The organism is Rhodospirillales bacterium (assembly GCA_014323865.1).
Classification (GTDB): domain Bacteria; phylum Pseudomonadota; class Alphaproteobacteria; order SP197; family SP197; genus SP197.
Genome location: JACONG010000010.1, coordinates 223,881 through 281,551, shown reverse-complemented (window position 1 = coordinate 281,551; position 57,671 = coordinate 223,881). Strand labels below are relative to the sequence as shown.

Annotated in this window: 46 protein-coding genes and 1 pseudogene (2 of these 47 cut by a window edge); 22 read left to right on the top strand and 25 right to left on the bottom strand. The window is 63.9% G+C overall.

Annotation, left to right across the window (positions count from 1 at the left end):
• The 3 genes from GDA49_05655 to GDA49_05645 all read left to right on the top strand — a co-directional run.
• Positions 1-560, top strand: partial view of an ABC transporter permease gene (locus GDA49_05655; GenBank protein MBC6439890.1) — the 3' portion only. The gene continues 358 nt to the left of window position 1, outside the view; the window shows 560 of its 918 coding nt (coding positions 359-918); the start codon falls outside the window, past its left edge; it ends in the stop codon at positions 558-560.
• Positions 561-562: 2 nt separating this feature from the next.
• Positions 563-1,360 (top strand): ABC transporter permease, encoded by a 798-nt coding sequence (locus tag GDA49_05650; protein ID MBC6439889.1) that lies wholly within the window; start codon positions 563-565, stop codon positions 1,358-1,360.
• A 131-nt stretch (positions 1,361-1,491) separates the two neighbouring features.
• Positions 1,492-2,682 carry an acyl-CoA dehydrogenase gene (locus GDA49_05645; protein ID MBC6439888.1) on the top strand — a complete coding sequence of 397 codons (1,191 nt, stop codon included), beginning with the start codon at positions 1,492-1,494 and terminating at the stop codon, positions 2,680-2,682.
• A gap of 535 nt (positions 2,683-3,217) precedes the next feature.
• On the opposite strand, the gene GDA49_05640 is transcribed toward GDA49_05645, so the two are convergent.
• From GDA49_05640 to GDA49_05625, 4 genes and pseudogenes are all read right to left on the bottom strand, one after another.
• Positions 3,218-6,646: an ATP-binding protein gene (locus tag GDA49_05640; GenBank protein MBC6439887.1), complete on the bottom strand. Its 3,429-nt coding sequence runs from the start codon at positions 6,644-6,646 to the stop codon at positions 3,218-3,220.
• A 12-nt stretch (positions 6,647-6,658) separates the two neighbouring features.
• Complete coding sequence (locus GDA49_05635; GenBank protein MBC6439886.1) at positions 6,659-9,556, bottom strand: DUF1156 domain-containing protein; 2,898 nt, start codon at positions 9,554-9,556, stop codon at positions 6,659-6,661.
• Positions 9,553-13,185, bottom strand: a pseudogene (locus tag GDA49_05630) (DUF3883 domain-containing protein). The gene GDA49_05635 and the pseudogene GDA49_05630 overlap by 4 nt, the downstream one beginning before the upstream one ends.
• A 67-nt stretch (positions 13,186-13,252) precedes the next feature.
• Positions 13,253-13,972 (bottom strand): type 1 glutamine amidotransferase, encoded by a 720-nt coding sequence (locus GDA49_05625; GenBank protein ID MBC6439885.1) that lies wholly within the window; start codon positions 13,970-13,972, stop codon positions 13,253-13,255.
• A 701-nt stretch (positions 13,973-14,673) separates the two neighbouring features.
• Between GDA49_05625 and GDA49_05620 the strand changes: the two genes are divergently transcribed.
• From GDA49_05620 to GDA49_05555, 14 genes are all read left to right on the top strand, one after another.
• Entirely contained in the window at positions 14,674-16,011 is a 1,338-nt protein-coding gene (locus GDA49_05620; GenBank protein MBC6439884.1) for a PLP-dependent transferase, read from the top strand.
• Positions 16,012-16,021: 10 nt separating this feature from the next.
• Positions 16,022-17,026 (top strand): porphobilinogen synthase, encoded by a 1,005-nt coding sequence (hemB, locus tag GDA49_05615; GenBank protein MBC6439883.1) that lies wholly within the window; start codon positions 16,022-16,024, stop codon positions 17,024-17,026.
• Positions 17,027-17,099: 73 nt separating this feature from the next.
• The gene (locus GDA49_05610) at positions 17,100-18,251 is read left to right on the top strand and encodes a CoA transferase (GenBank protein ID MBC6439882.1); all 1,152 of its coding nucleotides are present in this window, start codon (positions 17,100-17,102) and stop codon (positions 18,249-18,251) included.
• Between the two features lie 31 nt (positions 18,252-18,282).
• A complete protein-coding gene (locus tag GDA49_05605; GenBank protein MBC6439881.1) occupies positions 18,283-20,694 on the top strand; it encodes a penicillin acylase family protein in 2,412 nt (803 codons plus the stop codon).
• Positions 20,654-21,571 (top strand): N-formylglutamate deformylase, encoded by a 918-nt coding sequence (hutG, locus tag GDA49_05600; protein ID MBC6439880.1) that lies wholly within the window; start codon positions 20,654-20,656, stop codon positions 21,569-21,571. Before GDA49_05605 ends, hutG begins: the two co-directional genes overlap by 41 nt.
• Before the next feature lie 122 nt (positions 21,572-21,693).
• Entirely contained in the window at positions 21,694-21,894 is a 201-nt protein-coding gene (locus GDA49_05595) for a hypothetical protein (GenBank protein MBC6439879.1), read from the top strand.
• Positions 21,895-21,948: 54 nt separating this feature from the next.
• Positions 21,949-22,632 carry a hypothetical protein gene (locus tag GDA49_05590; GenBank protein ID MBC6439878.1) on the top strand — a complete coding sequence of 228 codons (684 nt, stop codon included), beginning with the start codon at positions 21,949-21,951 and terminating at the stop codon, positions 22,630-22,632.
• 31 nt (positions 22,633-22,663) lie between these two features.
• Complete coding sequence (locus GDA49_05585) at positions 22,664-23,857, top strand: ImmA/IrrE family metallo-endopeptidase (GenBank protein MBC6439877.1); 1,194 nt, start codon at positions 22,664-22,666, stop codon at positions 23,855-23,857.
• A gap of 295 nt (positions 23,858-24,152) precedes the next feature.
• Complete coding sequence (locus GDA49_05580; GenBank protein MBC6439876.1) at positions 24,153-26,192, top strand: hypothetical protein; 2,040 nt, start codon at positions 24,153-24,155, stop codon at positions 26,190-26,192.
• Between the two features lie 482 nt (positions 26,193-26,674).
• The gene (locus tag GDA49_05575) at positions 26,675-27,022 is read left to right on the top strand and encodes a hypothetical protein (protein ID MBC6439875.1); all 348 of its coding nucleotides are present in this window, start codon (positions 26,675-26,677) and stop codon (positions 27,020-27,022) included.
• A complete protein-coding gene (locus GDA49_05570; GenBank protein MBC6439874.1) occupies positions 26,974-27,192 on the top strand; it encodes a hypothetical protein in 219 nt (72 codons plus the stop codon). The genes GDA49_05575 and GDA49_05570 overlap by 49 nt, the downstream gene beginning before the upstream one ends.
• A gap of 19 nt (positions 27,193-27,211) precedes the next feature.
• Positions 27,212-27,715: a DUF488 domain-containing protein gene (locus GDA49_05565; protein MBC6439873.1), complete on the top strand. Its 504-nt coding sequence runs from the start codon at positions 27,212-27,214 to the stop codon at positions 27,713-27,715.
• Positions 27,690-28,460 (top strand): hypothetical protein, encoded by a 771-nt coding sequence (locus GDA49_05560; protein ID MBC6439872.1) that lies wholly within the window; start codon positions 27,690-27,692, stop codon positions 28,458-28,460. The genes GDA49_05565 and GDA49_05560 overlap by 26 nt, the downstream gene beginning before the upstream one ends.
• Before the next feature lie 12 nt (positions 28,461-28,472).
• Positions 28,473-28,817 (top strand): phage virion morphogenesis protein, encoded by a 345-nt coding sequence (locus tag GDA49_05555; protein MBC6439871.1) that lies wholly within the window; start codon positions 28,473-28,475, stop codon positions 28,815-28,817.
• A 112-nt stretch (positions 28,818-28,929) separates the two neighbouring features.
• Here the strand turns inward: GDA49_05555 and tgt are convergent, their stop codons facing one another.
• From tgt to gyrA, 4 genes are all read right to left on the bottom strand, one after another.
• A complete protein-coding gene (gene tgt / locus GDA49_05550) occupies positions 28,930-30,066 on the bottom strand; it encodes a tRNA guanosine(34) transglycosylase Tgt (GenBank protein ID MBC6439870.1) in 1,137 nt (378 codons plus the stop codon).
• 61 nt (positions 30,067-30,127) lie between these two features.
• Positions 30,128-31,255 (bottom strand): tRNA preQ1(34) S-adenosylmethionine ribosyltransferase-isomerase QueA, encoded by a 1,128-nt coding sequence (queA, locus tag GDA49_05545; GenBank protein ID MBC6439869.1) that lies wholly within the window; start codon positions 31,253-31,255, stop codon positions 30,128-30,130.
• Positions 31,256-31,304: 49 nt separating this feature from the next.
• The gene (coaD, locus tag GDA49_05540) at positions 31,305-31,838 is read right to left on the bottom strand and encodes a pantetheine-phosphate adenylyltransferase (GenBank protein MBC6439868.1); all 534 of its coding nucleotides are present in this window, start codon (positions 31,836-31,838) and stop codon (positions 31,305-31,307) included.
• Positions 31,835-34,660: a DNA gyrase subunit A gene (gene gyrA / locus GDA49_05535; GenBank protein ID MBC6439867.1), complete on the bottom strand. Its 2,826-nt coding sequence runs from the start codon at positions 34,658-34,660 to the stop codon at positions 31,835-31,837. The genes coaD and gyrA overlap by 4 nt, the downstream gene beginning before the upstream one ends.
• 327 nt (positions 34,661-34,987) lie before the next feature.
• Between gyrA and GDA49_05530 the strand changes: the two genes are divergently transcribed.
• Entirely contained in the window at positions 34,988-36,742 is a 1,755-nt protein-coding gene (locus GDA49_05530; GenBank protein MBC6439866.1) for a patatin-like phospholipase family protein, read from the top strand.
• Between the two features lie 27 nt (positions 36,743-36,769).
• Here GDA49_05530 and ssb read toward each other — a convergent pair whose 3' ends face one another.
• Positions 36,770-37,282, bottom strand: a complete 513-nt coding sequence (gene ssb / locus GDA49_05525; GenBank protein MBC6439865.1) for a single-stranded DNA-binding protein — start codon at positions 37,280-37,282, stop codon at positions 36,770-36,772.
• Between the two features lie 274 nt (positions 37,283-37,556).
• Between ssb and uvrA the strand changes: the two genes are divergently transcribed.
• Positions 37,557-40,409 carry an excinuclease ABC subunit UvrA gene (gene uvrA / locus GDA49_05520; GenBank protein ID MBC6439864.1) on the top strand — a complete coding sequence of 951 codons (2,853 nt, stop codon included), beginning with the start codon at positions 37,557-37,559 and terminating at the stop codon, positions 40,407-40,409.
• Positions 40,410-40,566: 157 nt separating this feature from the next.
• On the opposite strand, the gene GDA49_05515 is transcribed toward uvrA, so the two are convergent.
• The gene (locus GDA49_05515; GenBank protein ID MBC6439863.1) at positions 40,567-41,703 is read right to left on the bottom strand and encodes a 2'-deoxycytidine 5'-triphosphate deaminase; all 1,137 of its coding nucleotides are present in this window, start codon (positions 41,701-41,703) and stop codon (positions 40,567-40,569) included.
• 212 nt (positions 41,704-41,915) lie between these two features.
• On the opposite strand from GDA49_05515, the gene trmFO reads away from it, so the two are divergent.
• Positions 41,916-43,292, top strand: coding sequence for a methylenetetrahydrofolate--tRNA-(uracil(54)-C(5))-methyltransferase (FADH(2)-oxidizing) TrmFO (gene trmFO, locus GDA49_05510; protein MBC6439862.1), 1,377 nt, complete (start codon positions 41,916-41,918; stop codon positions 43,290-43,292).
• Here trmFO and GDA49_05505 read toward each other — a convergent pair whose 3' ends face one another.
• Positions 43,293-44,255 (bottom strand): squalene/phytoene synthase family protein, encoded by a 963-nt coding sequence (locus GDA49_05505; protein MBC6439861.1) that lies wholly within the window; start codon positions 44,253-44,255, stop codon positions 43,293-43,295.
• A gap of 2 nt (positions 44,256-44,257) precedes the next feature.
• Positions 44,258-45,103: a squalene/phytoene synthase family protein gene (locus tag GDA49_05500; GenBank protein MBC6439860.1), complete on the bottom strand. Its 846-nt coding sequence runs from the start codon at positions 45,101-45,103 to the stop codon at positions 44,258-44,260.
• Positions 45,104-45,419: 316 nt separating this feature from the next.
• On the opposite strand from GDA49_05500, the gene GDA49_05495 reads away from it, so the two are divergent.
• Positions 45,420-45,923, top strand: coding sequence for a urate hydroxylase PuuD (locus GDA49_05495; GenBank protein MBC6439859.1), 504 nt, complete (start codon positions 45,420-45,422; stop codon positions 45,921-45,923).
• Between the two features lie 53 nt (positions 45,924-45,976).
• Here GDA49_05495 and GDA49_05490 read toward each other — a convergent pair whose 3' ends face one another.
• From GDA49_05490 to yajC, 4 genes are read right to left on the bottom strand one after another with little or no spacing between them, the layout of a single operon-like run.
• Positions 45,977-46,345, bottom strand: a complete 369-nt coding sequence (locus tag GDA49_05490) for an Mth938-like domain-containing protein (protein ID MBC6439858.1) — start codon at positions 46,343-46,345, stop codon at positions 45,977-45,979.
• Positions 46,342-47,268: a protein translocase subunit SecF gene (gene secF / locus GDA49_05485; GenBank protein MBC6439857.1), complete on the bottom strand. Its 927-nt coding sequence runs from the start codon at positions 47,266-47,268 to the stop codon at positions 46,342-46,344. Before secF ends, GDA49_05490 begins: the two co-directional genes overlap by 4 nt.
• A 10-nt stretch (positions 47,269-47,278) precedes the next feature.
• Positions 47,279-48,895: a protein translocase subunit SecD gene (gene secD / locus GDA49_05480; protein ID MBC6439856.1), complete on the bottom strand. Its 1,617-nt coding sequence runs from the start codon at positions 48,893-48,895 to the stop codon at positions 47,279-47,281.
• A 9-nt stretch (positions 48,896-48,904) separates the two neighbouring features.
• Positions 48,905-49,267, bottom strand: coding sequence for a preprotein translocase subunit YajC (gene yajC / locus GDA49_05475; protein MBC6439855.1), 363 nt, complete (start codon positions 49,265-49,267; stop codon positions 48,905-48,907).
• A gap of 116 nt (positions 49,268-49,383) precedes the next feature.
• Here yajC and GDA49_05470 point away from each other — a divergent pair, with 116 nt between their 5' ends.
• On the top strand, positions 49,384-50,241 hold the full coding sequence (locus GDA49_05470) for an ATP-binding protein (GenBank protein ID MBC6439854.1): 858 nt from the start codon (positions 49,384-49,386) through the stop codon (positions 50,239-50,241).
• Between the two features lie 157 nt (positions 50,242-50,398).
• On the opposite strand, the gene GDA49_05465 is transcribed toward GDA49_05470, so the two are convergent.
• The 9 genes from GDA49_05465 to scpB all read right to left on the bottom strand — a co-directional run.
• Positions 50,399-50,956, bottom strand: a complete 558-nt coding sequence (locus GDA49_05465) for a M23 family metallopeptidase (protein MBC6439853.1) — start codon at positions 50,954-50,956, stop codon at positions 50,399-50,401.
• 394 nt (positions 50,957-51,350) lie between these two features.
• Positions 51,351-51,986, bottom strand: a complete 636-nt coding sequence (locus tag GDA49_05460) for a protein-L-isoaspartate(D-aspartate) O-methyltransferase (GenBank protein ID MBC6439852.1) — start codon at positions 51,984-51,986, stop codon at positions 51,351-51,353.
• A complete protein-coding gene (gene surE / locus GDA49_05455; protein MBC6439851.1) occupies positions 51,983-52,741 on the bottom strand; it encodes a 5'/3'-nucleotidase SurE in 759 nt (252 codons plus the stop codon). The genes GDA49_05460 and surE overlap by 4 nt, the downstream gene beginning before the upstream one ends.
• A gap of 4 nt (positions 52,742-52,745) precedes the next feature.
• Entirely contained in the window at positions 52,746-54,023 is a 1,278-nt protein-coding gene (gene serS / locus GDA49_05450; GenBank protein ID MBC6439850.1) for a serine--tRNA ligase, read from the bottom strand.
• A gap of 116 nt (positions 54,024-54,139) precedes the next feature.
• Positions 54,140-55,153, bottom strand: a complete 1,014-nt coding sequence (gene tatC / locus GDA49_05445; GenBank protein ID MBC6439849.1) for a twin-arginine translocase subunit TatC — start codon at positions 55,151-55,153, stop codon at positions 54,140-54,142.
• On the bottom strand, positions 55,150-55,599 hold the full coding sequence (gene tatB, locus GDA49_05440; GenBank protein MBC6439848.1) for a twin-arginine translocase subunit TatB: 450 nt from the start codon (positions 55,597-55,599) through the stop codon (positions 55,150-55,152). Before tatB ends, tatC begins: the two co-directional genes overlap by 4 nt.
• 26 nt (positions 55,600-55,625) lie before the next feature.
• The gene (locus GDA49_05435) at positions 55,626-55,871 is read right to left on the bottom strand and encodes a twin-arginine translocase TatA/TatE family subunit (GenBank protein MBC6439847.1); all 246 of its coding nucleotides are present in this window, start codon (positions 55,869-55,871) and stop codon (positions 55,626-55,628) included.
• A gap of 171 nt (positions 55,872-56,042) precedes the next feature.
• Positions 56,043-57,107, bottom strand: a complete 1,065-nt coding sequence (locus GDA49_05430) for an ABC transporter ATP-binding protein (protein MBC6439846.1) — start codon at positions 57,105-57,107, stop codon at positions 56,043-56,045.
• Between the two features lie 63 nt (positions 57,108-57,170).
• Positions 57,171-57,671: the 3' portion of an SMC-Scp complex subunit ScpB gene (gene scpB / locus GDA49_05425; protein MBC6439845.1), read on the bottom strand. It continues 117 nt past the right edge of the window; the window shows 501 of its 618 coding nt (coding positions 118-618); the start codon falls outside the window, past its right edge; it ends in the stop codon at positions 57,171-57,173.

Here is a 57,671-nt window from a genome sequence, read left to right as displayed (position 1 = left end):
AGATCGTCGCACTGGTCTTCATTCTCTGCGTGCTGACGCTTTCGGAAGTGATCATCGCCTACTCGCTGTCGGTCATCATGAGCCGCAGCGGCGGCCTGCCGAACGTCGCGGAGTGGCTCGGTTTTGTCGAGCGCGCGCGATCCTGGTACCCGAGCTACCTCGCCAACCTGTTCGGCCTCAGCTTCTTCAACATCCCCTTCGCCGTCCTGGTGCTCTATCCGGCCTGCACCCGGCTTGACCGCGAACTGACCGAAGCCGCGCAGACCATGGGCGCTTCACCGGTGAAGACCTTCTTCACGATTGTCGTGCCCCTGCTCGACCGCACGATCATGGCGGCCTTCATCCTGCTCTTCGTCTTCACCATGGGTGCCTTCGTAACGCCGACATGGCTCGCACGGCCCGAGGACACCATGATGGCGCAGCTCATCGCCGAGCAGGCGCTGGGGCGCGGCAACATCCCGTTCGCGGCGGCACTTTCGATCTTCTTCATGGTCGTCACGCTGGCCTTGAGCCTGCTCACCGTCCGGCTCCGTCGCGGCGACCGGACCAGCGGGGCATGACCATGGTTCGCTGGGGCAAGGTCACCTTCCTCACCCTGGTCTTCGGCATGATGGCCGCGCCGCTGATCATCGTGGCCGGCGTGTCGCTCAATGCCAAAAAGCGCATGTTCTTCCCGCCCGACGGCTTGTCGTTGCGCTGGTTCCCCGAAATTTTCGAGACCGCCAAGTGGTTCGAGGCGCTGAGCAACAGCGTGATCATCGCCTTTTCGGCCGGCCTGATCTCGGTCTCGATCGCCTTGCCGATCGCCTGTTTCCTGTGGCGTCACAAGGTGTTCTACGCCAGGGCCCTGTTCATTGCGGGCCTCGTGCCGTTCGCCCTGCCGCCTGTGATCACTGCGCTCGGCATGCTGGTGTTCTGGAGCCAGGTGGGCTTCGTCGGGCAGATCTGGAACATCATCATCGGGCATGGCGTATTCCTTGTGACCCTGCCACTGGTGATGATCTCGCTGGGGCTCGAATCGATCGACGATGAAATCCTCGAGGCAGGCCGCACCATGGGTGCCGACGGTCGGCGCATCTTCACCACGGTGATCTTTCCGATGGTGCTGCCCTACATGGTGGCCGGCTTCGCGTTCGTGCTGGTGCTCTCGATGAACGAGTACATCATCTCGTTCTTCCTCGGCCAACACGCGACCCTGACACTGCCGGTCCAGATCCTGGCCAGCCTGCGGTCCGGCTACACGCCGGTCATTGCCGCGGTGGCGGTCATGTTCATTCTGTTTGCCGTGGTCGTCTTCAGCCTGATTGCGCGCTTTGGCGATCTGCCCAGGCTTCTGGGTGCCTGGACACCCAGGGAGTGACCCGGCAGCCATGGCCTTCATGGCGAGGGGGGTGGGCGAATGGGTTTGATTGGGGGATTAGGGTGGGACCTGGCGGGTTTTTGTGGGATTTTGCGGGATGGAAACAGGAGATGACGGGCATGACGATGGCGATGGAGCAGGCGGGGTCGGGTGCGGTCGGGTTCCAGTGGGAGGATCCGTTCCGGCTTGATGAGCAGTTGACGGAAGACGAGCGCATGATCCGGGATTCGGCGCGGCAGTTCTGTCGCGACTATCTGGCGGATCGGGTGAAGAAGGACTTCCGCGAGGAATCGTCGGATCGCGAGGTCATGGCGCGCATGGGTGCCATGGGGCTTCTGGGCCCGACCATCGAGGGTTACGGCTGCGCCGGTGTCAGCCATGTCGCCTATGGCCTGATCGCCCATGAGATCGAGTATATCGACAGCGCCTATCGCTCGTCGGCATCCGTGCAGTCGAGTCTGGTCATGCATCCGATCCATGCCTATGGCACGGAAGAGCAGCGCCTGAGGTTTCTGCCAAAGCTGGCTTCGGGCGCGTTCATCGGCGCGTTCGGCCTGACAGAGCCCGACCACGGTTCCGATCCCGGCAGCATGAAGAGCCGCGCCCGCAAGGCCGAGGGCGGCCATGTTCTCAACGGTGCGAAGATGTGGATTTCCAACGCGCCAATCGCCGATGTGTTTGTCGTCTGGGCGAAGGACGATGCGGGCGAGATCCGCGGCTTCATCCTGGAGCGCGGCATGGAGGGCCTGACGACGCCCGGGATCGAGGGCAAGTTCAGCCTGCGGGCCGGACCGACCGGCGAGATCGTCATGGCCGATGTGTTCGTGCCCGAGGCGAATGCCTTGCCCGAGATCCGCGGGCTCAAGGGCCCGTTCGGCTGTCTCAACAGTGCGCGTTACGGCATTGCCTGGGGCGCGCTCGGGGCGGCGTCGTTCTGCTGGCATGCCGCGCGCACATACACGCTGGAGCGCAGCCAGTTCGGCCGCCCGCTCGCCGCCAATCAGCTGATCCAGAAGAAGCTGGCGGACATGCAGACCGAGATCGCTATCGGCCTGCAAGCCTGCCTGCGCGTCGGTCGGCTGAAAGACGAGGGCCGCGCCGCGCCCGAGGCCATCTCGATCATCAAGCGCAATTCCTGCGGCAAGGCGCTCGATATCGCCCGCATGTCGCGGGACATGCATGGCGGCAACGGGGTCCATGACGAATACGGGGTCATCCGGCATGTCATGAACCTTGAGGCGGTGAACACCTACGAAGGGACCCATGACATTCACGCCCTGATCCTGGGACGGGCGCAGACAGGGCTTCAGGCCTTCACATGAGCGCGGCGATGGGGGGCACCGAGGGAGGTCCCTGACGGGGGCACGGGGGCACGGGGGCACGTGCGACGTGCTGCACGGGAACCGGGCGCGGGGTCATGGGCGACGTGCTGCACGGGAACCGGGCGCGGGGTCAGGGGCGAGGTGGCGCAGCGCGGGGAACAGAGTGCTCGCCCCGATCCCGGGGCGGGCGCAGACAGGGCTTCAGGCCTTCACATGAGCGCGGCGATGGGGGCACCGAGGGAGGTCCCTGACGGGGGCACGGGGGCACGTGCGACGTGCTGCACGGGAACCGGGCGCGGGGTCACGTGCTGCACGGGAACGGGGCGCGGGGTCAGGGGCGAGGTGGCGCAGTGCGGGGAACAGGGTGCTCGCCCCGATCCCGGGGCGGGCGCAGACAGGGCTTCAGGCCTTCACATGAGCGCGGCGATGGGGGGCACCGAGGGGGGGCACCGAGGGGGGCCACTGACCGGGGCCACTGACGGGGGCACGGGTGGGAATGCCGTGCGCGGGCGTGTGGGGCGGGGTTATTCCGGGGTTATTCTATTGTCTGGTCGATGAAGCCCAGTGTTGTGGCGTTTTCCCTGAGGGTCCGGACTTTTGCGGGGTCCATTCCGTCGGGCAGGTCGGCGTCGATCTCAAGTCTGAGGGATATTCTGGCCGAGGGCTGGGTTTTCAGATGGTCGACGATCTCGTCGACGATGCGGTTCATATCGCGCGCCGGACGTTCGGCAGAGATCGAGACGGTGCCCGTGAAGCGGGTCGGCGGGAGTTTTTCGGGGTCCGGGCTGTCTGTGTTGCCTTTTCCCGTGTCGCCTTTTGCGGTGCCGTCTTTTCCTGTGCCGTTTGTGGTGTCCTGTCCGGCAGGGTCCTCGCCCCCGGATGTGGGCCGGGGGGCGGGGCGGTGCCGCTCTGCGACATCCGGGGTGACGATCACGCTTTCGCTGTCGATGACAACAGGCGCATTCGCAGCGGCTTCAATGAGCAGACCGGGATAGGTGCCGGTGCTCTCGTCAAAACGCCCGGCATAGGCAAAGGGGCCGGGAATCACCTGCGAAACCGCGGCCTGAACGGCTTTCACGAGGACCGATCTGTGCTGCAATCGCGGCAGCCAGGTATACCGGTTGAGATGGTCCCAGAGGTCCTTCAGGGGGAGATGGGGCTTGCCTTTCCAGATCTTGTGGCGCTGAAGATCGCGGTCGAGCCGCGTCGGGCCAAGCTCGGTCAGAAGTCCCTCGTCCTTCTCCAGACTCTTGCTGGCGGTGGACAGCAAGCCATCCTGTGCGGGAATTTTCCGGGCGACCCATTCGACCTCTGCACGGGCATCGTCCTGCCGGGGATAGAGCAGATAACACCAGCATTCCCGGAGCCGTGTCGTTATCGTTTCCCCGGCTTCCAACAGCTTTTCTTTGGCCGTCGCCTCGTCGCTCTGCTTGAGGTCGAGCCGTTGGACGTCCTTGACGATGGAGTCCCATGCGCGGTTCCATCGAACAGCGTCCTTCAGATCGTCGAGCCGACGCGCGTCGGCGCAGAGGAAGACGAGGGTGTTGCGCCAGACGCGGGGTGTTGCGCCGCGTTTTGTCAGGATGTCCCGGGCCTCGATCAGGGCTTGCGAGGATGTAGCGGGTTCTTTGGTAGCGGGTTCTTTGGTAGCGCGGCCCCCGGCCCCGGCCCCGGCCCCGGCCCCGGTATTGCGTGCCACGGTATGCGGATGTTCGACACCGAGGACCACGGCACGGACTCCGCCCGGTTCGTCGGGCACGTCTGCCGAGGATGACGGGGCGACCTGCACGGCGTCGAAGTGCCCGCGCCCGGCATGACCGTTCACAAGACCGTTGACATGTGTTGTCAGTGCGCGGTCGATTTCGAGGAGGATGAACGCATCCTCCTGTTGCCCGGCGCGATCGGCTGCAATCCTGTTGAGGCTCGGCGATGTCGAATACCAGGAGCGACCGCGATCGCTGTGCATGAATGTCGCCTGATTTGCGAGGCGGCGCAGTGCATCGCCGAAGATGGCCGGCTTTTCACCCGGCTGGACGACGCCAAGGTTTATCTGCCTGTCGTCGAGACCGGGATTCTGCTCCGTGCTGGTGGGTGCCGAGCCCATGAAGATCGTTCTTGCGACGCGCCGTGTCGCGGAATAGCGGCTCAGATTCGGCGTGTCCCGGTCGATCCTGTAGGGTGTCGCGTTCTGCCCATCGATATCGCCCGCAATGATCGATTGCCAGTTTGTATCGAGATAGCGGAGCAGCTCGGGTCCCACACGCTCCGAACCGATTGCAACGCTGCCGGGCATGATCATCGCGGAGGGATCACCGTTGATCCAGAGTTCATGGATCACCTGGGCCATCAGGCGCAGAACGCCGCGTGTTCGCTGGAATTTCTCCAGAGTGCCCCAGGTCTCATAGAGTCGATCGAAAAGCTCGGGATGGATCGGGTAGGCTTTTTCCAGCTTGCGCCGATAGTTCTCGTCAGCGCATCCTTGAGGGAATTCGTTGCTGTTGTCGCGGTAAAGCCTTGCGAACTGCCTGAGCGTGTTGTCCTTGTGGGGGTGCATGTCACCCGGAATCTCCTGGAAGAGACGGCGGCGCACGATCTCGTAGCTTTCTTCCTGCGAGGCGGGACGCCAGGAGGATTCGACACGGGAGAAGGTCTGTTTGAGGCGGGTGAGCGCTTCCTGCCCGCCGTCGCCGCCAACCTCGATTTGCGAGGCCGGGAGCGAGGCGACCAGGAGTGTGCCCGGGCTGGCCTTGACCGCTTCCGTCAGCGATTGCACGAAGGACAGATTGGTATCGAAGGACCCGGAAGGCAGGCCTTCGACCCCGTAGATATGCCGCAGGTAAGCGACCCATTCGTCAATCAGGATCAGGCAGGGTGCGCAGTTCCTGAAGATTTTCTCAAGGAGGTTGGAGCCGGGGGCGATGCCCTTCGCATCGTTTTCGGCAATCAGGTCGAAGGCCCCGGCACCGCCGAGTTGCCATGCGAGTTCGCCCCAGGTGGTGCGGATTTTGCGCTTCCCATCGGCCTTCCCATCGGTGTTTGCAGCATCGACGTTCAGGACGTCGAGGGGGCCGCGGGATGTGCCGACAAGCACGGCCCGGCTCACCGTCTCCGGGACATCGAGTTCCTCTTCCTCAAGAAGCTGATCGAGGCCCGGCAAGTCCCGCGCAGGTGTCCTGCCCGCCATGTGATAGAGCGCAAGCATGGAATGTGTCTTGCCGCCGCCGAAATTTGTCTGGAGCTCAACGACGGGATCGCCGCCCTGCTCCGAGAGCCGTCTTGCCGCTCCGATGAGAAGATTGCGCAGGCCGTCGGTGAGGTAGGTGCGGCTGAAGAACGCCCCGGGATTGCTGTATTCGTCGGGAGCGCTTCCGGCATGAACCTTGCCGAGATCGGCGGCGAATTGGGCTTGCTGAAAGTCGCCGGTGGCGACGTCGCCATGGGGTTGGACGACCTCACGCCATGGCAGGAGGCCGTTCACGGTCGCCACCTGGATGCCCGACCGCAGGGTCTTGCGACGTTCCTCATTGCGCTGGAGTTCGGCAAATTTTGTGCGCAGGATTGTGTCGCGCATTCCGGTGATTTGCGCGGCCGGTTCAGCGGCATTGATGGACTCCATCAGGCGGCGCATGGTGTCGAGGGCGCGCTCGGCATCGTCATAGGAGAAGTGCTCGTCGTGTGCGAGCCTGTTGCGCACATCGAGCAGTTCGGAAACCCAGGAACGTTCGGCAGGTCCCAGCGCCGTTGCGAAGGCTTCCTTCCACTGGAACATGATTGTCTTGAGCAGTGTTGCCTGATCCCAGACAATCCGGCCGTCTTTCACATTCAGCCCGTTCACGCGCTTGGCAAGCTGGGGCTGCCAATGGCCCGGGATTGCGTTTTCCAGACGCTTTTCGACAAAGGGGATCAGAGCCCCCGGCAAAAGCTCCATGCCCTCGAAGACGTGTTGTCTTGCAGGTTTTGCCATGTGTCACACTCCCTAAAGATTAAAGTCTGTCTGGCGGTTGCTGTCCATGTCATGGATGGAAGCGGCTTGCTGTGTCAGATCCGGCCAAACCGCAATGAGGCCGTTGCAGGCATTGGCTTCCCCTGCATTCTTCTGCTTCGATGCGATGTCGTGAAGCCTGTATGCCAAATCCTTTACGGCGTCGGCCCTCTGCGGACCGATCTTCTTCAGAAGGATTGCCGCTTGACGTTCGCCGCCGTCTTGCAGTGTGCGGATGAGATGCTGGCAGCATTCCCAGACCGTCAGATGCGTATCGGTGGCGGGGTCCCAATCCCCGGCAAGTTCATCGCGGGTGAGAATGCGGACGTTTCCTGCGGCGCTCTCGACGATGCCGGCATGGTCCACACTGTCGACCGAGATGGCTCTGGCCCGGGCCAGACTGTCGGCATCTCTGAACGGCCCCCTGTCATGGCCATGCTGGGCAAACCAGTTGAGGGCGAAGCGGGTCTCGGGATCGAATTCGCCTTCCAGTGCGGAGAAAAATTCGTCCAGCTCCCGGTTGACGATCTGCAATGCGGTCCTGACGGGCATCTTGCTGTCGTCGCTCTCCAGCACGGCCTTGCAGCGACTGAAAATCCCGATTCCCGGACCGATGGAGGCCTGGGGAAGATCGACCGGGGCGATGTTCGCGCGCTGCATGTCTTCCAGGGCCGTCGGCAGTTCGCGTTTCAGGGTGTGCAGGAACTCCGAACGGGTCATTGTCGGGGCATCGGGGGGGCGCTGGCGACAGGACAGCACCACGGATGTGGAAAGGGCATTGCGCTCCTTTTTCAGGCTGCTCACCAGCTCGGTCCGCACGGGCCAGGTTGCGCCGACATGATAACCGGCTGATATCACCGCTTGCAGGAAGGTCGCCCATCCCTTCGATGCGGTGCCGTCCTCGTCGACCTCGTTTTGCCGGAAGGCATACCAGATGGTTGCCGGGATATCGCTGCGCCCCTGCTTCGCCATGTGGCGCAGCACCTCGGTCATGCCTTCAAGAAAGAATTGATCCGCCCGGTCGCGATCCCCGTGCCGATAATTGTCGGCAACGAGTTCTTCCGCCTTGGGCACAAGTACGGTCTGGAAAAGATCGGGATAATGTCTTTTCAATGCGTGGCGCAGCCAGACATAGAAAAAATCCGAGATATTCGCATAAGGCACGTTGTCGTAATAGGGTGGGTCGGTTGACATGACGGTGCCGGTGAAATCCACGGTCTGCGCGGGGCGCTGGCTTACGCTTCCACCGGGCTGCGAGGCCGGCAGGGCGGCGACGGCCTTGGCCAGATATTTCACCTGGCCGATAAAGTTGCCGCTCGATGTCGAAAAGGGATTGCCTTCCGCCGTGTTCCAACGCATCGGCAAAGCATGTGTTGCAAACACATGTTCAACGGTTTCGCGACCAGTGTTCCAAACACTGCCCGTCGATTGTCTGTTCGCAAGCCTGCTGACACCCATGGCCAGATAGGTGGCAAGCGCGTTCCTGTAGGCATCCGAATCGTCATCGGATGTCTCGATCCCGGAGAGGATTTCGGGGATACAGTCGAGGAATGTCTTCAGCGCAATGGTTTGCCGGTTCATAAAAAGGTCGGATACCTGTGTCAGGCCGTAGTTGCTCACCATCACATTTCGGGGGTCATAAGAAAGAGGACCGTCCGGTCGCCATTCCGGGGTTTGCGAAAAGGCAATTTCCTCATGGGCTTTTGTGGGTGAAGCATAACGTCGTCCCCCGCGCCCCTCGGCGACGATGGCCATGAGTTTCCAGCCCATCCGGCCTGCCATGCCTTCGGCCTTGACGTAAGCGGGCGGAACGGCGTCGCCTGTGATCAGACAGGTGAAATTGGCACCGCGCCCCGCCTTTGTGCCTGCGGCCACGGCTTCCGCGTCATCGGGTTCGCCATATCTCACCGCAAAGTCGATGTCGGTTCCCGAAACGATCGGTTCGACCCAGGCCTTTTTTTTGGGTTTCTTGCAGAGCCAGAAGGTCGAGACGAGGGGTATGTGTGCGCCCCCGACGGCGGGATTCGGGCTGGCGACGGTTCTTGCCCAGAGCCAGGCAAGAACGGTTGCCTGCCCGCCGCCGTCACGGTCGGACAGTGTAACCGGGGGGTAGAGGTGGCCGATCTTTTGCCACGCGGCTTCGCTCAGCAGTCTCGCATAGAACAGTATGTCCTCGGCAAGGCCTTCGGCACCACGGTATGACATCCGGTCTTTCGCGCCGGGATGAACGGGGGGGCGATCGGCAAATTTGGGTGGCAGTTCGATCATTGCCTTGCCGATGAGGGCGGCCACCGGATTCAGGTCCGAGGCATGGGAGGGCATCCCGAGACGCTGGGCCTCAAGGGGGATCGATGCACCGCCGGAAAACGGGTCGTGGACCCGTGGCATGTCTTCTTCTTCGGGGAAGCAGCGGCGAATTTCGTGCCGGGCGCGCTCAAGGACCTCCTCGTTTGTGCTGTTTTCCCAGACCACAAGGTCTTCGACGATGCCGAAAAGGCGCTTGCGCTCCAGTTCGACGATCATGTCTTTCACGTCTTCCAGTGTAACCGGCTTGTCGTCTGGCGGGATCGGCTTGCCGTCGTCCCCGTCGCGTGCGTGTCGGGCGCGACGGGCGGCGAGGGCCTCTTGCGCGCGCTGCCTGAGATCCTCATCCTCAAGAAGCGTATCGACATGGCCGGAGGGATCGTCGACGAGTTGGGCAAACAGCACGGCACGGCAGGCGGCCAGCGGCTTGCGTGACCACCACAAATGGAGGGTCGAGGGATGGCCCTGCCGGATGGATTTTTCTCTCACCGAGGCCTTGTTGATGGCCTCAAGCGGGATTGCGACCTCTATGAGCTTTTTTGTGGGGGGCCTGTCGTGTGGGGGCTCTGTCATGCCGGGGTCTGTCATGTTGGGGCCGCTGCCCGCTCCAGCAGGCGTTTGAGATCGTACTGGATGGCGTTCTGATCGAAGCGGGGCTCGCGCTCGTCGAGTGCGCCGCGAATATAGCGGGGCTCGCCCGCGAAACCGTTTTCGACACTCACGATGGCAAGGATGAATTGTTCCGGCTTGTTCAGGGATGTGATCACTTCCTGGCGCGTGATCATGACGGTGTTCGCGCCGTCGATGCGGCCCTTCACCTCGATGAAGCGCCAATGGCGGGTTGCGGGATCGAGGGACTCGATATCGTAGCCGATCTTGCGGGCGGAGACGTCGGTCGGCTCATTGCCAAGGGCTTTCTCGGTTGCCATGACCGCTTCCATGGCGGCGAGCTCGATCCTGCGCCGGGCCGCGCCGTCCTCGGCAAATTGCGGTGGGGCGGGAGATTCATCGAGGCCTTGATTGGCGAGGTCCTGATTCCTGTGGCATTCATCGAGGAGGCCTCGGGGCACGACGACCATGCGACCGCGCAGGCAAGGGGGGCGGGAGGTCATGCATTTTTCCTCCTCAAGCCGATCCTGGCGCAGCCTGAGGCGTTCGGCGAGGTCCTCGGCGCGGCGGCGGGCATTCTGCCAGCCAAGGCGGGTCTTTTTGCCGGCCTTTTCCTGTTCCTGAAGCTCGAAGGCGCGGCTGTCCCAATAGTTTATCTCTTTCGTGAGGCGCGCCTCGACTTCCCGCCCGGCCTTTTCGATTGCGGGCAGGCGACGCGCCCGGACGTCCGCCAGGTGACGCCGGGCGAGTTCGACGGTGGCGAAGTCGAGGGCGGATTGCTCGATGTCGGCGGTGAATCCGTCGTCTTGCAGCCGGTCGCCAAGGAGTGCGATGTCGGCGGGGGTCGCGGGGCGCAGATCGAGATGGGGGGCCATGCCGGCGTTTGTCGCGGTGCCGGATTTGTCGATTGCGGCGAATTGCAATGTGCTGGAGACGATATGCGGGCCGGGGGTCTGCGGGCTGAGGGTCTGCGCGTTGGGGGTCTGCGCGTTGGGGGTGCTTGCCTGGCGGCCATCCTGAACGCTGTGCTCGATCAGGACAATGACAGAGATTGCGGTGCCGTCATCGGTGTCATCGACCATGACCGCGCCCTGCCTCATGAGCCTGCCGTATTGTTCACGGAGGATGCTTGTGGTGGCCTCAAGCAAGGGGTGGCCGGGGCAGACAAAGGTTGCCACGGGCTGGCGGTCGATCCTGGCTTTCTCGAAACAGATGCGTTCGTATTTCTTCTGCACGGGCGCGCCCATGCCGATCTGGCGGTCGCGCTCGCGAATGCGGGCGGGGACATGGGTTATTTCCCAGCGGCCGTCCTCGCGGGCTTTCAGCCTGCCGCCAAGATGCCGGAAGGCCTCGATAAAGAAGCTCTGGACATGATGCGGCTGCAAACGTCGCGCTTCCGCCTGTTCCATTTCCAGGCCCAGTTCATGGACCCGGGCTTCCGACATGGTGTCATCGGTCAGGGCGCGGCGGGCAAGCAGGTTGCGCAGGTGCTGCCGATCGACGGCACCGTCGACCTGCCTGAACAGGCGCGCGCGCACGTCATCCTGCTCGCCATAGCGGATCGCCTCGAACAGGAGGTCCCTGAGCGGGGTGCCCTCGAAGAGTTCGCCGAGAACATCGTAGACGCGGCCACCGAGAGCCTCCCGCGCGTCTTCCAGCTTTTCGAGCAGTCTGGCGTAGACCTCGCCCTCACGGGTATCGGCGGCGACGATGTTCCAGAGGTGGCAGACCTCGGTTTGCCCGATGCGGTGGATGCGACCGAAGCGCTGCTCGATCCTGTTCGGATTCCAGGGCAGATCGTAGTTGACCATGAGATGGCCGCGCTGAAGGTTGACGCCCTCGCCCGCAGCATCGTTCGCGATCAGGACGATGAGGTCGCGATCCTGCATGAAACGGGCGATCACCTTGCGCCTCTCCTCACGCGCCACGCCGCCATGGATGACGGCCACGGCCTCGGGCCTGCCGAGGCGGCCACGGACCTTGTCCGCGAGATAATGCAGCGTGTCCTTGGGTTCGGTGAAAATGACAAGTTTTCGGCGGTTGCCGTCCCTGTCGGTCATCAGGTCGTCATCGAGGATACGGTTGAGCTGTTGCCATTTCGTATCCTCGCCGGCCTGAAGCACGTCCAATGCCATGTCCTCAAGACCCTTGAGGGTGGCGACCTCGATGGCCAGTTGCCCGGCCGTTTCGGCACTTGTCGCAGCGGTCGAGATCAGGTCCTCGATCTCGTCAATCTCTTCCTGGCCGAATTCCTCGAGCATGTCTTCCCGATCGCGTTCCGCGAACATCTCTCTGTGATCGCGTCCCGCGATATGGCGCAACCTGTCATCGTCGGGAGCGCCAGCGGCCCGGTGCACAGGGTTTCCCCTTGCCGCAAGGCGGGCTTCGGACAGTTCGTTTTCCAGGCGCTCGCGGCGGCGTTCGAGAGAGCGATAGATGGCGGCAGGCGATGAAACGAGGCGGCGCTGAAGAATCTGGAGTGCGAAGCCGACATTGTTGCGCTTCCTGCCGTCTGTATCGGTGAAACGCTGCACGCGGTTCATCTCTGTCCGCACATAGTCGGTGACGGCCGTATAAAGGGCGGCCTCTTTCGGCGAGAGGTCGTATTTGACCGTGTAGGCGCGGCGTTCGGGGAAGAGCGGGCGGCCATCGAAACGCAGCAGTTCCTCCTTTGTGAGGCGGCGCATCATGTCCTGCGTATCGGCATAATGGACGCCATCGCGGAAGCGGCCCTCGAAGCGGTCGCCATCGAGAAGGGCCATGAAAAGCTGGAAGTCCGCTTCCTTGCCGTTATGGGGCGTTGCCGACATCAGCAAGAGGTGGCGGCAGAGCTGTCCGAGCTTCTGGCCGACCTGGTAGCGCCTGGTATATTTTACCTAGCCGCCGGAACAGGTCGCCGCCATCCTGTGTGCCTCGTCGCAGATCACCAGGTCCCATTCGCGGGCCTGCATGAGCTTTTCCTGAAGATCCTCGTTGCGCGCGAGGACATCGAGCCGAACGATCAGATGATTGCGGTCGTTGAACGGATTGCCCGAGCGGGAGGTCGCGATCATGTCGCGCGTCAGGATATCGAATTCGAGAGCGAATTTTTCGCCAAGCTCGTCCTGCCATTGCTCGACCAAGCTTCCGGGGACGACGACAAGGCAGCGCTCGAGGTCGCTGCGGGCCATGAGCTCCTTCATGAGAAGCCCGGCCATGACGGTCTTGCCTGCGCCGGGGTCGTCGGCGAGCAGGAAGCGCAGGGGCTGACGGGGCAGCATCTCGCCATAGACTGCCGAAATCTGGTGCGGCAGCGGGTCGACAAGGCTTGTATGGATTGCGAGGAAGGGGTCGAAATGATGCGCGAGGGCGATGCGGTTGGCCTCGATGACAAGGCGCAAGAGGGCTCCATCGGCATCGAAAGACCACGGGCGGCCCCTCGCCTCGATGTCGAGACGGTGTTCGTCGTCGCGGAAGAGCGTGCATTCCGCGACAGCGCCGTTGCCGTCGCGATAGACGACATTGACGGCTTGCGTACCGATCCAATCGACGCTCACCACCTGAACGGCGCGATTGGGCGCTATGCCGCGCACCAGCGCTCCGCTGCCGATGTCCTCAAGTGTGCTCATGTCGCGTCGATTGCAGGGGGTCTTGTGTGTGTGGGGGGCGTTTTGTATGGGGTTTTGTGCGGGGCGGTCAATGAAGTCCGCCGAGCCGGAGAAAGTTGCCGAACAGGAGGCGTGAGGCGCGGTTGAAGTCGGCCATGCCGGAGGCGCAGGCGGTATCGAGACGCTCCAGCGCACCTTCGCCCATGACCGCATCGAGCGCCTTGCCGTAAGCCGGGACGGCGGCCCATTCGCGCACGGTGGTTGCGGTCATCTCGACGTGATATTGCACGCCACAGGCATGTTGCCCGACGCGCTGCGCCTGGATGGCGCAGGCCGGCGACTGTGCCAGAGAGACACCGCCTTCGGGCAGTGTCGTCACGGCGACCCCGTGCCATTGCAGCGCGGGGAAGCTGTCGGCGATGCCGGCCATGAGGGGGTCGCGACGGCCCTCCGCGGTCAGTTCGACGGGCAGGATGCCGACCTCGGGCCGGGCCATGCGCTCACAGGTGCCGCCCAGGGAATCGGCGAGGAGCTGATGGCCGAGGCAGAAGCCGAAGTATGGCATGTTGCGCGCGCGCACGGCCTCGCGGATGGCCGCCTTCTCCGGGGCGAGCCAGGGCAGTTCGTCCTCGTCGAAGACGTCCATGGGGCCGCCCATGACAATCAGGGCGTCGTATGGGGCGAGCGAGGGGATCGGCTCGCCCTCATCGAGTTCGACCGCATCCCAGGCGATGCCGTGTTCGCGCATGAGGTCGCGGAAGATGCCGGGATGTTCGACGGCGATATGCTGAAACACGAGAAACCGCAATGGCTTTGCCCCCTCTTCTGCGGCACAGCATAGCCGTGAATTGGGGCGATGAAAAAGAGGGGGCGACGTGAAATTAGAGGGTTGACAAACGCCGGGGCGATGCTTAAGTGAGCCCGTGAATGCCGGTTCTGGCAGTACCAGTTCGGGCAGCGCCGATTTGAGCGACAGCTTGCGGGGCGCGATACAAATACCAGCTAAAGCGCCCGGGGTTCGCTGAGACCGCACGGCACAAGGCTGGGGCGGTCTTTTTTGTTGGCCGTCTTTCCGGTTGGGAGTTTCTTTCGTTTGGCATGGTCCACCCTGACGGACCCGCGGGATTTGACGGGCAGCTTGCACCCGCGTCACCAAACGCTAAAGCGCCACGGAGCGATCTCCAGCGATCTCCGTGGGCCCAGAGGATGCGGACCGGAGATTCAGCGTGTTGCAAAACGCAGCATCAGACAGAAGACAGGACCGGACAGACAGGCGACAAGCCGCAGGCGCGAAGGCCGTGGCTTGCGGGCCTGTGTGCGTCCGGTTCTGCGTCCGGTTGTGCGTCCGGTTGTGTTCACCCCGGCAGCGGCTACCCATAACGGCGGCGGAGCAGCCCTGTCGGGGTCGGCGATGGGGACGGGATCGAAGGATTCCGTCCCCATTCGTCGCCATGGCCCCTTGGGCACCGTAACCCGTTGAAACCCCATGACCAGAAGCGAGACATGACCATGACAGACAGCGAGACTGACAACAAGGCTGACAGCAAGACTGGCAGCAAGCACCCGGAAACCATCGTTCTGCACGCCGGGCACCGCACGGATGCCACGACAAATGCGGTCGCGGTGCCGATCTATCAGACGACGAGCTATCAGTTCAACGATACCGAACATGCCTCGAACCTCTTCGGGCTCAAGGAATTCGGCAATATCTATACCCGGATCATGAACCCGACGAACGATGTGCTGGAACAGCGCGTTGCCGCGCTTGAGGGCGGTGCCGCCGCGCTGGCGCTCTCATCGGGCCAGGCTGCGAGCCTTTTCGCGATCCAGAACATCTGCCATGCAGGGGATAATTTCGTAAGCTCGACAGACATTTATGGCGGAACGTGGAACCTTTTTGCGAACACGATGAAGACGATGGGCATCGAGGTGCGTCATGTCGATCCCTCCGATCCTGAGGGCTTCCGCAAGGCGACCGACGACCGCACACGCTGCTACTACGCCGAAACCCTGCCGAACCCGAAGCTCAATGTCTTCCCGATCGGGGAGGTCGCCGGGATCGGCCGGGCGCTGGGCGTTCCGCTGATCATGGACAACACGGCCTGCCCCATCCTCTGCCGTCCCTTCGACCACGGCGCTGCCGTGACGGTCTATTCGACCACGAAGTATATCGGCGGCCACGGCACCTCAATCGGCGGTCTGCTGGTCGATGGCGGCAATTTCGACTGGGAAGCCGCGGGCGAGCGCTTCCCGATGCTCAACCGGCCCGATCCGAGCTATCACGGCGCGGTCTGGACGCAAGCCGTCAAGCCACTGGGACCCATCGCCTATATCGTCAAGGCGCGCGTCACCCTGCTGCGCGACGTCGGTGCGGCGATGAGCCCGTTCAACGCCTTCCAGTTCATCCAGGGCCTCGAAACCCTGCCCCTGCGCATGGAACGCCATTGCAGAAACGCCACGGCGGTGGCGGCGTTCCTGAAAGGCCACGGCAAAGTCGCCAACGTGATCCATCCGAGCCAGCAGGATGGCGAATTGCGCCGCCGGGCCGATACCTATCTGAATGGTCTCGGTGGTGGCCTCGGTGGCGGGCTTGTCGGGTTCGAGCTCGCGGGCGGCAAGGAGGCCGGTCGCAGGTTCATCAATGCCCTGAAGCTGCATTATCACGTTGCCAATATCGGCGACGCCCGGAGCCTCGCGATCCATCCGGCGAGCACGACCCACAGCCAGCTTGCGCCCGAGGACCAGCTTGCGACCGGCGTGACCGAGGGTTATGTCAGGCTTTCGGTTGGCATCGAACATATCGACGATATCATTGCGGACCTGAGCCAGGCCCTCGACGCGGCCTAAGGAGCCCGAACTGGCACCGATCAGCTTTCCCGGTCAGTTCCCGACGACCAGACTGCGACGCAACCGGCGCAGTGCGTGGTCCCGCGCGCTGGTCAGCGAAAGCAGCGTGACGGCGGGCGATCTGATCTGGCCCGTCTTCGTGCGCGATGGCGAGGGCGTGCGGGAGCCGGTGGCCTCCATGCCGGGCGTCGACCGTCTCAGCCTCGACCGGCTTGTGGAAGCGGCCAGGGAAGCGCGCGATCTGGGGATTCCGGCGATGGCGCTCTTCCCCGTGACGCCGCAGGCGCTCAAGACAGCCGACGGGCGCGAGGCGACGAATGGCGACAATCTCGTCTGCCGCGCTATCCGTGCGATCAAGGCGGAGGTCGAGGGGCTGGGCGTGATGGTCGATGTCGCGCTCGATCCCTTCACGACCCATGGCCACGACGGGGTGATGGCGGGCGATGAGGTGCTCAACGACGCGACGCTTGAGGTGCTGGTCAATCAGGCGCTTGTGCAGGCCGAGGCGGGCTGCGACGCGATTGCGCCGAGCGACATGATGGACGGGCGGATCGGCGCGATCCGCAAGGGGCTGGACGATGGCGGCTTCAGCCATGTCCCGATCATGGCCTATTCGGCGAAATACGCCTCGGGCTTCTACGGGCCGTTCCGCGATGCGCTGGGGTCGGCGGGCAAGCTGATCGGCGACAAGCGAAGCTATCAGATGGACCCCGCCAATGGCGACGAGGCCCTGCGCGAGGTCGCCTTCGACCTCGACGAGGGGGCGGATATGGTGATAATCAAACCCGGTATGCCCTATCTCGACATCTGCCGCCGGGTGAAGGACATGTTCGGCGTCCCGACCTTCGCCTATCAGGTCTCGGGCGAATACGCAATGATCGAAGGCGCGTGCCGCAACGGCTGGCTCGATGCCGAAACGGTCTGGCCGGAAGCCCTGATGTGTTTCAAGCGGGCCGGCTGCGACGGCGTGCTGACCTATGCGGCCCTCGGGATCGCCAGACGCCTGAAGGGTTGACCGGGGCGGGGTTGCGTGTCGGGGGGGTTGCGTGTCGGGGGCCTCTTGCAGGGAATGTTGCAGGGAGGGTCGCATGGCTGAGGGACCGCTGAGCGGCGTCACCGTCGTCGATCTGACCCGGGTGCTCGCCGGTCCCTATTGCACCATGGTGCTGTCGGACCTCGGTGCCCGGATCATCAAGGTCGAGCCGCCGGGCGGTGACGAAGCGCGCGGCACGGGGCCGTTCATGGGGTCTGTGTCGGGCTATTTCGCCGCGATCAACCGGGGCAAGGAAAGTATCGCCCTGAACCTGAAGGACGAGGACGACAGAGAGGTGTTTCGTGCCCTGCTGGCGGGGGCCGATGTCGTGGTCGAGAACTACAGGCCGGGCGTGATGGAGAAGCTGGGCTTCGGCTGGGAAACCCTGCATCGGGACTATCCGGGCCTGATCCATGCGGCGGTCTCGGGCTTCGGTCATTCCGGTCCCTACAGCGCGCGACCGGCCTATGACATGGTGGTTCAGGCCATGGGCGGGATCATGAGCCTGACCGGACAGCCCGACGGCAAACCGGCCCGCGTCGGCACGTCGGTCGGCGATATCACCGCAGCGCTCTTCACGGCCATTGGCATCTGTTCGGCGCTCTATCACAGGGCCAGCACGGGCGAGGCGAGCAAGATCGACGTCGCCATGCTCGATTGTCAGGTTGCGATCCTCGAAAACGCCATTGCGCGTTATTCGGCGACCGGGGAGATCCCGGGACCGCTCGGCGCAAGGCATCCCTCCATCGTGCCCTTCGCCGCCTTCGGGACCGGGGACGGCCATATCGTCATCGCGGCGGGCAACGACAGGCTCTTTGCCCGCCTGGCCGAAGCCCTGGGTCGTCCGGCGATGGCTGAGGACGCGCGCTACCGGACGAATGCCAAACGGGCGAACCATGCCGCGCAGCTGAACGCCGAGATCGAGGCGATCCTTCACGGCAACACGACAGAACACTGGCTCAGGGTCGTTCAGGCGGCGGGGGTGCCCTGCGGCGCGATCAACAATGTCGCACAGGTCATGGCGGACCCCCAGGTGATTGCGCGCAACATGGTGGTCACAACGCAAGACCCCGAGGCCGGAACGATGCGTTTTTCCGGCAATCCGATCAAGCTGTCGGGATTTGACGATCCGGGCGAGCGCGGTCCCGTGCCGAGGCTGGACGAACATCGCAGGAATCTCATAAACGAGTTCAGGAAGCAGGGGTAACGTGTCGAGAAGGAGACGGAGAGGGAAACGCATGTCGTTTCTGCGGAGAACGGTGCGGAGAACAGTGCGGGTTCTCGCCCTGCTCGCCGTGCTCGCGGTGCTGGGCCTCGGCGCCCTGTTCCTCTGGCTCCGCCAGGCGACCCCGCAACTCGACGGCACAATTGTGCTTGCCGGAGGGGTTGCCGGACTGGCGGGCGAGGTCGAAATCCTGCGCGATGGCCATGGCATTCCCCATATTCATGCCCAATCCATCAACGATGCCTATTTCGGCCTCGGTTTTGCCCATGCCCAGGACCGCATGTTCCAGATGGAGCAGCAGCGACGCCTGAGCCAGGGACGGCTCTCCGAGGTGCTGGGGCCGCTCACGGCCGAGGTCGACAGGTTCATGCGGTTGCTTGACCTGCACAGTGCCGCGCAGGCCAGCGTCACGGCGCTCGACATGTCTGCGCGCGAGTCGTTCAACGCCTATGCTGCCGGCGTGAACGCCTATATGGCAAGCCACAAGGGGCCGCTCGCGCCCGAGTTCGCGATTCTGATGGCCGACAGGCCGGAGCCGTGGACAGCCGCCGACTCCGTGGCCTGGCTCAAGGTGATGGCGCTCCACCTGTCGGGTAACTGGCGGTCGGAAGCCCTGCGGGCGGCGATGATCGCGCGGATCGGGCCGGAGAAGACCGCGAGTTTCTTTCCCGATGTGCCGGCGGATGCGCCGACTATCATTAACGATGCGACCGGGGTCGAGCCTGAGGCGGCGGCCATGCTCCTCAACCGCCTGCTGCCAGCGGGCAGTCATGGCTTGAACGGCTCCAACAGCTGGGTGGTCGACGGTCGCCATACCGCATCGGGCCGCCCCCTGCTGGCCAACGATCCCCATCTCGGTTTCTCGATCCCGGCAATCTGGTATCTCGCCCACCTGGAAGCGCCGGGCCTCGCGGTCGCCGGTGCGACACTGCCGGGCCTGCCGCTCGTCATCGTCGGCACCAACGGGCGCATCGCCTGGGGCGTCACCAATACAGGCCCCGATACGCAGGACCTCTATATCGAGCGGCTCGATCCCGAACGTCCCGGGCATTACCTGACGCCCGAGGGTTCGGAGCCCTTCGCCGTGCGCGAGGAAACCATCGTTGTGCGTTTCGCCGGGGACGACAGGATCTCCATGCTGGAGACACGGCACGGCCCGATCCTGACCGGCGTGCGCGGGGAAGCCACGGGGCTGACCGGCGAGGGCGAGGCGCTGGCCCTGTCGTGGACCATGCTGCAGGACGACGACCGTTCGGTCGAGGCGGGCCTTGCGCTTCATGTGGCGCGCGACTGGGACGATTTCGTTGCCTCGGGACGGCGCTATGCCGGGCCGATGCAGAACATCGTCTATGGCGACCGGCGCGGCAATATCGGTCTTCTGGCGCCCGCTATCGTGCCTGTCCGCAAGTCGGGCGAGGGCCTGGTGCCGATGCCGGGCTGGACCGGCGAGGCCGACTGGATCGGGCAGATTCCCCATGACGACCTCCCGAGGCTTCTGAACCCTGAGACCGGCGCAATCGTGACCGCAAACCACCGGCTCGTCGGTGACGATTATCCCTATTTCATCAGCCACGAATGGCAGCCGGGCTATCGTGCCCGACGCATTGCCGACCTGATCGGTCGGAGCGACAGCCACAGTGTCGAGAGTTTTGCCGCAATCCAGCGCGACACGACCTCCCTGTTCGCCGAAGCGGCAATCCCCATCGCCCTTGCCGGCGAACCGCAGACCGAGGCGGGCCGGCGGCTGCAAGCGGCGCTGATCGGCTGGGACGGCGCGATGGATCCGGCGCTGATCGCGCCGACCGTCTTCCATGCCTGGTATCGCGCCTTCACGCGGGCGATCTACGAGGACGATCTCGGCACGCTCTTCCCCGACGCCTGGCAGTTCCGCCCGAGCTTCGTGCTGTCGCTTGGCGAGGGCGACCCCCATGGCTGGTGCGCCAACAGCGAGACCGGCGCGGCGACGACCTGCGGGGACCTCGCCGGCATGGCGTTCGACGATGCGGCCAGATTCCTCAACGAGCGCTTCGGCGAGGACAGCGGGCAATGGCTGTGGGGCGAGGTCCATGCCCTCACGCTGCGCCACAGGCTGTTCGGCCTCATCCCGGTGCTGCGGGACCTGACCGGTGTCCGAATCCCGCTGGGCGGCGACCGCTTCACCGTGGCAACCGCGAGTCATGCCTTCAACGACGACGAGCGGGCCTTCACGGCGCTTCATGGGCCGGTCCTGCGCGCGGTGATCGACCTCGATGAGCCGGTCACGGGCTTCTTCGCGGTGCTGCCCGGGCAGTCGGCCAATCCGTTCTCGCCATATTATGACAACATGGTCGAGCCGTGGCTCGCCAACAGGCCGATTGCCATTCCGCTCGGGCGCGACCATATCGATGCGGCGCATCGGCTCGTCCTGCAACCCGGCGTGCCGTAACCTGGCGTGCCGTAACGACCCCAGCCCCCGAGGAACGCGCTTGGATCCTTTCCATCTGCGCCGCGGTGACGCGCCGCTCATCATCAGTATGCCGCATGTCGGCACCCATCTGCCGGCCGATCTTGCCGACAGCATGACGCCTATGGCGCGCCGTGTGCCCGACACCGACTGGCATACAGACCGGCTTTATGGCTTTGCCGCCGCAGGCAAGGACTTTGCCGCCGCAGGCGAGGGTTTTGCCGCCGCAGGCGAGGCCACCGTCATTGCGGCCACCCATTCCCGCTACGTGATCGATCTGAACCGGGCACCCGACAACAGGTCGCTTTATCCCGGTGCCGACAACACGGAGCTCTGCCCGCTGACGACCTTCGATCACGAGCCGATCTACCTGCCCGGCCAGGAACCCGACGGGACCGAGACAGCGCGCCGCATCGAGAGTTTCTGGCAGCCCTATCACGACGCCATCGCATCCGAGATCGCGCGGCTCTGTGGCAGGCACGGGCGCATCCTGTTGTGGGATGCCCATTCGATCCGCTCGGAGGTGGCGCGGTTCTTCGCGGGGCGGCTGCCGGATTTCAATCTGGGCACGGGCGACGGCACCACCGCAGACGCCGAACTTGCCGGGCGCGTCGTTGCGAGCGCCGAGGCGGAAAACGGGTATACCACGGCCTGCAACGGCCGGTTCAAGGGGGGGCATATCACCCGACATTTCGGCAGGCCCGACAAGGGCGTCCATGCCATCCAGCTCGAATTGTCGCAGGCGACCTACATGGAAGAGAAGCCGCCGTTCCGTTTTCTGCCGACGCAGGCGGCCCGGGTCTCCGGGGCCATCGAACGGATGATCCGGGCCGGGCTGGGCTGGATCGCCGAGGGCTGAGCGGCGGGCGACAACGCCGTCACGGCGCGGGGATTGACCTCGCCCGCATCGGCAAGTCCGGGCCCGATCGCGCGCCCGACCCTGGGGTCCGCAAGAAGGTCTTCAACCCAGCCACCGGCGAGATGGAGGCCGTCATCCCCGGCGGTGCCCGCATCACCTTCCCCGGAGAAGAGCCGTTCTACGCACCGACAATGGTCTCTGACGAAAACGGCAGGCAGACCCATGCCCCGCCGGGCTCCGCGTTCACCCTCACCGGTGAAAAGGACGAGGACGGACTATCGCTCACGACCGACGGCCGCAGCCTCCGCTTCGGCCTGTTCTGAACTAGAGGCTTGTTAACACAAAAGAATGATACTATTTTCCCTGATAACGCAAATATGCCGTGGGAAAGCAGAATGACCGATCCAATTGCCCGCATCCTGACGAACTACCCGAAGGCCTTCTTTCAAAGCCTCATGGAACAGATGGACGCAGCCTTTGCGAAGGCGCTGCGCGTGACGCGCCGGGACTATGCCGAGCCCGAGCGGGCCAACATGCTCGGACAGGCGCGCCATGCTTGCTGCGAAGAAGGGTTCAGGACGGCGGCAGAGGGTGCGGGAATGACGGCGGTGGCTCTGCATACCAAGCCCGCCGGTGGCCGCTACAGCCTGGTGAGCCATGAAGGCGTGCATCTGATCCGGGGCAACGTGCAAGTGCATTGCGGCCCGCCCCGTCCGACACGGTTCCGGAGGGAACAGGCGGCGCTGAATGAATGGCTGGATCCGTGCCAGCTCGATCTCCTTCGGACGGAGCCCAGGCCATCCTCGGAACAGCTTTGCGGGATGATTGTGGTGACGGCGTATCGGCAGAACGGCGACGCGAGCATCCCGGCCTTCGTGGGACTTGGGATTCCGCGCAGCGACTTGGCGGAATGGGTGGTTCTGGAACCGATCCAGAAGCTGCTGGCCCGTTACCATGATGTCGAGACGAAGACCCACACGCCGCCCGAAGCCTCGGTCGACGTAAAGGACAGGGCCGTGCCGCGTCTCAAGAAGACACTGCCCGGCGATCCAACAGCTTAGACCCCGGCATCGGGGCGCGGGGAGAAAGACCATGCGCAATGGCACACCGGGGTTCAGAGCAGAGCGACTGGTGGAGGCCCGGGATGCCCGGGGCCTTACACAGGTGGCGCTCGCTGAGTTGATCACCCGAACAAGCTCCAGCATTTCGCGCTGGGAGGGCGGAGGACAATCACCCGAACCGGAAGCGGTGGAGGCGTTGGCGCGCACGCTCAACGTGCCCGTCGCATTCTTTCTGCGGCCACTGCCGGATCATGGTCCGGCCCCGATGTTCTTCCGCTCGATGGCGAGCACCACGCAGTCCGTGCGCAAGCGGACACAAGCGCGGATGCGATGGGCACAGGATATCGCGCTGAGCCTCCAGGAATGGGTGGATCTGCCCGAGGTCAATGTGCCGCGCCTCGACGTGAGCAACCACGGGGAGATCCGAAACGAAGATATCGAACACATGGCGAGCGCGTGCCGGGCGACGTGGAATCTGGGCGCAGGCCCCATTGCCGACGTGTTGCTTGTTCTTGAGAACGCCGGGATCGTCGTCGTCAAGGAAGAAGTGGGCACCGTCAAAATGGACGGGCTGTCGAACTGGTCGGCGGCAGACGGTCGGCCCTACGTGCTCATCGCGCGCGACAAGGATACCTGTGTCCGGTCGCGCATGGACGCAGCACATGAGTTGGGGCACCTGGTGCTGCACCACAGTCTCAAGCCGAGGCCTCTGAACAACAGCGCGGACTTCAAGGAAATCGAGCGGCAGGCCTTCGATTTTGCCGCGGCCTTCCTCATGCCCGCGGAGAGTTTCTCACCGGAAATCTGGTCTCCCTCGCTCAATGCCTTTGTTGCTCTCAAGGAGCACTGGAAGACGTCTGTGGGCGCAATGATCATACGCTGCGCCAGGCTCGGCATGCTGAGCGAGGAACATCAACGGCGGCTCTGGAAACATTACAGCGCTCGGGGATGGCGAAAGAGTGAGCCAATGGACGACGAACTTGCCCGCGAATATCCACGCCTGCTGAGCCGCTCGGTGCGGCTGTTGGTCGAGGAACAGGTGCGAAGTCGCGAAGCGCTGTTGAACGATTTCCGGCTCCATGGATCTGATGTGGAGGCGCTTTGCGGGTTGCCTCGGGGATATATGACAACCAAAGCGGCGGACGTGGTGGCCTTGCCGAAGCTGAAACGGCCGGACAGCTCAAATGTTGGTGGCGGTTCCGTCGTGTCGTTTAATCGGGATTAGCCCCAGGACAGTCGGCGACACTCTCGGAAGGACACGCATCGAGGTCACCATCGACGACGACGCCCTGCGCAAGGCGCTTCAGAAGCTCAGCCAGACCGTCGCCGACCCGCAGCCTGTCATGACCTCGATCGCCGAGGGCTGAGTCATTTCATCTCCCGAGCTCTTCGGGCAGCGGGATGTGAATGTCGGAATCGGCATTTTGCTGTGGATAAGTGCTGCAGAAAGAGATTGACGCCCATCGCCTTGATCGGCTAGTCAGTGGCCGTCTTGGAACAACCCATGGAGGGGATAGACCATGAACAAGTTATCAGCCGCTGTTGCAGGCATGATCCTGATTGCCGGCGTGTCCGCCCAGGCTCAGGTTCCGGGTACAACCGATCCGGCCCCCACCGTTCAAATCCAACACGGTAAAAGCGGTAAGGAAACCGGTCGAAATGTAACAATCAACCGGGACGTGTATCGAGCACTACGCGACAGTATAAATCGGATTGATCAAGCTGTCGCAGGTGGCCGTCTTGAGGCCCCGGTGGCTCTTCCGGCTGGGAAAGGCACCTTGACGGGATACATACGGACTGATGTGCCCGATTTTTTCGGTGCCGTTGTTACCAACTATCTCATTGGCCATCTCGCAGTCATCGCCGATTTCGGTCAAGGGACGGTCAAGACATTTGCGGGCAATTTTTATCGGTTTAACACCCATCACAACCGGCGGGTATTTGGCTGGAATGGTCGTGGCAGGTTTTACGGGACTCTTTCGGGTAGCGGAACCATCAGCCGAACGGAAATCAGAAGCAATCTGCTCGGCGCTCTTGAGGGCAATTCACCGAACCACATCGTCGTCGATGCCGATCTCGAAGGCAGGGTTTCCAATAACGGTGGTGCAACCCTGGTGCACGGCGGCGTTACAGGAACCTATATATCAGTCAAACGCAACCGCGATCGCACAGAACTTATCTCACGTTCGCGAACTGCAGATATCACTAGCGGCAAGTTTTTCGCCACCAACAAGAGAGACAACAGCGCGCCCGGTATGGTCCTCATCGCCAGCAAGGGACCTGGGGCAAGAGCAACTATCTCCCGGGCCACTTATCTCAGGCAAGTCGATGCTTTCAGTCTGTTCGATACAGCTGTCGAAGCTGGCCGTCTTGAGGCCCCGAGGACTCTCCCGGCCGGGAGAGGCGTCTTGACGGGATATATAAAGACGGACTACTTCACATCGTCTGAGTATATCTATGGCAGCAGAAACTATATCCTTGGCCGTCTCGCAGTCGACGCGGATTTCGATAGCGGTACGGTCACGACAACCGCGGGCAATTTCAGGGAGTTCGCCGCCGGACGCCCCGGCGATGGGCTTGACAACTACTTCTTTGCAAATGGCGTTGACACTACCGGGGAGCACTGGCAGCAATCCGTGTGGTCGGGCAGAGGTGAGCCGACGAATGGCTGGGATGGTCGTGGCAGGATTTACGGGACCCTTTCCGGTGATGGAACGATCGCTGCGGGCCCCGGTGGATTTACAAGCAGCCTGAATGGCAAGCTCAGTGACGGTAGAATCGGTGACATAGACGTCGATGCCGACATGACAGGCCAGCTTCACAGGAACGGCAACGGCGACAAACTGGTGTTGCTCGGAGCGGTTACAGGAACCTATACGCCTGCAAGCGAGAACAGCCTTAAAGGCAAAAAAAGAGGGGCCAAACAAGTCGCCAGAATCACCGATGGATCATCGCCAGGCAGTCTTGCTATCAACAACGGCAAGTTTTTCGCCATCGAGAGGAGTAAAGACATCGCATCCGGTCTGGAGCGTCTCGGAACCCCGCGCGGTGCCGGTCAAGGTGCAACAATCAGACCGTTCCAACATCTCCAGCGAATCGACAACCTCGCTTTCATCAATGCAGCTGTCGAGAATGGGCGTCTTGAAGCCCCGGATACTCTTCCCGTTGGGACAGGTACCCTGACGGGATATGTCAAGGCTGACAATCTCTTCTCGGATCGTCGTGTCATCGGCAATCTCACAATCGAGGCCGATTTCGGTGCAGGTACGGTCACGACATCTGCAAGCGATTTCAGGCAGTTCAGGCGCGGTGACTTGTCGGGGCAGCTTGCAGGTTCCGGAACGATCACTGCAACCGAGATTGACAGCACCCTGAATGGTGTCATCACTCTTGATGATGATGGTACAACCACCACCACATTGGTCGGAGGGTCGATGGACGGTAACGTGTACGATAACGATGGGTCGTTGCTGGTACACGGAGGACTTACAGGATCCTTTACGACAGACGGATCAGCCACCGATATCGCAGGCGGGGCGTTTTACGCTGTCCAGAACTGAGTACCGAAGGAAGAGTTCAGGCGGCATGGCCGCCTGAAACTTCCCCTGAAACTTCTTGTTTCTCCCGATGCGGAGTGGGTTTACGCACTTGGCGCACCTGGCTGGAATCGCAGACGATTTCCAGCCAGGTGCGATCCGTTTCGGCCTGACAAGGATCGCAGGGGCGGGACGCTGGCCGCGCTCTACGGTGCCCGGATACATATCAACCCTGCCGAGCCGCCCGCCTGCGCGGCTGCCGCGCCCGCGGTCGCGAGGATGCCTATTTCGGCGCGCAATACTCGCGCGACCAGCTCGCGGAGATGGGCTACGACACCCAGCGCCCCGCGCCGGAGGTCATCACCCGCGCCATCCAGCTCACCTTCTACGACCTCCCCACGCTGACCCGGCGAGATCGAGACCGCCGACATCGCCACCCTGGCCGCCCGCGATCCCGAAATGCTCGATCTGGTTCTCGGCGTCCTCTTCCACTACGATCCCTGACCATGGCCACACACACCATCATGCTGCCCACCCCGCAGGACGACACCCTGCGCTCCATCGTCTGGGACGATGTTGCCGGAACCTTCTCGGGCGAGCACAGCGCCGTGCCCTGGCTCAACGACGAGGCCGAGCGGGCCGCGCGCGGCGAGCCCGTCCGCATCATGCTCGACGATTGCAGCATCGACGTGCGCGACCCCGGTCACGATCCCGCCGACCTGCTCCGCCTGCTGACGCTCGTCTGGCAGGGCGTCCACCCGCCCGGCGAGAGCCCTACCTCGGCATCACCGTCACCCTCCCCCCGGTGTTCGACGGCATCGAGCCCACACCCCTCACCCCCGCCGGTGCCCTGATCACATGGCCCAACGGCGAGACATCCCACGTCGCCGCCACGATCCTCGACGAGGCCGGCCGCGAGACCCCGGTCCCGCCCGGCACTATCCTCACCCTCACCGGCGAAAAGGACGCGCGCGGCCTCCCCCTCACCACCGACGGCCACAGCCTCCGCCTCGGCCTGTTCTGACCGAACAGGGCAGGGATCGATGATCACGGTTCATACTATCGGATATGAGAAGTCGTCGATTGAGGACTTCATCGCTACGTTGAAGTTGCACAGCGTAGACGTACTGGTTGATATCCGTGAAGTCCCGGTTTCACGGAAGCGCGGCTTCTCAAAGCGCGCGCTTTCTCAAGCTGTAAGTGATGCCGGCCTTGAGTACGCTCACTTCCGGGCCCTTGGCGACCCGAAAGCGGGCCGGGATGCGGCAAAACGAGGCTATAAAGAGGTCTTTGAACGAATCTTTCGTGCGCATTTGATGGGTGAAGATGCTCAGGCCGCCTTGGAAGAAGTCAGTAAACTTGGCACAAACTCAAGGATCTGCCTTCTTTGCTTCGAACGTGACCATAAGTGCTGTCACAGGGCCATCGTGGCCGAAGAGCTTGTGAAGCGGGGCGAGGCTCTTGAAGTCAGCCATCTTGGTGTCTTACGGGGAGTCGTTGACACGGGTTATGGCGAACAAAATGAATCAGCTCATTCGTTCGGGTGAGACCGAGGCGGTCGTCATAATCAAGGCGGCACCGCGGGTTGGACAGAAGCACGGCGAGACTGTTTGTTGCGCCGTCATTGATCTTCACGGACGCTGGCTTCGTCTCTATCCGATCTCATTCAGAAGCCTTGACGAGACGCAGAAGTTCCGTCGTTGGCAGCGAATCCGTTTCAAATGTCGGCGCGCCAGTGATGATCCACGCATAGAAAGCCACCGCGTTGATCAAGGGAGCATTAAGATTGTTGGCTCGCTAAAAAAGTCAGAGCGAAGAACATTCTTGGCGAGTTCTATTGTCAGCGGACTTGATTCTGAGCGATCAAAAGGCCGAAGTCTTGCGCTTCTGAAAGCGGAAATCATTGGTTTCCGCATTGAGAAGAAGACGACCAAGGAAGTCAAAAATGAGAATGAGAAGTTTGAGGCTTTGCGGCGCCAGGCCGAACTTTTCAATACAACGCCTATTATTCCTTACGAGCCATGCCCATATCGATTCAAGTACAAATATCGCACTGATGACGGAGAAAGAGAGGGTACATGCCAAGATTGGGAGACCGAGGCGACCTATTATCGTTGGGCCAAGGAGTATGGTGGCGAGGAAGCGCTGGCGAAAATTCAGCGTGTTTATGGCGAGGATTATCCCAAAAAAGGGATGCTCTTCGCCATGGGCACACATTCGTTGTATCCAGATACTTGGCTGATCAACGGTGTGGTTCGCCTAGACGGAGTTGATGAGCCAACGCTGTTCTGACGATGATCATCAATCGGCGAGCACCTGCTCAACACGACCCGCGAGCGCTTCCGCACCCAGACCGATCCGGACGGGCAGCCTTGGGCACCGCTCAGCGAGACGACGAAGGGCCGCAAGAAGCGCAACCGCGACAAGGTGCTCACATGGCGAGGCTTCCTTCGCGGCAACATCGCCTACCGCGCCACAGCCGACGAGGTCACCATCGGCTCGCCCTCGGTCTACGCCGCAACACACCAGTTCGGCGCGACCAAAGGCAACATCCCCGCAAGACCCTTTCTCGGACTCTCCGACGAAGACCAGGACGCCATCTCGCGCATCGTCCTCAAAGCACTCGACGACGCCACCACAGCACCCTGATCCAATCCCCGACGCGGTGTTGATGATTTCAACATCTTGTTGAATCCAGCGCGATCCGGTCATTTTTGCGCAAAGAGTTTCCCATCAAAACACCCCCCAAGTTTCGCATCACTCAACAAATGTCACCGCTCGAAAGACGCTTGAGACAGGCCGCGGACCAGGTTGCGAAGGTGCCCCCGGCAAGCGCCTGCCGGATGTCCGCCATCAGCTTCTGATAGAAGGCCACGTTGTGCAGGGTCAACAGCATCGGACCCAGCATTTCATTGCAGCGGAAGAGATGATGCAGGTAGGCGCGGCTGTAGGTTGAGCAGGGCGATTCCGGAAAGGTCGCGTCAAGCGGCCGCGGATCGTCCCGATGCCGGGCGTTGCGGATATTGACCGTTCCGCGACCGGTGAAGGCCTGGCCGGTCCGGCCGGAGCGGGTCGGCAGAACGCAATCGAAGATGTCGATGCCGCGCGCGACCGCGCCAAGGATATCGTCGGGACGGCCCACGCCCATGAGGTAGCGCGGCCTGTCGGGGGGAAGATGCGGCACCGTTGCATCCAGAATCCGGAACATTTCGGACTGCCCCTCGCCGACCGCAAGGCCGCCGACGGCATAACCATCGAAGCCGATGTCGGTCAGTGCCGAGGCCGAGGCCCGGCGCAGGTCCTCGTGGGTTCCGCCCTGAACGATGCCGAACAGGGCATAGCCCGCACGAGGCTCGAACGCCGCCTTGCAGCGGGCCGCCCAGCGCATCGAGCGTTCCATCGAGGCTCTGGCGCGTTCATGGGTTGCGGGATGTTCCGTGCATTCGTCGAGCACCATGGCGATGGTCGCATCGAGATCGTTCTGGATGGCCATGGCACGTTCCGGAGTGAGCACGTGCCGGCTGCCGTCGATATGGCTCCGGAAGGTGGCACCGTCCTCCGCAATCCTGCTCATTTGCCGGAGCGAAAAGATCTGAAAGCCGCCGCTGTCGGTGAGGATCGGGCCCGGCCAGTTCATGAAACGGTGCAAGCCGCCGAGACGTCCGATGCGTTCGGATCCGGGACGCAGCATCAGGTGGTATGTGTTTGCCAGCACGGCATCGGCACCGGCCTCGCGTATCTGTTCGGGCAGGAGGCCCTTCACCGTTGCGGCCGTTCCGACCGGCATGAAGGCGGGCGTCCGGATCGGGCCGTGCGCCGTCGCGATGACGCCGAGGCGGGCGGCGGCCTCGGTCCCGAGGACGCGCCAGGCGAAGGGGTGAATGTCCTCGCCGGTCATCGGTGCGGGATGCGGGCGGCGGAGGATGTGGGGCGGCGAAGCCGGGCCCGGCCGCAGGATATCACCACTTGCGCCTCCATCTACGGCGCGACGGTCGCCGCACAGGCATGTGTGAGCAGGCATGTGTGAGCAGGCAGGCATCGCCATAGCTGTAAAAGCGATACTTCTCCGCAACCGCCGAGCGATAGAGCGACCGGATCGTCTCCTGTCCCGCAAAGGCCGAGACCAGCATGACGAGTGTCGAGCGCGGCAGATGGAAGTTGGTGATCATCAGATCGACCGCGCGAAAGCGATAGCCCGGCGTGATGAAAATGTCGGTCTCGCCCTCGAAGGGTGCGATCGTGCCGTCCCCGGTCGCAGCGCTCTCCAGCAAACGGGTGCTGGTGGTGCCGACCGCCACGATCCGACCGCCCGCGGCCCGGGCACGGTTGATCCGCTCCGCCGTCCGGCGGTCGATCCGGCCCCATTCGGCATGCATGACGTGATCGTCGGTATCCTCGACGCGGACCGGCTGAAACGTCCCGAGGCCCACATGCAGCGTGACGGTGGCGCAGCCGATACCGGCATCGCCAAGCCGCCCGAACAGCGCATCGGTGAAGTGAAGTCCCGCGGTCGGCGCTGCCACCGCGCCCGGTTCGGTGGCATAGACGGTCTGGTAATCCGTGCGATCGTCGCGCCCGTGGTCCTGCTCCGGGTCCTGCTCTGGATCTTGCCCCGGGGGGCTGCGCCGGCGTTCGATATAGGGAGGCAGAGGCATGGCCCCGTGCGTGTCGAGCAGGGTCGTCAGGTCATCGTCGCCGGTCTCGAAGGACAGGGTGATGTCGCCCATGTCGCCCCTCGATGTCACCACGGCGGAGAACCCGGGTGCGATGTCGATGCGGGTGCCGTCCGAAAGCCTGCGCGCAGGGCGGGCCAGCGCCTTCCAGTCTCCGTCACCCGTCGGCGAGACAAGCGTGAGCTCGATCCTGCCCTCCCCCTTGCGTCCGATCAGGCGCGCGGGAATCACGCGCGTGTCGTTGACGACCAGAAGGTCGCCGGGACGCAGGAGATCCGGCAGATCGCGGAAGATGCGATGATCCATGGCACCGTCGCGCCCGGCCACCAGAAGACGCGCGGCATCGCGCGGCTCGACGGGGTGCTGCGCGATCAGGTCGCGCGGCAGTTCAAAATCGAAATCGTCGACCTTCATCGGGCTTCATCGGGCTTCATCGGGGGCCGCATCGGACCGCATCGGCGCTTCAGTCCGTTCCGGCCCTGCGCTCCCGATAGCGTTCCACCGCGGCAGCAAGGCGATGCCCGACACGCTCGGGCACGAAACTGCGGTAATCGCCATCGAGCAGGGCGACTTCCTTGACGAGGCGCGAGGCGATGAAGGTGTGCCGTTCCGAGGCCATCAGGAAGACCGTCTCGACATCGTTCTCCATGCGGGCGTTCATCCCCGCCATCTGGAACTCATAGTCGAAATCGCTGACGGCGCGCAGGCCCCGAACGATCACCGAGGCTCCGCAGTCCTTCGCGAAACTCACGAGCAGGCCTTCGATCGGACGGACCTCAAGCCGGGCGAGACCCGGACCGTCGGGCAGTTCGGCAAGCTCGTCGCGCAGCATGTCCATGCGCTCGTCGAAGCTGAACAGCGGGTTCTTGCCCGTGTTGATCGCCACCCCGACGATCAGGCGGTCCATCAGGCGACGCGAACGGGTGACAATATCGAGATGCCCGGTCGTGACGGGATCGAAGGATCCCGGGTAGACAGCGGTCCGCCATGTGCTCATTTCCGCGTTTCCTCTCCCGGCGTTTCGTCTTGTGGCGTTCGGTCTTGCGGTGTTCGGTCTTGCGGTGTTTCGTCTTGGGGTGTTGGGGGGCCGGAGGGAGTCCCGGTTTCCAGCGCGCCTTGCGGCGACGTGCTGTTTTCGTCGATGTCTTCGTCCGGGGCCTCCTCGTTGTCTTCGTCGTCGGCCTCGTCGTCGATGCGCGCGACCGACACAACCCGTTCGTCCCCGGCGACCCGGAACACGGTGACGCCACGGGAGCAACGCCCGGTGATGCGGATTTCATCGACAGCGCTGCGGATGAGCTGGCCGCCATCGGAGACCAGAACGACCTGATCGCTTTGCCCGACAGGGAATGCGGCGACCACCTCGGCGCGCGGCGTCTCCCCGCCGCGATCGAGGTTCATGTTCCCGATGCCCTTTCCGCCGCGGCCCGTCACCCGGTAGTCGTAGGCCGAACTGCGCTTGCCGAAGCCGTCGCTGGCCATCGTCAGAAGGAACTGTTCACGGGATTTCAGATCGTCGTAGACCGCATCCGCAAGGGCGACGTCCTCGCTGGCGTCCTCGCTGGCGTCGTCGGCCTCATCCATGTCGTCGGCGCGCCGTTCCTGGCTGACGCGCCTGAAGAAAGCCCTGCGCGTGGCAGCGTCGACCTCGACATGGTCGAGGATCGTCATGCCCAGAACCTCGTCGCCCCCGGCGAGACGGATGCCGCGCACGCCCGACGAGGTGCGGCCCGCGAACAGGCGGATATCGCCGACACGGAAACGGATGCAGCGGCCCTGGCGGGTGAACAGCAGCACGTCCCGATCGTCGCGGCAGGTCTCCACGCCGATCAGTCGTTCGCCGTGCCCGAGCTTCATGGCGATCAGGCCGTTGGCACGGATGTTGGCGAAGTCCGACAGCCGGTTGCGGCGGACCGAGCCGTGGGCCGTGGCGAACATGATGTGAAGCCTGTCCCAGCTCTCCTCGTCGAGCGGCATCGGCAGAACGGTGGAAATGGTCTCGCCCTCGTCGAGCGGCAGCAGGTTGACGAAGGCCTTGCCGCGCGCCTGCGGCGTCGCCATGGGCAGGCGGTAGGTCTTGAGGCGGTAGACCAGTCCGGAGGTCGAGAAGAAGAGCAACCAGGCATGGGTGTTGACGACAAAGACGCGGCTGACGAAATCCTCGTCGCGCGTCGCCATGCCGCTGCGCCCCTTGCCGCCGCGCTTCTGTGCGCGATAGGTCGCGAGCGGCACGCGCTTGACATAACCCTTGTGGCTCACGGTGACGACCATGTCCTCGGGCCGGATCAGGTCCTCATCGTCCTGATCGGCGGCGGCGTCGCTGATCTCCGTGCGGCGCTCATCGGCGAAACGCTCGCGCAGCTCGGACAGTTCCGCGCGGATCACGCTCATCAGGCGTTCGCGCGAGCGCAGGATGTCGAGGTAGTCGGCAATGTGCGCGCCGAGCTCCCCAAGCTCCGCGGCAATCCTGTCGCGCTCCAGACCGGTCAGGCGGTGCAGGCGCAGATCGAGGATCGCACGCGCCTGCTCTTCGGAGAGCATACAGAACCCGTCCGCCTCGACCCTGGCCGCGATTTCCTCGCCCTCGACCAGGGCGATGAGCGGCAGGATGTCGCCCAGCGGCCATGTGCGCGCCATGAGGCCCGCGCGTGCCTCCTGCGGGTCGGCCGCGTTGCGGATCAGGGCAACGACCTCGTCGACATTGGCGACGGCGAGCGCCAGACCCAGAAGCAGATGCGCGCGATCGCGCGTCTTGCCGAGCAAATGGCGCGTACGGCGCGTGACGACCTGCTCGCGGAAGGCCACGAAGCTGCCGATGATATCGCGCAGCGTCATGAGTTGCGGACGCCCGGTGTCGTCGAGCGCCAGCATGTTCACCGCAAAGGCATTCTGCAGCGGCGTGAAGCGGTAGAGCTGGTTCAGCACGACATCGGCCATGGCGTCGCGCCTGAGCTCGATGACGACACGCACGCCATGGCGATCGCTCTCGTCGCGCAGTTCGCCGATGCCCTCGATCCGCTTTTCCCGGACCAGTTCGGAGATCCGCTCGATCATCCGCGCCTTGTTCACCTGATAGGGAATCTCGGTGACGACAATGGCCTCGCGGTCCTTGCGTATCTCCTCGATGTGAGTCCGGGCGCGCAGGGTGATCGAGCCGCGACCGGTCTCGAAGGCCTGGACGATGCCCTGCCTGCCCATGACGATGCCGCCGGTCGGGAAGTCCGGCGCCAGGACATAGCGCATCAGATCGCGGGACGAGACGCCCGGGTTCGCGATACAGGCGCAACATGCGTCGATCACCTCGCCCAGATTGTGGGGCGGGATGTTGGTCGCCATGCCGACCGCGATACCGCTGCCGCCGTTGACCAGAAGGTTCGGGAAGCGCGCCGGCAACACGACCGGCTCCTGTTCGGAGCCATCGTAGTTGTCGCGAAAATCGACGGTGTCGTTGTCGATATCGTCGAGCAGGCTCTCGGCCACCCTGGCCAGCCGCGCCTCGGTGTAACGCATGGCCGCCGGGGGATCGTTGTCCATCGAGCCGAAGTTGCCCTGGCCGTCGATCAGCGGCACGCGCATGGAGAAATCCTGCGCCATACGGACCATGGCGTCGTAGATCGCGCTGTCGCCGTGGGGATGGTACTTGCCCATCACGTCGCCGATGATACGGGCCGACTTCCGATAGGGTTTGTCGGAGGCGTAGCCCTCCTCCTCCATGGCGTAGAGGATGCGCCGGTGGACCGGTTTCAACCCGTCGCGCACATCCGGCAAGGCGCGCGCCACGATCACGCTCATCGCATAATCGAGGTAACTCTTCCGCATCTCCGCCTCGATGGTGACGGGAGCGATGTCGGGCGGGATATCGGGCGAATCTGGCTGAAGAGGGTCGGACAAGACGCCTGCCGGTTGTTACAGGGTGGTTGCTACAGGATATTGCGGTTCGACGGTTTTTCGAGCGCAAGATACGCTGTCATCGAAGGGGCGAGACTAGCACGTTACGCAGCGGCGAACAAACCTCCGAAACCACCTCTCCGACCGACATTCCGCCCAGCGCGCCAGCCCGCGTTTTTCGGGGCAAGAGGCGCGTCTTGACTTCTCTGGCGTATTCCTGCAAAGGTATGGGTGGGGTATTGTCATGAGGAGGCAGCAATGGTCCAACCGTTCGAACTCGGTCTCGCGATGGCCGTAGGGACGTCAGGCGGCGTGTACAGCGCCGGAGTCGTCGACTTCCTGATCGAGGCGCTTGACGCCTGGTACGCTGCCAAGGCCTCGCAATCATCCGGTGGGGCATCCAGTGGGGCATCCGGTGGGGCTGTCCCCAACCATGATGTGACGATCAAGGTGCTGTCGGGCTCGTCCGCCGGTGCAATTTGTTCGGCCCTTGCCGGTGTCGCCCTTCACGCCGAGACAACGCCCGTCCACGACACGAACAACCCGCCGGCCGGAAACCGGAACCGTCTTTTCCATTGCTGGGTCGAGCGCGCCGACATCGCCGACCTGCTCAAGACCGACGACATCGACTCCGACGGCGCGTTCGTTCGATCCTTACTCAACCCGACCGAATTGGGGCGCATCGCGCTGGAGGGGTTCGAGGTTGAACAACGAAAGACCCCACGGCCCTATGTTTCCGACCCGCTTCCCCTCTTCCTCACCGTCTCCAACCTGCGCGGCGTGCCTTACGAGTTCTATCTGGCCGGCGACGACCAGGCCGACACCTACGGTATGCTCGCGCACGGCGACCATATGCGGTTCCTGATGGGATCAGGGCAGAAAGGCAATACGCTCTTCACGGGCCTCGACACGGAAGCGCTTCCCGATGGTGAAAACTGGCTGCTGTTTGCGGATTCCGCTCTTGCAAGCGGTGCCTTTCCGCTCGGTCTGCAGCCGCGCCGTCTGAAGAGGCCAACCGCGCAGTATGACGAGCGGCTTGATGTGGGGGTTCCGGCCCGGTTCCCATCGGGCTTCCCGGATTCTTACGAGTTCCTCTGCGTCGACGGCGGACTGATCAACAACGAACCGCTTGAGCTCGCACGCCGTTATCTCGCGGGAGAGGGCCGTTATCCCGCGGAAGAGGACAAGCGCAATCCCCAGACCGCGACGGAAACGCACAGGGCGGTCATGATGATCGATCCGTTCCCGAACCAGCCGGAGTTCGAGGCGCGCTATACGGGCAAGGACGACATCGTTTCAGTGCTCAAGGCGATGTTCCGCGCCCTGATGAACCAGGCCCGCTTCAAGCCGGAAGAGCTGGCGCTGGCGAAAGACCCGGAAGTCTTCAGCCGGTTTGCGATCTCGCCGTCCCTGAGGCCCGAAGGCGGCACGGGGCAAATGGATGCGGCGATCATCGCCTCCATTCTGGACGGCTTCGGCGGGTTCCTCGCACGCGAGTTCCGTCGTCACGATTTCGAACTCGGGCGACGCAACTGCCAGCGCTTTCTGCAACGGCACTTCGTTCTGCCGGCAAACAACGAGCGCATTTTCGGATCAATGTTCAAGAACGACGAGATGATCAAAGCATGGTGCGTGCGCGACGGAAAGGGCCAAAAGGTTTACAGCAAAAGCGATCCCTCCCAGGGGCCGATGATGCCGATCATTCCGCTTGTCGACGGTGTGAAGGATCCGATCGGACGGCCGGAGCGGCCCGGCCTGGATGCGGTCGATCTCAGGCTTCTCGAACAGCGCATCAAGCACAGGGCCCGAGCGGTCTGCGGACGCCTTGCGGAGCAAGCCCTGAAGGACAAAAGCTGTTTGTGTTACTACGCAGGCAAGCTTTACGTGCGTCATAGGTTTGTCCCGAAGTTCGTTCCCAAAGCCATGAAGCATGTGAGATGTGAACTCTCAAAGCTCGAACCGGTCGCTGCAGACCCCTCGTGCGCTCGGAAACATCGGCAATCGGTAACGTGACCGTTGAAGCCTGGAACGGGTTGAGGCCTAGAACGGGATCTCGTCGTCGATGTCGGCGACGCCGCCGCTTCCGCTGCCGCCGGGCTCGCCATAGCTGTCGCTGCCGTAGCTGCTGCCACCGCCATGGCCGTCGCTGTCGCCCTGCCAGCCCGTGGCGGAGCCCGTGCCGGAGCCAGCCTCTCCGCCGCCGCCACGGTTGTCGAGCATGACCATGGTGCTGTTGAAACCGCGCAGGACAACCTCCGTGCTGTACTTGTCCTGACCCGACTGGTCCTGCCATTTGCGGGTCTGAAGCTGGCCCTCGATGTAGACCTTGCTGCCCTTGTGCAGGTACTTCCCGGCGACCTCGGCCAGCTTGCCGAACATCACAACGCGATGCCATTCCGTGCGTTCGCGGCGTTCGCCGGTCTTCCGGTCGTTCCAGGTCTCCGAGGTCGCAACGGAAAGGTTGGTGACGGGATCGCCATTGTTCATGCGCCGGATTTCGGGGTCGCGCCCGAGGTTGCCGACCAGAATGACCTTGTTGACACTGCCCGCCATGTTCACTCTCCGTTCGCGATTGTCAGGGGGACCCTAGCGCAGCTTCGGGGCGTTGTCACGAGGGCGGTGGGGTTGCGACAGGGCTCGCGGCGGCGTTGTCGATAAGGCTCGCGGCGCGGTTGCGACAGGGCGCGCGGCGCGGGGTGTGCGGCGCAGCTTACAGGGGTCGGGCAGGTGTCGGGAAGGCCGCGAAACGCCTGGATGAAGCGCTATCCACAGGACCCTTGCCAGCCCCCGGCCACGGCCCTAATCAGGATCGGGAACGAGACACATAATGCAGAAATCCATCCGCATCCGCGGCGCGCGCGAACACAATCTCAAGAATATCGATGTCGATCTGCCACGGGACAGATTTGTCGTCATCACCGGCCTCAGCGGATCGGGCAAGTCCTCGCTCGCCTTCGACACGATCTATGCGGAAGGCCAGCGGCGCTATGTGGAAAGCCTCAGCGCCTATGCCCGGCAGTTTCTGGAACTGATGGAAAAGCCCGCTGTCGAGCATATCGACGGGCTGTCACCGGCGATCTCGATCGAACAGAAGACGACATCGAGGAATCCGCGCTCGACGGTCGGCACGGTGACAGAAATCCACGACTACATGCGGCTCCTGTGGGCGCGCGTCGGTGTGCCCTGCTCACCCGCGACGGGACTGCCGATCGAGAGCCAGACCGTAAGCCAGATGGTCGACCGCATCATGGCCATGCCGGACAAGACCCGGCTGATGCTGCTGGCCCCCATCGTCCGCGGTCGAAAGGGCGAGTACCGCAAGGACCTGGCCGAACTTCTGCGGCGCGGTTTCCAGCGGGTGAAGATCAACGGCGAGGTCCACGCCATCGAAGAGGCCCCGGCGCTCGACAGGAAGCGCAAACACACGATCGAGGTCGTGGTCGACCGCGTCGTGGTGCGCGAAGGGCTGGAGCAGCGCCTGGCGGACTCGATCGAGACGGCCCTGGGCCTGACCGAAGGGCTGGCAATCGCCGAGGACGTCGACAGCGGCGAGCAGACGGTCTTCTCGTCGAAATTCGCCTGTCCGGTCTCCGGCTTCACGATCGAGGAGATCGAGCCGCGCCTGTTCTCGTTCAACAACCCGTTCGGCGCCTGCCCGTCATGCGACGGCCTGGGCAGCCGGCTCTACTTCGATCCCGAAATCGTCGTGCCCGACGAGAATGTGAGCCTGAGGAACGGCGCGGTCGCGCCCTGGGCGAACTCGACATCGCAGTATTACAGCCAGACGCTCGAATCCCTCGCCAGGCATTTCAGGCAGAAGATGACGACCGCCTGGGGCGAGCTCTCCGCGGAGATGCGCGACACGGTCCTCCATGGCTCGAAGGGCAAGCCGATCACGATGACCTTCGACGACGGGCTCAGGACCTACGAGACCAACAAGCCGTTCGAGGGGGTCATCCCCAACATGGAGCGGCGCTGGCGCGAGACCGACAGCGAATGGGTGCGCGAGGACCTCGCCAGATACCACAACACCGCGCCCTGCGAGGCCTGCGACGGTTATCGCCTGAAGCCCGAGGCGCTGGCGGTGAAGATCGGCGGGTGTCATATCGGCGAGGTCTCCGACATGTCGATTGGCGCGGCTGCCCGCTGGTTCGATTGCATCGAAGACCGGATGACGGACAAGCAGAAGGAAATCGCCGTGCGGATCCTCAAGGAAATCCGCGAACGGCTCGGATTCCTCAACAAGGTCGGCTTGGAGTACCTCACGCTCAGCCGCAACTCCGGAACGCTGTCGGGCGGCGAAAGCCAGCGCATCCGCCTCGCCTCGCAGATCGGCTCCGGCCTGACGGGCGTGCTCTACGTGCTCGACGAGCCGTCGATCGGCCTCCATCAGCGCGACAACCAGCGCCTGCTCGACACGCTGGTGAACCTGCGCGATCTCGGCAACACCGTGATCGTGGTCGAGCACGACGAGGAAGCCATTCGGGCAGCCGACCATGTGATCGACATGGGACCCGGTGCGGGCGAGCACGGCGGCGAGGTCATCGCCGAGGGCACACCCGAACAGGTCATGGCGAACCCGGCCAGCCTGACCGGTCAGTATCTTGCCGGCATGCGCCGGATCGATGTGCCCGGGACCCGGCGCAAGGGCCGCAGGAAACAGACCCTCAAGGTGGTCGGGGCGAGCGCCAACAACCTCAGGACGATCACCGCCAGCATCCCGCTCGGCACCTTCACCTGCGTCACAGGCGTCTCGGGGGGCGGCAAGTCGACGCTGATCATCGAGACGCTCTACCGGGCGCTCGCCAAACGCCTCCACAACGCCCGCACCCATCCCGGCGCGCACGAACGGATCGAGGGCATCCAGCTGCTCGACAAGGTCGTCGACATCGACCAATCGCCCATCGGGCGCACACCGCGCTCCAATCCGGCAACCTATACCGGTGCCTTCACGCCGATCCGCGACTGGTTCGCGGGCCTGCCCGAAAGCAAGGCGCGGGGCTACAAGCCCGGCCGGTTCAGCTTCAACGTGAAGGGCGGTCGCTGCGAGGCCTGCCAGGGCGACGGGACGATCAAGGTCGAGATGCACTTCCTGCCCGATGTCTACGTCCAGTGCGAGGTCTGCAAGGGTGCGCGCTACAATCGGGAGACACGCGAAATTACGTTCAAGGGCAAGTCGATAGCGGATGTTCTCGACATGACGGTGGAAGAAGGTCTCGCGTTCTTCAAGGCCGTGCCGTCGATCCGGACGAAGCTGGAGATGCTCACCCTGGTCGGTCTCGGCTATATCAGGGTTGGCCAGCCGGCCACCACGCTCTCCGGTGGCGAGGCGCAGCGCGTCAAGCTCGCCAAGGAGCTATCGAAGCGCGCCACCGGCAAGACCCTCTACATCCTCGACGAACCCACCACGGGCCTCCACTTCGAGGATGTGCGCACATTGCTTGAGGTGCTTCACGCCCTGGTCGAGACCGGCAACACGATTGTGGTGATCGAGCATAACCTGGAGGTCATCAAGACCGCCGACTGGATCATCGATCTCGGCCCCGAAGGCGGCGACGGCGGCGGACGTATCGTCGCCGAGGGCACACCCGAGGCCGTGGCCGAGGTCTCCGAAAGCTACACAGGCCATTATCTGGCCGATCTTCTCAGGCCTCGCACCGCCGCCGACGCCGCCGAATAGCCGAACGAACACAGGGTCAGGAACGTGGGGTCAGGAATGCGGGGTCAAGAACGCGGGCGGGGGGCCTCGCCCCCTGCGAGCGCGCGGTCGGACAGGATCGTCCCGACGGGGATCATACCGGCGAGGGTCATCCCGACGGGGGGCTGGCCGGTGCCGGTCATCGTCGGAAGTGTCTGGAGAGGGCCAGCGCCTGGCCCTGGTAGTGGCTGCCGAGATCGGTGCCGTAGAGTCGGTCCGGCACGTCGGTCAGGCGTTCGTAGCGCAGACGCCCCATGATCTGGCCGTGTTCCAGCAGGAACGGGACATCGTGGCTGCGAACCTCGAGCACGCCACGGGAGCCGGCATCGCCGGTGGGACTCCAGCCGAAGCCGGGATCGAAAAAACCCGCGTAGTGCACGCGGAACTCGCCCACGAGCGTGTCATAGGCGACCATCTCGGCGGCGTGATCGGGCGGCACCCTGAGCCGCTCGCGGGTCGCGAGGATGTAGAAGTCGCCGGGATTGAGAATCAGGCCCTCGCCCTTGCGGGCGTATATCGGATCCCAGAAGTCCCTGGCATCCCGTGCGGCCTTGCAGTCGATATCGATCACATCGGTGTGCTGCCTCGCCCTGTAACCGACCAATGAGCCCTCGCCCTCGCCGTGAAGATCGAGCCTGAAGGCGACCGCCTTGTCGCCCTCCGGCGGGCTCTCCGGCGTGTCAACCAGCCCGTGCTCCCTGTGCAGCCGCTTGAGTGTCGTCTTGCCGAACACGGGCGAACCGCGCCGCAGCCGAAGCTGACAGAGCCTCGACCCCCGACGCACCACGACACTGAAGGTGCGCGGCGACACCTCCGCATAGAGCCGCCCCCTGTAGCCCTTGCGCACGCGGTCGAACTCCGTTGCGTAGTCGGTGATGACGCGGGTGAAGATATCGAGGCGGCCGGTCGAACTCCTGGGATTGGCGATGCCGGCCACATCATCGGTCAAGCGGAGCTCTTCCTGGAGGGGCACGATGTAGACGCAACCGCGTTCCAGCACGGCCTCCTCGCCCAGGTCGATGCGGTGCATACCGAGTTCGCGCAGCTTGCCTTTCACGGTCGCCTTCGGCCCGGGCAGGAAGGAGGCGCGCACGCGCCAGGCCTCGTCGCCGAGCCGCAGGTCGATACTGGAAGGCTGGATCTGATCGTCGGCGGCGGGGTCGGCGGGCAGGATCTGTTTGCCCACCAGTTCGCGAATGCGCTGCGAGGGCAGAAGCCCCGTGGTGTGTGCGCCCGCGGTCCTGTCGACCGGCCCCGGGACCAGCCCCGGGATCATTTGCGGCGATGCCTCTGCCATGTCCGAACCTGCCTGCCGGGCCGGACACTAGCAGCTTCTATGGCGACGATCATGGCGGCAATCAGGCGGTCCGAACGCGTCATGCAGAGTTATGCACAGGCGCCCATGTTCGCGATCAGAATTGGCGTGTGTGTTGAGGGGGCATTGACGGGGGCATTGACGGGGGCGTTGGCGCGCCCTAACCCGGAGCCATGATCCGACCCATTCATGTCAGGCCCATTCATGTCATCGGTGGTGGGCTCGCCGGTTCGGAAGCGGCCTGGCAGATCGCGCGCGCCGGTATGCCCGCGATTCTTCACGAGATGCGTCCCGAACGCGGCACCGACGCCCACAAGAGCGGCACGCTGGCCGAACTCGTGTGCTCGAACTCGTTTCGCTCCGACGATGCCGAAACCAATGCCGTCGGCCTGCTGCATGAGGAGCTGCGCCGGGGCGGGTCGCTCATCATGGCCGCAGCCGACGCGCATCAGGTGCCGGCCGGCGGGGCGCTCGCGGTCGATCGCGACGGGTTTGCCGAGGCCGTCGAGGCGGCCATCGAACGCGATCCCATGATCACGATCGAGCGGGGCGAGGTCGACGCCCTGCCGGCGGCAGACGACGGCCTTGCCATCGTCGCGACGGGACCGCTGACGTCCCCGGCGCTGTCGGGCGCAATCCATGCTGCAACCGGCAGCGACAGCCTGGCGTTCTTCGATGCCATTGCACCCATCGTGCATCGCGACACAATCGATTTCGACAAGGCCTGGTTCCAGTCCCGCTACGACAAGCCCGGGCCGTCCGGCGATGCGGCCGCCTATATCAACTGCCCGATGACGATAGCGCAATACGACGCCTTCATCGATGCCCTGACGAACGCCGGGAAGACCGAATTCAGGGACTGGGAGAAGGACACGCCCTATTTCGAGGGCTGCCTGCCGATCGAGGCGATGAGCGAGCGGGGCCGCAATACCCTGCGGCACGGTCCGATGAAGCCTGTCGGCCTGACCAACCCCCATTGCGACGAGCGCCCGTTCGCAGTGGTCCAGCTGCGCCAGGACAATGCGCTCGGCACGCTATTCAACATGGTGGGATTCCAGACCAGGCTGAAGTACGGCGAACAGACACGAATCTTCCGCACGATCCCCGGCCTCGAGAACGCGGCGTTCGCAAGGCTGGGCGGGATGCACCGCAACACCTTCATAAACAGCCCGGCCCTGCTCGATGGCGCGCTGCGACTGCGCCGCCTGCCCCATATCCGCTTCGCCGGACAGATCACGGGCGTCGAGGGTTATGTCGAAAGCACGGCGATCGGCCTGCTTGCCGGGCGCTTCGCCGCCCTCGAACAGCAGGGACGGTCCATCGTCCCGCCGCCGGCGACAACGGCACTCGGCGCATTGCTGAACCACGTCACCGTCGGTGCCGATGCCGAGACCTTCCAGCCGATGAACTGCAACTTCGGCCTCTTCCCGCCGCCACCGGTAGAGACCGGAAAGAAACGGCCCGGCAAGACGGAACGGCGTGGCATGTGGGTATCGCGGGCCCGTGCGGATCTCGGAACCTGGCTGGGCGAACGGCAGGCAGCGGCCTAGTCAGGCGCGACCCCCGGCGAGCAACCGATCGACCGTGGCCATGTCGACCACAGCCTCGCCGGAAAGCACCCCGGCGTGGTCGCTGCGGATCGCGTCGAACTGCCGGCTGTAGACCGCCGCCAGCCCGACGAGCATGGCCGCCGCGCCGTCCGTCTCGTCGTTGAGGGAGGCCAGATCGTTCATGGCGAGGGCATGGTGACGTTCGGTCAGAGCCGCGATCGTGCCGACAAGCGGTGCCAGGGCAGCATCGTCGCCAGCGCGCGCCGCGATCCGGAGCGTGGCCCTGGAGAGGCCGGATTGATCGAGAAGGTCATCCGGCAACGTCAGGTGCTGGGGTGCGCGGTCGGCATCGAGCCTGAGGTCCCGCAGGATGTGAACCAGATAGCTGAAGATGGCGAGATGACGGGCGTAATCGGCGGCAGGCCGGGTCAGGGCAAGCGTCGAACTGCCGTCACGCTCCATGCGACAGGCGAGGATGTAGACAAACACGGCAGCCGGCGCGACAGCGGCACCCTCGGTGTAGTCCAGGAAGTCCTGCCAGGTCGCGAGCGGCTGTTCGGAGACGTCGCGCTGCATGGCATCGGCCAGCCCGTGGAAGGACTCCGGCCCCATCGCGCCCTGCCCCAGTGTGGCGTTCATCGCGGTGAAAACGATGTCGTCGTCACCCGTCGCGGAGCCTGCGATGTAGCGCCCCCCTGTCGCGGCCGTGGCGTGGGAGCGCCAGATCTCGACATGCTCGCGCATCGCCGGGCGTGCCGCGTCGCGGGCGGCGGCATCCTGTCCCAGAAACCCGTCGTCGACCTCGTCGTCGATCACACGCATGGCGCAATAGGCCGGGAAGAAAAGCTGTCGCCTGGCCCGTGGCAGCAGGGCGGCGAGGCGCGTCACGTTGCTCGGACGCGCGGCGACAAAATCGGCGCACCAGGCCTTCGCGCTCTCGATTGCCGGATCGGATCGGGACATGCTCAGAATCGCCCCATCAAGCTGCGCCAGAGAACGGAAAGCTGCCGGCCGACGCTCCGGTTGAGAAAGGCCGGATCGAACGGGTTGTAGCCGTTGCGCTTCAGCGTGGCGAGATCGTGCGCGGCGAAGGCCAGCGGCAGGAAGGCCGGCACGGCCTCTTCGGGAACCTCGCGCCGCGCCTGCCGCGCGGCACGCAGATGCTGCTCCGCACGAACGCAGACCGCCTTCACCACCCCGGAAATCCGGTCGCGGTGTTCCTCGCGCAGAATGTCGCGGGGCTCCAGCCGGACAGGCTCCAGAAGTTCCGCCGGGAGCATGGTCCGGCCCTGCTGCGCCAGAGCGCCGGTCGAGCGCAGCACGCCGCTCAGCGCCATGGCGCGGCCAGCATCGCCACAGCTTCCGTCCGGCCCGGCATGGGTCATCCCGAGCACCCCGGCGGCCTGCCGCAGGAGGTTTCCGGCGGTCGCCGCGCCATAGTCGCCGAGCGCATCGAGTGTCAGGGGCGGCGAGGCGGCGAGATCGGCCCGCCTTCCATCGATCATGGCGTCGAGAAGCGCGCGATCGCAGGACTCCCAGTTCGCGGCCAGGGCCTCGACGACATCGTGGCGGCGGGGTGTCCCGGCGGCGATGCCGTCAAGCGCCTCGCGCCACCACTGCAGGCGAATCTCGCCCAGCATCGGTTCGGAGACGACCTCGCGGACACGGGCAAGCTCGTGATTGAAGGCGTAGAGCGCAAACAAGGCTTCGCGACGGGACGGCACCGCGAACAGGGTGCAGAAAAAACGGTCAGGATCGCTCGCGCGCACGAGGGAGCCAATTGCCGAGAGTCGCCCGGTCGTTTCCGTCACCGGTACAAGGCCTTGGCCATTGGAGAAAAAACCAGCCGACCGCCGTCATAACTGGACTTTCGAGAAGGTTTCGCACAGATTGTCGGCCATGGGGGATGGGTGCCCTGTTTCAGTTCGCGCGCATCCCGCGTCGTCTCCGGACCGGTCCGTCGCGGGCATTCCGGGAGCGAAACGTCACTCGAATTCACAGGTGGTGGAAAGCCAATGGCAAAAATTCTCGAATCACTCCCATGCACTGTGACCGCAGGCTGTGTCCTGACGGTCATTGTCGCCATCATCCTGATGTCGCTCTGATCGGCCTGCAAGGAGAGACATCATGGACGAACTCGAACTCAGTTTCCTCTTCCGCTGGCTCCACGTCATGTCGGGCGTCATGTGGATCGGTCTGCTCTGGTATTTCAACTTCGTGCAGATTCCGAACATGGCGAAGATTCCGGATGACCAGAAACCCGCAATCGGCAAGGTGATCGCGCCTTCCGCGCTGTTCTGGTTCCGCTGGGGGGCGATGGCGACGATCGTCACCGGCATCATCCTCGCCGGCATCAACGGCTACCTGATCGAGGCCATCGCGCTCGGCTTCCCCGACGGGGGCGGCAGCACGGCGATCGGTATCGGCATGTGGCTCGGCACGATCATGTTTTTCAACGTCTGGTTCGTCATCTGGCCAAACCAGAAGCGTGCGCTTGGCATTGTCGATGCGGATGCGGACACGAAGAAGAGATCGGCCCGGACGGCCATGCTCTTCTCGCGAACCAACACGATGCTGTCGATCCCCATGCTCTTCTGCATGGTCTCGGCGCAGAACCCCTGGTACCTCTAGACTGGCGTCCAAAGATGACCGAAGGGGCGGAGGGAAACCTCCGCCCTTCCGATTCAGGTGGCAATGAGTGCGGCGGCGACGGCCCGGCCCTCGCCCAGCAGCACATTGTACGTGCGGCAGGCAGCACCGGTATCCATGGCGTCGATCACGATGCCATGCGCCTTGAGCGCCTCGCGGATCGGCTGCGCGATCAAAGGCGGTTCGCCGGCACAGCCCAGAAGCAGAATGTCGAGGGACTGCGCCCCGGCAATGACGTCAGCGAAACTCCCGGGCGTGACGTCGGCCTTGTGTGTGACGGACCAAGGGATCACCCGGTCGGGGAAGACGATGACGGAACCTTCGTAGCGCCGGTCGGCGATGCGAAACCCGCCGTCGCCATAGGCTGAGATCGTCTTGCGGCCGGGGCTCAGCCCCTCGCTCATGCGTCCTCTTCGTCGTCGTCGACGTTGCGGACGGGCTTGACATAGAGCAGCAGGGGTGCGGCGACAAACAACGACGAATAGGTGCCGACCAGCACACCCCAGATCATGGCCAGGACAAACGGCGCGATCACCTCGCCGCCAAAGATGTAGAGCGCGCCGAGCGCCAGCAGGGTCGTCACGCTGGTCATGATCGTTCGCGCCAGGGTGTCCGAGAGCGACCGATCGGCGAGCTCCAGCATGGTCTCCTGCTTGTACTTGCGCAGGTTCTCGCGAATCCGGTCGTAGACGACGACCGTGTCGTTCATCGAGTAACCGACGATCGTCAGCAGCGCGGCCACCACGGGCAGGTCGAAGTCGATCTGAAACAGGACGAACATGCCAATCGTCAGGCCGACGTCATGGACAAGCGCCAGCACGGCGCCGATTCCGAACTGCCATTCGAAGCGGAACCAGATGTAGAGCATCATCAGAACGATCGCGACGAGGACGGCCTGGGTGCCGTTCCGGATCAGCTCGCCCGACACCTGTGGTCCGACAAACTCGATCCTGCGGTACTCGATCTCCGGAAACAACACGGCAAGCGCGTCCTGGATGGCATGCACCGCCACCTGCTGGACTTCTTCACCGCCATCGAGCAGCGGCAGGCGGATCAGGATATCGTTGGAAGCACCGAATTCCTGGAGCGAGATATCGCCAACCCCGAGGGCATTGAGTTCATCGCGCAGGTCTGCGAGATCGGGTGCTTCGGGGGTCTCGATCTCGATCAGCGTGCCACCCTTGAAGTCGATGCCGAAGTTGAGGCCGACCGAGACCAGCAGGACTGCGGAGGCCATGAAGAGAACCGTCGACAGCGCGACCGCAATCCTGTGGTAACGCATGAACGGGATGCGAAGGCCCGGCGGAACGAGGCGAAGCAGCTTCATGGCGACGGCCTCAGATCGGCAGGGTCTGCGGCCGCGCCCGGCGCAGCCAGAGGTACGAGAGCATGCGGGTCAGCATGATCGCGGTGAACATCGAGGTGACGATGCCGATCGCCAGCGTCGCACCGAAGCCTTTCACGGGACCCGAGCCCAGGAAGAAGAGCAGTGTGGCCGCCACGGCCGTCGTGATGTTGGCGTCCAGAATGGTCGTCATCGCACGCCTGAAGCCGGCCTCGACCGCATTGAGCGGAGTCCGGCCGTGGCCGACCTCCTCGCGGATGCGCTCGAAGATCAGCACGTTGGCGTCAACCGCCATGCCGACCGTCAGCACGATGCCGGCGATGCCCGGCAGGGTGAGCGTGGCCTGCAGAAGCGAGAGCGCCCCCATGATCAGCACCAGATTAGTGAAGAGCGCGATGTTCGCGAAGATGCCGAAACGGCCGTAGCAGATCACCATGAAGACGATCACGGCGACGAAGCCGATCGAGGCCGCGATCTTGCCCGCCTCGATCGAGTCGGCACCGAGCGTCGGGCCGACCGTGCGCTCTTCGACGACCGTCAAGGGCACGGGCAGCGCACCGGCGCGCAGGAGCAAAGCCAGTTCCTGGGTTTCCGTCGCCGTGAAAGCACCCTCGATGATGCCGTTGCCGCCGCAGATCGCACTGTTGATTCGCGGTGCGCTGATCACCTCGCCGTCGAGCAGGACGGCCAGAGGTCGCCCGACATTCTGCATCGTCGTGTCGCAGAAGCGGGCTGCGCCGACGCCGTCGAAGCTGAACGCCACCACCGGCCGCCCCTGCTGGAACGTGGCAGCGGCATCGGTCAGGCTGTCACCGCTGACGACCCAGGATTCCTCGACGACATAGTGCCCGGGCGGCTCGTTCAGGTAGGTCGGCACCAGCATCGATCCGATCGACACATTGCCTTCGAGCGCCGCTGCGAGGTTGGCTTCGCTGTCGACCAGATGGAACGTCAGCCTGGCGGTCTGCCCGAGCCGGGTGCGAAGGTCCTGGGTGTCCTCGATGCCGGGAACCTGGATCAGAATCCGGTCCGCCCCCTGACGCACGATGATCGGCTCCAGAACGCCGTTGGGGTCGATACGACCGCCGAGCACCTCGAGCGTCCGCTCGACGGCGTCGCTCAGTCCCTGGGTCAGCCCCTGCCCTGTCATGGTGGCGCGAATCCCGCCCTCGTCATTGATGACGATGTTGAAATCCTCGATAAGTTCGAAGAGCTCTTCGCGCGCCGCCTCGATGTCCTCCAGGCGGCGAAGCTGGAAGGTCAGAACCGGTCCCGCGTCGTCGCCGGCGACGAACTCTCCGCCCGAGATTTCAGCCGGCACGCCTTCGACACCGATACGGCGCGCCCCGATGCGCTCGTCGCGCAGAGCCTGACGTATCTCGATCTCGACCGTGTTGATTCGATCCTCGACATACGCCTCGGCATCGACCTGAACGACCAGATGCGCACCGCCCGAGAGATCAAGGCCCAGGCTGATCTGCTTGTGCGGCAGCCAGGTCGGCAGGCTCTCGGCGGTCTCGCGCGGCAGAACGTTGGGCAGGGCAAAGGCCAAACCCAACGCGCAGACGATCACCACCGTCCAGATTTTCCAGGGGGGAAACTGCAGCATGGGACGGGATCAGCCGTCCTTCTTTTCGTCGTCGGCCTGGTCGTTGGCGGCGCGCGGCTCGGGCTTGGTCACCAACTCGGAGATCATGGCGTGACGGCACTTCACCTTCACGTTCGGCGCAATCTCGACCAGAAGCACGCCGTCACCCTCGATGCGCGCCACGCGGCCCATGATGCCGCCGTTGGTGATCACCTGATCGCCACGCTTGATCGCCTTGAGCATGGCCTGATGCTCCTTGGCGCGCTTCGACTGCGGCCGGATCACCAGGAACCAGAACACGGCGAACATGCCGATCATCATGATCACAAATACAGGGTCGAAGCCCGACGCGGCGGCACCGGCGTCCTGTGCGTATGCCTCGGAAATCAGCATATTTGTCTCCAGCCTTTTGCGGAGGGTGGCGGACTATAGCCGCCCAAAGCCCCGATGCAAGAGGCGTCAGAACCACCAATTCCCTCTGGTTCCGGGATGAATTAGGGTCCACCGCCATGGACATTCAAGACCAGACCGCTCTGCTTGAGCGCATTGCCGCGGCGCTGGAGCGCCTTGCGCCGCCCGAAGTGCCCGACGATCCGCTGGACGAGGCCGATGCCTTCGTCTGGCATGCCGAAACCGGAACGCTCCAGGCCGTCTCCGAGGTGCAGCACATCCCGCTCGACCTCCTGATGGGCGTCGATCTGGTCAAGGACATTCTCAGTGGCAACACCACACGCTTCGCACGGGGGCTGCCGGCCAACAACGCCCTGCTCTGGGGTGCGCGCGGCATGGGGAAATCAAGCCTCGTGAAGGCCGTCCATGCCCACGTCAACACCAGGACGCCGGGCGCGCTCGCGCTGATCGAGATCCACCGCGAGGACATCGCCACCCTGCCCCGCCTGCTTGGCCGCCTGCGCCGCAGCGGTCGGCGCTGCGTGCTGTTGTGCGACGATCTGTCCTTCGAGACCGACGACGCGACCTTCAAGTCGCTCAAGGCCGTGCTGGAAGGCGGCATCGAAGGCCGGCCCGACAACGTCATGTTCTATGCCACGTCGAACCGTCGGCACCTGATGCCGCGCGACATGATGGAAAACGAGCGCTCAACCGCGATCAACCCGGCCGAGGTCGTGGAGGAAAGGGTCTCGCTGAGCGACCGGTTCGGGCTCTGGCTCGGCTTTCACGGCTGCGACCAGCCAACCTACCTCGCCATCGTCGACGGTTACGTCAACCATTTCGGACTCAGCATCGACCCCGAGGACCTGCGCGCCCAGGCGATCGAATGGCAGACCACCCGCGGCGCCCGATCGGGCCGCGTGGCCTGGCAGTTCATCCAGGACCTCGCCGGCCGGCTTGGCCAGCGATTGGGGTAGCACATTCCCCCCTAGCCTTTTGCGTCATGGCCCGACCTGATGGGACCATCCATGTCGGCAATCCGGCCTCTCCCGATGGACCGGCCGAAGCGCTCCGACATGGATCGCCCGGTCGAGCCGGGCGATGACGGGAAGAGAGGTCGAAGAATGCGGGCACTCAGTTGAGATACGGAATCGGATCGACCGCCTCGGTGCCCTGGCGCAGTTCGAAGTGGCTCTGCGGCTGGCTGAGGCCACCCGAAGCGCCGACGCTCGCGATCACATCGCCCCGCAGCACGGTCTGGCCCCGGCTGACGAGGTTCTGGGCGTTGTGGGCATAGGCCGTGACCCAGCCATCCGCGTGACGGATCAGCACCATGTTGCCATAGCCCCTGATTTCGTCACCGGCATAGGCGACGACCCCATCCTCTGCGGCATGGACCGGCGTGCCGGCGGGCGCTGCAATGTTGATACCGTCGTTGTGGAGACCGTCCGATTTCGCGCCATAGGACGAGAGCAGCACGCCGTCGACCGGCCACGTGAAGCGCAGCTCGCCGTCAGGAACCGGCTCTGCAATCGCCGCGGTGACGGGTTTCACTGTCTCGATGACCGTCGTCGGCTCGGGCTCTGCGGGTTCGGGATCAACCGATGCGACGACGACATTACCGTCCGGAACGCGCAACCGCTGGCCGGCATAGATGTCGTACGGCGCTTCAAGATCGTTGGCCTCGATCAGATCGCGCGGCGAGACCTCGAGCCGACGCGCGAGGCCGTAGAGCGTGTCGCCGGATTCGACCGTGACCATCAGAACATCACCCTGGGCCGTCGGCACGGTTTGCGTCACAGCCGGCTGCGGTTCCGGAGCGCTCTCTTCGGCGAGCAGGATCTGTTCGATGCGTGTGATCAGATCGCTCGTGGCACCGGGTTCGTCGCCGACGAACACGAGATTATCGGAAGACGACTCCGGCTTTGGCGGAGGCAGGGGCGGAATCCTGCGCACCGGCCTGGCCACCGGAGGGTCGGGAGGCAGGGGCGGAATCCTGCCCGCCGTCTCGATCTCGCGACCGAAGATGACCGGCGCCGGCGACTGGCTGCAGGCAACCGGCAGGCCAGCCAGTACAACCAGGACGCTAAGGCGCGCCGCCATCGACCAGCGGCACAAACCTGACATCCAGAAAGGCGTTACTCTCGTAGCCGTCATCCACCCGCCGTACGCAATAGAGCTTCTGTTCCCACGTATCCGCACCGACGGGAACGACCATGATGCCGCCCGGAACGAGTTGCTCGATCAGGGCCTCGGGCATCGCGCTCGCCGCAGCCGTCACGACGATCCTGTCGAAAGGTGCCTGCCGAGACCATCCTTTCGAACCGTCCCCCAGCATCGTCGTGATGTTGGAGAGCTTCAAGAGATCGAAGCGTGCCTGCGCCTGTTTCAGGAGGTCGGCGTGCCGTTCGATCGTGTAGACCCGGCGTGCCAGCCGCGCGAGGATCGCGGCCTGATAACCAGACCCCGTGCCCACCTCGAGCACCCGCATGCGTTCGCCAAGGGCGAGCTTCTGCGTCATCAGACCGACCACGACCGGCTGGCTGATGGTCTGGTTGCAGCCGATCGGCAGTGCGGTGTTGTCCCAGGCGCGCTCGGCCAGGTCGTCGCCCACGAAGACATTGCGCGGCACGGCCTCCAGCACGTTCAGGACCGCCATGTCAGTGACGCCCTGGCCGCGCAGCTCCATCAGGAGCCGGATCAGGCCCGGGTTTGCCGTCATCGGAATCGGTCAGCGAGCCTCTTGAGCGTCCGATCATGGGTCATATCGAGCGCGATCGGTGTCACTGCGATGCGGCCCTTGAGGACGGCGTCGAGATCGGTGCCGTCGGCCATGTGGCCCGCGTCCATACCCCAGCCACTGGTCCAGAAGTAGTCGCAGCCGAACGGGTCCGTCCTTCGTTCCGGCCTCAGGTCGGCGAAGTTGTGCTCGCCCTGACGGACAACCGAGACCCCCTCCACATCGCCCGGCGGGACCGGCGGGAAGTTGACGTTCATCAGAACGCCCCTGGGCCAGCCGGCATCAAGCAGGCGCTGTACGATATCGGCGCCGTGCAAGCGCGGCGTGTCCCAGTGCATCGGCTCGTCGCGGCGATACTCCAGACTCAGCGCGATCGACGGCACGCCCAGGAGCGTGCCCTCCATGGCTGCGGCAATCGTGCCCGAATAGGTCACGTCATCGGCCATGTTGCCGCCCCTGTTGACACCCGAGAGCACGAGATCGGCCCCCGTCTCGACCATGACATGGCGTACGCCCATCATCACGCAGTCGGCCGGTGTGCCGTCGACGCTGTAGCGGTCGTCGCAGAGGGAGCGCAGGCGCAACGGATTGCGCAGCGTGATCGCATGCCCCTTCGCGCTCTGCTCGGTCGCAGGCGCCACGACAACGACATCGTCGGAAAGCTCGCGCGCCACGGTTTCCAGGCAGGCAAGGCCGCTGGCATCGATACCGTCGTCGTTGGTGACCAGGATGCGCATCGGATCAGCCCACCGCTTCGATGCGTTCGAGACCGTTCATCAAGGGCCTCAGAACCTCGGGAACGGTGACCGAGCCATCCTCATGCTGACAGTTCTCCAGAACGGCGATCAGGGCGCGCCCGACGGCGACACCCGAGCCGTTGAGCGTGTGCACGAAGCGAGCCTTCTTTTCGCCCTTGGGTCGATAACGCGCCCGCATCCTTCGGGCCTGGAAGTCACCGCAGTTCGAGCAGCTCGAAATCTCGCGATAGGCACCCTGTCCGGGGAGCCAGACCTCCAGGTCATAGGTGCGCCGCGCCGAGAAACCGATATCGCCGGTCGCCAACACCATGACGCGATAGGCCAGTCCCAGGCGCTGAAGGATCGTCTCGGCACAACGGGTCATGCGCTCGTGTTCGTCCTCGGATTGCTCGGGCGTCGTGATCGAAACCAGCTCGACCTTCCAGAACTGGTGTTGACGGATCATGCCTTTGGTGTCGCGCCCGGCGGCGCCCGCCTCGGAGCGGAAGCACGGCGTGAAGGCCGTCAACCGCATGGGCAAGCGCTCTTCGTCGGTGATGCGTTCGCGGACCATGTTGGTCAACGTCATCTCGGCAGTCGGGATCAGATAGCGCCCGTCGGTAGTCTGAAACAGGTCTTCGGCAAACTTCGGCAGATTTCCTGTGCCATAAGCGACTTCGGGACGAACCAGAAGTGGTGACGAGACCTCGGTGTAGCCGAACTCCTGAGTGTGGATATCGAGCATGTAGAGCGCGAGCGCCTTCTCGAGCCGCGCCAGGGCACCCGTGAGCAGGACGAACCGGGCACCCGACAGGTCGGCTGCCCTGTCGAAGTCCATCATGCCCAGACCCGTACCGATCGCGTCGTGGTCACGCGCGTCAAAGGCGAACTGCGGTGGCTCACCCCAGCGCCGGATCTCGACGTTGCCGGCATCGTCGGCACCCTCCGGTACCTGATCGTCGACCAGGTTGGGGATCCCGGCGAGCACATCTTCGAGCATCTTCGCATCGACCCGTTCGGTCTCTTCCAGCGTGGCGATCTCGTCCTTGATGCGCCCCACTTCGGCGATCGCATCATCGGCGTCTTCACCCCTGGACTTTGCCTGGCCGATCTGCCTGGAGAGTTCGTTGCGCCGATGCTGCAGCTCCTGCATCGAGGTCCTGGCGGCGCGCACGGAGCGATCGAAATCGAGGATGCGCGACGACAGCGCCTCGAGACCTCGCTTTGCGCAAGCCTGATCGAAGGCGTCGGGGTTTTCGCGAATCCAAACGATGTCGTGCATCAATCCTCTCCTGCGGCACGATCGGTTCCGCTGCTGCGTTGCGAAGTGGACACATGGCGGCTCTCAGGGCGGCCTGTATAGGGCCGGTCTCCGAAGCGGTCCACATATCGCAGCGACTATCTGGTGGGATTGAAGTCAGTTTCCTCGAAACGGGTGAGATCGTCGGCTTCCTGCACGGGCTCGGCCGTCTCGACAGCCTCCTCTTCCTCCGCCGCCTCAGCGCGCTTCCTTTCGGTGATTCGGGCACACCATATAGAGACCTCGTAGAGCACGATCAGCGGAAGAGCGAGACCCAGCTGGCTGAAGGGATCGGGTGGCGTGATGATCGCCGCCAGCACGAAGACGGCCACAATGGCGTACTTCCGCTTCTCACGCAGACCGTCGGCCGTGACCATGCCGGTCCGCGCCATAAGTGTCATCATGAGCGGCAACTGGAAGCTGACTCCGAAGGCGAAAAGGAGCTTGAGAAGGAGCGAGAAGTACTCGCTGACCCGCACCTCCATCACGATCGGCAACTCACCGAGGCCACCGCCCTGCTGGAACCCGAGGAAGAACTTCAGGGCGACCGGGAAGAAGGCGTAGTAGACCATCGCCGCGCCGAGAAGAAACAGGAACGGGAACACCAGCATGAAGGGCAGGACGACCTTCTTTTCCTTGCGGTAGAGCCCTGGCGCGACAAACGACCAGATCTGATAGGCCAGGAACGGCAACGAGAGGCAGAGTGACACGAAGAAACCGACCTTTACGTAGGTCAGGAAGGCTTCCTGGGGACTGGTGAAGATGAACCTCGGAGGAAACTCCGAATTCTCGCTGCGGTCGATTGTGGTGCCCTCGGTCGCGACGTTGTCGTCGGTCCCGACCGTCGTTTCGGGTGTGTCCTCGGTGAACAACAGCGAGAGGTCGTTCATCGTGCGTTCGAGCCAGCCCTCTTCCCCGTCGTCTGCCTCGACCGGGGCCAGGCCATAAGCGTCGTAGAGCGGCAGGGCGAGGAAGTTGAAGATCGCCGGCGCAAGGTAGAAGCACGGCAGAAAGGCAATCAGGATGACCGCCGCGCTGCGTACGAGCCTGCGGCGCAGCTCGATCAGGTGTTCGAGCAGCGGCAGCCTGGTATCGTCGATATCCGTGATCACGAAGCGGTGCCCGCCTGAACCTTCGGTGCCGATGACGTCGGCTTCTCGGCAGCCGCAACCGCCTTGGGTTTCCCGGGCGTCGTCGGATCGGCGTTGTCGGCCGTTGTCACCGGCGTGCCCTTGACTACCTGGTCCACCTCTTTGAGGTTCTCGCGAACGTCCTTGTCGGCTTCTTTCAGGCTGTTCTTCAGCGCGCCCTTCGGATCGATCGCGTTGGTCACTGCCTTCTTCGCCTTCATCGGCGTCTCGACCGCCTTCCTGATGTCGTCGACGTCGGCTTCCCTGGCGTAGTCGTCGAGCGCCTTCTGGAACTCGCGCGCCATCTTGCGTGCCTTGCCCATCCATATCCCGAAGGTCCGAAGCACCTTCGGAAGGTCCTTCGGCCCAACGACGATCAGAATGATGCCGCCGACAATCGCAAGTTCGGACCAGCCGAGATCAAGCATCGTGGAACGCCCTCAGGTCCGGACAATCAGGTCCGTTTGACGGTCTGTTCCTTGGTCGTGCTGCTTTCGGCCTCGCCGGCCTTGGCTTCGATCGTCTGGGGAGCCTCCTCGACCGTCCCGGTCTTGGCGGTCTCCTCTTCCTTGATGCCCGACTTGAATTCCCTGATGCCCCTGGCGAGATCGCCGGCAAGCTTCGGAATGCGGCCACGGCCAAAGAGCAACAGCACGATCACCAGCACGATCAGCCAGTGCCAAATGCTAAGAGCACCCATCTGCGAACCTCTTCTTGTTCTGGTTCCCCGGACCGGTAGGACCAGTCCTTCCCTGTCAGCAGGAACATATAATGGTCTTGTTGTGCGCCCGCCAGCGCTAAACATTGCACGTTTGCGTGGTCCTTACCTGTCTCATAGCACCGAATTCGAGCGTTTTCTTGACGTCAAGGCTCAGAATTCCCGAGTTCTGTTCCCCTGGCGGCAGGGAAACACGAAGACCGCATCATCCTCGAAACGGATGCGGACATCCGCACCGGTCGCGGGTGCAGCCTGGCCCGTGATGCGGGCGCGCAGCTCGTTGCCGTCGTCGAGTCGGAGAGTCACCAGACTGCTGTAGCCGAGCAGGTGCTGGTTGACCACACGTGCGCCGCGGCCCTCGGCACCGGAGTCGCTGCAGAGATGCAGACCTTCGGGCCGAACCAGAACGTCGACCTGTTCGCCCTCGTCGATCCCCTGCGCCGCGACCTCGCCGATCGGCGAGGCGGCGCGTCCGGCGTGCACGATCCCGTGCAGCCAGTTCACCTCGCCGAGGAACTTCGCGACGAACGCGGATGCGGGGCGGCGGTAGACCTCTGATGGCCGCCCGGCCTGAACGAGCTGGCCGCCCTGGAGAACCGCGATCCGGTCGCCCATGTACATCGCCTCTTCGGCGTCATGGGTCACAACCATGGCCGCGGCGCCGACCTCGCGCAGGATGCGCAGCGTCTGGTCGCGCACCTCCTCACGCAGGCGCACATCAAGCCCGGAAAAGGGTTCGTCGAGCAGCAGAACGCTGGGCTGGGGTGCCAGCGCACGGGCCAGCGCGACCCGCTGCTGCTCACCGCCCGACAGCATATGCGGGTACTTGTCGCCGTAACCCGCCAGGCCGACCTGCCCCAACAGCCGTTCGACCCGGACGCACCGTTCAGCCGATGACTGCGAACGCAATCCGAAGGCGACGTTGTCGGCCACGGTCATATGCGGGAAGAGCGCAAAGTCCTGGAACACCAACCCGACACCACGCGCCTCGGGCGGCACCTCGCGGCCGTAGCCTGCAACCGGAACGCCGTCGATGCGGATTTCGCCCGTCTGCAGGCGCTCAAGGCCCGCTGCCAGGCGCAGCGCCGTGGTCTTGCCGCAGCCCGACGGTCCCACGAGGCAAATGATCTCACCGTCGCCGATTTCGAGATCTACGCCTTTGAGCGCTTCGACGCCATCGTAAGCGTGGCTTACTTCGTGGAAGGACAGTCCGGCCATGGGTTCCGTGGCTTCGATCGTCTCACACTAGCTGCAACTTATTCGCAAGTGCAAGATATGTGCTCAGGCATCGTCGTCATCAATATCGTTTTCGCCATCGGCGCTGCCATCGTCCATATGATCGCGCAGGCGACCGACGGGCGGCAGATCGGGCCGGGCATCGAGCAACCCGGCCGCTTTCATTTCGTCGCGTCCGGGAAGATCGTCCAGCGCGTCGAGACCGAAATGCTCAAGGAAATGCTGGCTGGTGCGCCACTGCAGCGGCCGCCCCGGTACGCGGCGTCGACCGGACGGCCGAATCCAGCCGATTTCGAGCAGCAGATCGAGTGTGCCCCGGGAAAGGCCGACTCCACGAATCTCTTCGATCTCGGCACGGGTCACCGGCTGGTGATAGGCAATGATGGCGAGGGTCTCGAGCGCGGCACGCGACATCCGACGCGACCGCTTGATGCGAATCTTCAGCCTTGTGCCAAGATTCTCTGCAGTGCGGAAGGACCATTTGCCGGCAATCTTCACCGGTTCGACACCTCGCCCCCGGTAGTCCTTCTGAAGGTCGGCCAGCAG

Bases quoted from the DNA above. Each gene is read 5' to 3' on its own strand.
- GDA49_05560 (MBC6439872.1), top strand. From the start codon at position 27,690: ATGAATCAGCTCATTCGTTCGGGTGAGACCGAGGCGGTCGTCATAATC.
- gyrA (MBC6439867.1), bottom strand. From the start codon at position 34,660: ATGCGGAAGAGTTACCTCGATTATGCGATGAGCGTGATCGTGGCGCGC.
- hutG (MBC6439880.1), top strand. From the start codon at position 20,654: ATGCGGCGCATCGGCTCGTCCTGCAACCCGGCGTGCCGTAACCTGGCG.
- tgt (MBC6439870.1), bottom strand. From the start codon at position 30,066: ATGACCGGCGAGGACATTCACCCCTTCGCCTGGCGCGTCCTCGGGACC.
- secD (MBC6439856.1), bottom strand. From the start codon at position 48,895: ATGCTGCAGTTTCCCCCCTGGAAAATCTGGACGGTGGTGATCGTCTGC.
- GDA49_05495 (MBC6439859.1), top strand. From the start codon at position 45,420: ATGGACGAACTCGAACTCAGTTTCCTCTTCCGCTGGCTCCACGTCATG.
- GDA49_05605 (MBC6439881.1), top strand. From the start codon at position 18,283: ATGTCGTTTCTGCGGAGAACGGTGCGGAGAACAGTGCGGGTTCTCGCC.
- GDA49_05490 (MBC6439858.1), bottom strand. From the start codon at position 46,345: ATGAGCGAGGGGCTGAGCCCCGGCCGCAAGACGATCTCAGCCTATGGC.
- GDA49_05505 (MBC6439861.1), bottom strand. From the start codon at position 44,255: ATGTCCCGATCCGATCCGGCAATCGAGAGCGCGAAGGCCTGGTGCGCC.
- GDA49_05610 (MBC6439882.1), top strand. From the start codon at position 17,100: ATGGCTGAGGGACCGCTGAGCGGCGTCACCGTCGTCGATCTGACCCGG.
- GDA49_05435 (MBC6439847.1), bottom strand. From the start codon at position 55,871: ATGGGTGCTCTTAGCATTTGGCACTGGCTGATCGTGCTGGTGATCGTG.
- GDA49_05635 (MBC6439886.1), bottom strand. From the start codon at position 9,556: ATGACAGACCCCGGCATGACAGAGCCCCCACACGACAGGCCCCCCACA.
- surE (MBC6439851.1), bottom strand. From the start codon at position 52,741: ATGCGCATCCTGGTCACCAACGACGACGGTATCGATGCCAGCGGCCTT.
- GDA49_05530 (MBC6439866.1), top strand. From the start codon at position 34,988: ATGGTCCAACCGTTCGAACTCGGTCTCGCGATGGCCGTAGGGACGTCA.
- ssb (MBC6439865.1), bottom strand. From the start codon at position 37,282: ATGGCGGGCAGTGTCAACAAGGTCATTCTGGTCGGCAACCTCGGGCGC.
- GDA49_05575 (MBC6439875.1), top strand. From the start codon at position 26,675: ATGGCCACACACACCATCATGCTGCCCACCCCGCAGGACGACACCCTG.
- serS (MBC6439850.1), bottom strand. From the start codon at position 54,023: ATGCACGACATCGTTTGGATTCGCGAAAACCCCGACGCCTTCGATCAG.
- uvrA (MBC6439864.1), top strand. From the start codon at position 37,557: ATGCAGAAATCCATCCGCATCCGCGGCGCGCGCGAACACAATCTCAAG.
- coaD (MBC6439868.1), bottom strand. From the start codon at position 31,838: ATGAGCACATGGCGGACCGCTGTCTACCCGGGATCCTTCGATCCCGTC.
- GDA49_05650 (MBC6439889.1), top strand. From the start codon at position 563: ATGGTTCGCTGGGGCAAGGTCACCTTCCTCACCCTGGTCTTCGGCATG.
- GDA49_05620 (MBC6439884.1), top strand. From the start codon at position 14,674: ATGACAGACAGCGAGACTGACAACAAGGCTGACAGCAAGACTGGCAGC.
- GDA49_05585 (MBC6439877.1), top strand. From the start codon at position 22,664: ATGCGCAATGGCACACCGGGGTTCAGAGCAGAGCGACTGGTGGAGGCC.
- GDA49_05645 (MBC6439888.1), top strand. From the start codon at position 1,492: ATGGAGCAGGCGGGGTCGGGTGCGGTCGGGTTCCAGTGGGAGGATCCG.
- tatB (MBC6439848.1), bottom strand. From the start codon at position 55,599: ATGCTTGATCTCGGCTGGTCCGAACTTGCGATTGTCGGCGGCATCATT.
- secF (MBC6439857.1), bottom strand. From the start codon at position 47,268: ATGAAGCTGCTTCGCCTCGTTCCGCCGGGCCTTCGCATCCCGTTCATG.
- GDA49_05580 (MBC6439876.1), top strand. From the start codon at position 24,153: ATGAACAAGTTATCAGCCGCTGTTGCAGGCATGATCCTGATTGCCGGC.
- yajC (MBC6439855.1), bottom strand. From the start codon at position 49,267: ATGCTGATTTCCGAGGCATACGCACAGGACGCCGGTGCCGCCGCGTCG.
- GDA49_05470 (MBC6439854.1), top strand. From the start codon at position 49,384: ATGGACATTCAAGACCAGACCGCTCTGCTTGAGCGCATTGCCGCGGCG.
- GDA49_05515 (MBC6439863.1), bottom strand. From the start codon at position 41,703: ATGATCCCGGGGCTGGTCCCGGGGCCGGTCGACAGGACCGCGGGCGCA.
- GDA49_05640 (MBC6439887.1), bottom strand. From the start codon at position 6,646: ATGGCAAAACCTGCAAGACAACACGTCTTCGAGGGCATGGAGCTTTTG.
- GDA49_05565 (MBC6439873.1), top strand. From the start codon at position 27,212: ATGATCACGGTTCATACTATCGGATATGAGAAGTCGTCGATTGAGGAC.
- GDA49_05595 (MBC6439879.1), top strand. From the start codon at position 21,694: ATGGAGGCCGTCATCCCCGGCGGTGCCCGCATCACCTTCCCCGGAGAA.
- GDA49_05460 (MBC6439852.1), bottom strand. From the start codon at position 51,986: ATGACGGCAAACCCGGGCCTGATCCGGCTCCTGATGGAGCTGCGCGGC.
- trmFO (MBC6439862.1), top strand. From the start codon at position 41,916: ATGATCCGACCCATTCATGTCAGGCCCATTCATGTCATCGGTGGTGGG.
- GDA49_05590 (MBC6439878.1), top strand. From the start codon at position 21,949: ATGCCGTGGGAAAGCAGAATGACCGATCCAATTGCCCGCATCCTGACG.
- GDA49_05430 (MBC6439846.1), bottom strand. From the start codon at position 57,107: ATGGCCGGACTGTCCTTCCACGAAGTAAGCCACGCTTACGATGGCGTC.
- queA (MBC6439869.1), bottom strand. From the start codon at position 31,255: ATGAAGGTCGACGATTTCGATTTTGAACTGCCGCGCGACCTGATCGCG.